General features: G+C 43.9%; 56 protein-coding genes and 4 tRNA genes (2 of these 60 running past the window's edge). 31 read left to right on the top strand and 29 right to left on the bottom strand.

Features of this window, described 5'->3' with window-relative positions; all coding sequences use genetic code 11:
• The 9 genes from EYS13_RS13260 to gyrA form a co-directional block, all read right to left on the bottom strand.
• A protein-coding gene (locus tag EYS13_RS13260) for a DMT family transporter (protein ID WP_227763651.1) crosses the window boundary here: on the bottom strand, positions 1–658 show its 5' portion. The gene continues 245 nt to the left of window position 1, outside the view; only the first 658 of its 903 coding nucleotides appear in the window; its start codon is at positions 656–658; its stop codon lies beyond the left edge, outside the window.
• A gap of 102 nt (positions 659–760) precedes the next feature.
• Positions 761–1,210, bottom strand: a complete 450-nt coding sequence (gene tadA / locus EYS13_RS13255) for a tRNA adenosine(34) deaminase TadA (protein ID WP_227767945.1) — start codon at positions 1,208–1,210, stop codon at positions 761–763.
• 29 nt (positions 1,211–1,239) lie between these two features.
• A tRNA-Arg gene (locus EYS13_RS13250) sits at positions 1,240–1,316 on the bottom strand.
• A 59-nt stretch (positions 1,317–1,375) separates the two neighbouring features.
• A tRNA-Arg gene (locus tag EYS13_RS13245) sits at positions 1,376–1,452 on the bottom strand.
• A 3-nt stretch (positions 1,453–1,455) separates the two neighbouring features.
• Positions 1,456–1,550: transfer RNA gene (locus tag EYS13_RS13240), tRNA-Ser, on the bottom strand.
• A gap of 161 nt (positions 1,551–1,711) precedes the next feature.
• Positions 1,712–1,800, bottom strand: a tRNA-Ser gene (locus tag EYS13_RS13235).
• A 124-nt stretch (positions 1,801–1,924) separates the two neighbouring features.
• On the bottom strand, positions 1,925–3,199 hold the full coding sequence (serS, locus tag EYS13_RS13230; RefSeq protein WP_227763649.1) for a serine--tRNA ligase: 1,275 nt from the start codon (positions 3,197–3,199) through the stop codon (positions 1,925–1,927).
• Between the two features lie 178 nt (positions 3,200–3,377).
• Positions 3,378–4,436, bottom strand: a complete 1,059-nt coding sequence (locus EYS13_RS13225) for a glycoside hydrolase family 15 protein (RefSeq protein ID WP_227763647.1) — start codon at positions 4,434–4,436, stop codon at positions 3,378–3,380.
• 280 nt (positions 4,437–4,716) lie between these two features.
• Positions 4,717–7,164, bottom strand: coding sequence for a DNA gyrase subunit A (gene gyrA, locus EYS13_RS13220; RefSeq protein ID WP_227763639.1), 2,448 nt, complete (start codon positions 7,162–7,164; stop codon positions 4,717–4,719).
• Positions 7,165–7,447: 283 nt separating this feature from the next.
• On the opposite strand from gyrA, the gene EYS13_RS13215 reads away from it, so the two are divergent.
• Together EYS13_RS13215 and EYS13_RS13210 are read left to right on the top strand one after the other, a co-directional pair.
• Positions 7,448–7,720: an ACT domain-containing protein gene (locus EYS13_RS13215; protein WP_227763637.1), complete on the top strand. Its 273-nt coding sequence runs from the start codon at positions 7,448–7,450 to the stop codon at positions 7,718–7,720.
• A gap of 293 nt (positions 7,721–8,013) precedes the next feature.
• Positions 8,014–9,384: a PFL family protein gene (locus tag EYS13_RS13210; RefSeq protein WP_227763635.1), complete on the top strand. Its 1,371-nt coding sequence runs from the start codon at positions 8,014–8,016 to the stop codon at positions 9,382–9,384.
• Between the two features lie 26 nt (positions 9,385–9,410).
• On the opposite strand, the gene EYS13_RS13205 is transcribed toward EYS13_RS13210, so the two are convergent.
• From EYS13_RS13205 to tatA, 5 genes are all read right to left on the bottom strand, one after another.
• Positions 9,411–10,409 (bottom strand): AIR synthase family protein, encoded by a 999-nt coding sequence (locus EYS13_RS13205; protein WP_227763627.1) that lies wholly within the window; start codon positions 10,407–10,409, stop codon positions 9,411–9,413.
• Position 10,410: 1 nt separating this feature from the next.
• Positions 10,411–10,734: an ECF transporter S component gene (locus tag EYS13_RS13200; protein WP_340641287.1), complete on the bottom strand. Its 324-nt coding sequence runs from the start codon at positions 10,732–10,734 to the stop codon at positions 10,411–10,413.
• A gap of 337 nt (positions 10,735–11,071) precedes the next feature.
• Positions 11,072–12,331 (bottom strand): LysM peptidoglycan-binding domain-containing protein, encoded by a 1,260-nt coding sequence (locus EYS13_RS13195; RefSeq protein ID WP_227763625.1) that lies wholly within the window; start codon positions 12,329–12,331, stop codon positions 11,072–11,074.
• A gap of 195 nt (positions 12,332–12,526) precedes the next feature.
• Positions 12,527–13,267 carry a twin-arginine translocase subunit TatC gene (gene tatC / locus EYS13_RS13190; RefSeq protein ID WP_227763615.1) on the bottom strand — a complete coding sequence of 247 codons (741 nt, stop codon included), beginning with the start codon at positions 13,265–13,267 and terminating at the stop codon, positions 12,527–12,529.
• A gap of 30 nt (positions 13,268–13,297) precedes the next feature.
• The gene (gene tatA / locus EYS13_RS13185) at positions 13,298–13,474 is read right to left on the bottom strand and encodes a twin-arginine translocase TatA/TatE family subunit (protein ID WP_227763599.1); all 177 of its coding nucleotides are present in this window, start codon (positions 13,472–13,474) and stop codon (positions 13,298–13,300) included.
• 544 nt (positions 13,475–14,018) lie between these two features.
• On the opposite strand from tatA, the gene EYS13_RS13180 reads away from it, so the two are divergent.
• Positions 14,019–15,011 (top strand): C-GCAxxG-C-C family (seleno)protein, encoded by a 993-nt coding sequence (locus tag EYS13_RS13180; RefSeq protein WP_227763597.1) that lies wholly within the window; start codon positions 14,019–14,021, stop codon positions 15,009–15,011.
• A 155-nt stretch (positions 15,012–15,166) separates the two neighbouring features.
• Here the strand turns inward: EYS13_RS13180 and EYS13_RS13175 are convergent, their stop codons facing one another.
• The 9 genes from EYS13_RS13175 to dnaA all read right to left on the bottom strand — a co-directional run bounded on the left by EYS13_RS13175 (position 15,167) and on the right by dnaA (position 32,289).
• Positions 15,167–15,793: a CPBP family intramembrane glutamic endopeptidase gene (locus tag EYS13_RS13175; protein WP_227763595.1), complete on the bottom strand. Its 627-nt coding sequence runs from the start codon at positions 15,791–15,793 to the stop codon at positions 15,167–15,169.
• A gap of 19 nt (positions 15,794–15,812) precedes the next feature.
• Positions 15,813–16,700: a 1,4-dihydroxy-2-naphthoate octaprenyltransferase gene (menA, locus tag EYS13_RS13170; protein ID WP_227763592.1), complete on the bottom strand. Its 888-nt coding sequence runs from the start codon at positions 16,698–16,700 to the stop codon at positions 15,813–15,815.
• A gap of 277 nt (positions 16,701–16,977) precedes the next feature.
• The gene (locus EYS13_RS13165) at positions 16,978–25,398 is read right to left on the bottom strand and encodes a glycoside hydrolase family 94 protein (RefSeq protein WP_227763590.1); all 8,421 of its coding nucleotides are present in this window, start codon (positions 25,396–25,398) and stop codon (positions 16,978–16,980) included.
• Between the two features lie 299 nt (positions 25,399–25,697).
• Positions 25,698–27,617 (bottom strand): DNA topoisomerase (ATP-hydrolyzing) subunit B, encoded by a 1,920-nt coding sequence (gene gyrB / locus EYS13_RS13160; protein ID WP_227763588.1) that lies wholly within the window; start codon positions 27,615–27,617, stop codon positions 25,698–25,700.
• 210 nt (positions 27,618–27,827) lie between these two features.
• Entirely contained in the window at positions 27,828–28,082 is a 255-nt protein-coding gene (gene remB / locus EYS13_RS13155; RefSeq protein WP_227763587.1) for an extracellular matrix regulator RemB, read from the bottom strand.
• Positions 28,083–28,096: 14 nt separating this feature from the next.
• On the bottom strand, positions 28,097–29,224 hold the full coding sequence (recF, locus tag EYS13_RS13150; protein WP_227763579.1) for a DNA replication/repair protein RecF: 1,128 nt from the start codon (positions 29,222–29,224) through the stop codon (positions 28,097–28,099).
• 10 nt (positions 29,225–29,234) lie between these two features.
• Positions 29,235–29,465, bottom strand: a complete 231-nt coding sequence (locus EYS13_RS13145; protein ID WP_277998205.1) for an RNA-binding S4 domain-containing protein — start codon at positions 29,463–29,465, stop codon at positions 29,235–29,237.
• A 119-nt stretch (positions 29,466–29,584) separates the two neighbouring features.
• Complete coding sequence (dnaN, locus tag EYS13_RS13140; protein ID WP_227763577.1) at positions 29,585–30,712, bottom strand: DNA polymerase III subunit beta; 1,128 nt, start codon at positions 30,710–30,712, stop codon at positions 29,585–29,587.
• Between the two features lie 212 nt (positions 30,713–30,924).
• The gene (gene dnaA / locus EYS13_RS13135; RefSeq protein ID WP_227763568.1) at positions 30,925–32,289 is read right to left on the bottom strand and encodes a chromosomal replication initiator protein DnaA; all 1,365 of its coding nucleotides are present in this window, start codon (positions 32,287–32,289) and stop codon (positions 30,925–30,927) included.
• A gap of 807 nt (positions 32,290–33,096) precedes the next feature.
• Between dnaA and rpmH the strand changes: the two genes are divergently transcribed.
• The 13 genes from rpmH (at position 33,097) to EYS13_RS13070 (ending at position 44,497) form a co-directional block, all read left to right on the top strand.
• Positions 33,097–33,231: a 50S ribosomal protein L34 gene (rpmH, locus tag EYS13_RS13130; RefSeq protein ID WP_227763560.1), complete on the top strand. Its 135-nt coding sequence runs from the start codon at positions 33,097–33,099 to the stop codon at positions 33,229–33,231.
• A 98-nt stretch (positions 33,232–33,329) separates the two neighbouring features.
• Entirely contained in the window at positions 33,330–33,677 is a 348-nt protein-coding gene (rnpA, locus tag EYS13_RS13125; RefSeq protein ID WP_227763551.1) for a ribonuclease P protein component, read from the top strand.
• Positions 33,678–33,711: 34 nt separating this feature from the next.
• Positions 33,712–33,921, top strand: coding sequence for a membrane protein insertion efficiency factor YidD (yidD, locus tag EYS13_RS13120; protein WP_265332388.1), 210 nt, complete (start codon positions 33,712–33,714; stop codon positions 33,919–33,921).
• A 113-nt stretch (positions 33,922–34,034) separates the two neighbouring features.
• Positions 34,035–34,712 (top strand): YidC/Oxa1 family membrane protein insertase, encoded by a 678-nt coding sequence (locus tag EYS13_RS13115; protein WP_227763549.1) that lies wholly within the window; start codon positions 34,035–34,037, stop codon positions 34,710–34,712.
• Positions 34,709–35,338: an RNA-binding cell elongation regulator Jag/EloR gene (gene jag / locus EYS13_RS13110; RefSeq protein ID WP_227763547.1), complete on the top strand. Its 630-nt coding sequence runs from the start codon at positions 34,709–34,711 to the stop codon at positions 35,336–35,338. The genes EYS13_RS13115 and jag overlap by 4 nt, the downstream gene beginning before the upstream one ends.
• A gap of 392 nt (positions 35,339–35,730) precedes the next feature.
• Complete coding sequence (gene mnmE, locus EYS13_RS13105; RefSeq protein ID WP_227763545.1) at positions 35,731–37,107, top strand: tRNA uridine-5-carboxymethylaminomethyl(34) synthesis GTPase MnmE; 1,377 nt, start codon at positions 35,731–35,733, stop codon at positions 37,105–37,107.
• A gap of 13 nt (positions 37,108–37,120) precedes the next feature.
• Entirely contained in the window at positions 37,121–39,022 is a 1,902-nt protein-coding gene (gene mnmG / locus EYS13_RS13100; protein WP_227763529.1) for a tRNA uridine-5-carboxymethylaminomethyl(34) synthesis enzyme MnmG, read from the top strand.
• On the top strand, positions 39,015–39,737 hold the full coding sequence (gene rsmG, locus EYS13_RS13095) for a 16S rRNA (guanine(527)-N(7))-methyltransferase RsmG (protein WP_227763527.1): 723 nt from the start codon (positions 39,015–39,017) through the stop codon (positions 39,735–39,737). Before mnmG ends, rsmG begins: the two co-directional genes overlap by 8 nt.
• Before the next feature lie 129 nt (positions 39,738–39,866).
• Complete coding sequence (locus EYS13_RS13090) at positions 39,867–40,628, top strand: ParA family protein (protein WP_227763516.1); 762 nt, start codon at positions 39,867–39,869, stop codon at positions 40,626–40,628.
• Complete coding sequence (locus EYS13_RS13085) at positions 40,621–41,526, top strand: ParB/RepB/Spo0J family partition protein (RefSeq protein ID WP_227763514.1); 906 nt, start codon at positions 40,621–40,623, stop codon at positions 41,524–41,526. Before EYS13_RS13090 ends, EYS13_RS13085 begins: the two co-directional genes overlap by 8 nt.
• Before the next feature lie 744 nt (positions 41,527–42,270).
• Positions 42,271–42,612 carry a signal peptidase I gene (gene lepB, locus EYS13_RS13080; RefSeq protein WP_227763512.1) on the top strand — a complete coding sequence of 114 codons (342 nt, stop codon included), beginning with the start codon at positions 42,271–42,273 and terminating at the stop codon, positions 42,610–42,612.
• Between the two features lie 312 nt (positions 42,613–42,924).
• A complete protein-coding gene (locus EYS13_RS13075) occupies positions 42,925–43,428 on the top strand; it encodes an RNA polymerase sigma factor (protein ID WP_227763509.1) in 504 nt (167 codons plus the stop codon).
• Positions 43,421–44,497 carry an anti sigma factor C-terminal domain-containing protein gene (locus EYS13_RS13070; RefSeq protein WP_227763507.1) on the top strand — a complete coding sequence of 359 codons (1,077 nt, stop codon included), beginning with the start codon at positions 43,421–43,423 and terminating at the stop codon, positions 44,495–44,497. The genes EYS13_RS13075 and EYS13_RS13070 overlap by 8 nt, the downstream gene beginning before the upstream one ends.
• A gap of 301 nt (positions 44,498–44,798) precedes the next feature.
• On the opposite strand, the gene EYS13_RS13065 is transcribed toward EYS13_RS13070, so the two are convergent.
• Both EYS13_RS13065 and EYS13_RS13060 read right to left on the bottom strand, forming a co-directional pair.
• Positions 44,799–45,104, bottom strand: a complete 306-nt coding sequence (locus EYS13_RS13065) for a hypothetical protein (RefSeq protein ID WP_227763505.1) — start codon at positions 45,102–45,104, stop codon at positions 44,799–44,801.
• 52 nt (positions 45,105–45,156) lie between these two features.
• Positions 45,157–45,333 carry a hypothetical protein gene (locus tag EYS13_RS13060; protein ID WP_227763496.1) on the bottom strand — a complete coding sequence of 59 codons (177 nt, stop codon included), beginning with the start codon at positions 45,331–45,333 and terminating at the stop codon, positions 45,157–45,159.
• Between the two features lie 158 nt (positions 45,334–45,491).
• Here EYS13_RS13060 and EYS13_RS13055 point away from each other — a divergent pair, with 158 nt between their 5' ends.
• The 7 genes from EYS13_RS13055 (at position 45,492) to EYS13_RS13025 (ending at position 48,680) form a co-directional block, all read left to right on the top strand.
• Positions 45,492–45,959 carry a hypothetical protein gene (locus EYS13_RS13055; RefSeq protein WP_227763494.1) on the top strand — a complete coding sequence of 156 codons (468 nt, stop codon included), beginning with the start codon at positions 45,492–45,494 and terminating at the stop codon, positions 45,957–45,959.
• Between the two features lie 193 nt (positions 45,960–46,152).
• Positions 46,153–46,314, top strand: coding sequence for a hypothetical protein (locus tag EYS13_RS13050; RefSeq protein ID WP_227763492.1), 162 nt, complete (start codon positions 46,153–46,155; stop codon positions 46,312–46,314).
• A 12-nt stretch (positions 46,315–46,326) separates the two neighbouring features.
• Entirely contained in the window at positions 46,327–46,713 is a 387-nt protein-coding gene (locus EYS13_RS13045) for a DUF1638 domain-containing protein (RefSeq protein ID WP_227763490.1), read from the top strand.
• A gap of 8 nt (positions 46,714–46,721) precedes the next feature.
• The gene (locus EYS13_RS13040) at positions 46,722–47,408 is read left to right on the top strand and encodes a Crp/Fnr family transcriptional regulator (RefSeq protein ID WP_227763488.1); all 687 of its coding nucleotides are present in this window, start codon (positions 46,722–46,724) and stop codon (positions 47,406–47,408) included.
• A gap of 13 nt (positions 47,409–47,421) precedes the next feature.
• Positions 47,422–47,742: a hypothetical protein gene (locus tag EYS13_RS13035; protein WP_227763486.1), complete on the top strand. Its 321-nt coding sequence runs from the start codon at positions 47,422–47,424 to the stop codon at positions 47,740–47,742.
• A 309-nt stretch (positions 47,743–48,051) separates the two neighbouring features.
• The gene (locus tag EYS13_RS13030; protein WP_092485132.1) at positions 48,052–48,294 is read left to right on the top strand and encodes an MTH865 family protein; all 243 of its coding nucleotides are present in this window, start codon (positions 48,052–48,054) and stop codon (positions 48,292–48,294) included.
• Positions 48,295–48,407: 113 nt separating this feature from the next.
• Positions 48,408–48,680 (top strand): hypothetical protein, encoded by a 273-nt coding sequence (locus tag EYS13_RS13025; protein ID WP_227763484.1) that lies wholly within the window; start codon positions 48,408–48,410, stop codon positions 48,678–48,680.
• Between the two features lie 65 nt (positions 48,681–48,745).
• On the opposite strand, the gene EYS13_RS13020 is transcribed toward EYS13_RS13025, so the two are convergent.
• Together EYS13_RS13020 and EYS13_RS13015 are read right to left on the bottom strand one after the other, a co-directional pair.
• Positions 48,746–49,528: a DUF5714 domain-containing protein gene (locus EYS13_RS13020; protein ID WP_423055280.1), complete on the bottom strand. Its 783-nt coding sequence runs from the start codon at positions 49,526–49,528 to the stop codon at positions 48,746–48,748.
• A 147-nt stretch (positions 49,529–49,675) separates the two neighbouring features.
• Entirely contained in the window at positions 49,676–50,068 is a 393-nt protein-coding gene (locus EYS13_RS13015) for a YkvA family protein (protein WP_227763480.1), read from the bottom strand.
• Positions 50,069–50,446: 378 nt separating this feature from the next.
• On the opposite strand from EYS13_RS13015, the gene EYS13_RS13010 reads away from it, so the two are divergent.
• From EYS13_RS13010 to EYS13_RS12995, 4 genes are all read left to right on the top strand, one after another.
• On the top strand, positions 50,447–50,659 hold the full coding sequence (locus EYS13_RS13010; protein ID WP_227763478.1) for a hypothetical protein: 213 nt from the start codon (positions 50,447–50,449) through the stop codon (positions 50,657–50,659).
• Between the two features lie 203 nt (positions 50,660–50,862).
• Positions 50,863–52,008: an aminotransferase class V-fold PLP-dependent enzyme gene (locus EYS13_RS13005; RefSeq protein ID WP_227763476.1), complete on the top strand. Its 1,146-nt coding sequence runs from the start codon at positions 50,863–50,865 to the stop codon at positions 52,006–52,008.
• Between the two features lie 102 nt (positions 52,009–52,110).
• The gene (locus tag EYS13_RS13000; RefSeq protein WP_227763473.1) at positions 52,111–52,791 is read left to right on the top strand and encodes a DUF554 domain-containing protein; all 681 of its coding nucleotides are present in this window, start codon (positions 52,111–52,113) and stop codon (positions 52,789–52,791) included.
• A gap of 22 nt (positions 52,792–52,813) precedes the next feature.
• Positions 52,814–53,920, top strand: a complete 1,107-nt coding sequence (locus EYS13_RS12995; protein ID WP_227763471.1) for an alanine racemase — start codon at positions 52,814–52,816, stop codon at positions 53,918–53,920.
• On the opposite strand, the gene larC2 is transcribed toward EYS13_RS12995, so the two are convergent.
• Entirely contained in the window at positions 53,913–54,395 is a 483-nt protein-coding gene (gene larC2, locus EYS13_RS12990; protein ID WP_227763468.1) for a nickel pincer cofactor biosynthesis protein LarC2, read from the bottom strand. The two genes, EYS13_RS12995 and larC2, sit on opposite strands and share 8 nt — an antisense overlap.
• A gap of 130 nt (positions 54,396–54,525) precedes the next feature.
• Here larC2 and EYS13_RS12985 point away from each other — a divergent pair, with 130 nt between their 5' ends.
• The 4 genes from EYS13_RS12985 to EYS13_RS12970 all read left to right on the top strand — a co-directional run bounded on the left by EYS13_RS12985 (position 54,526) and on the right by EYS13_RS12970 (position 57,350).
• A complete protein-coding gene (locus tag EYS13_RS12985) occupies positions 54,526–55,059 on the top strand; it encodes a DUF4446 family protein (RefSeq protein WP_227763466.1) in 534 nt (177 codons plus the stop codon).
• A 32-nt stretch (positions 55,060–55,091) separates the two neighbouring features.
• Positions 55,092–56,030, top strand: a complete 939-nt coding sequence (locus EYS13_RS16385) for a M23 family metallopeptidase (protein WP_277998204.1) — start codon at positions 55,092–55,094, stop codon at positions 56,028–56,030.
• 15 nt (positions 56,031–56,045) lie between these two features.
• Positions 56,046–56,465, top strand: coding sequence for a bactofilin family protein (locus EYS13_RS12975; protein WP_227763463.1), 420 nt, complete (start codon positions 56,046–56,048; stop codon positions 56,463–56,465).
• Between the two features lie 231 nt (positions 56,466–56,696).
• Positions 56,697–57,350, top strand: coding sequence for a phosphoribosyltransferase (locus tag EYS13_RS12970; protein ID WP_227763461.1), 654 nt, complete (start codon positions 56,697–56,699; stop codon positions 57,348–57,350).
• Positions 57,351–57,409: 59 nt separating this feature from the next.
• Here the strand turns inward: EYS13_RS12970 and yyaC are convergent, their stop codons facing one another.
• Positions 57,410–57,671, bottom strand: partial view of a spore protease YyaC gene (yyaC, locus tag EYS13_RS12965; protein WP_227763459.1) — the 3' portion only. The gene runs 389 nt beyond the window's last position; 262 of the gene's 651 nt are visible here — the last part of the coding sequence; its start codon lies beyond the right edge, outside the window; the stop codon is at positions 57,410–57,412.

Genomic DNA, 57,671 nt, shown 5'->3' with positions numbered 1-57,671 from the left:
AAGCAATCAAAGTTACATAAAAGAGTCCTTCTGGAGTCACGGGCGGAGGCCATTGCCCTGTAATAACTATTAAAGCAAATGAGATAAGTGAAGAAACCGACAGTACGTTAAATGTCAAAGCATAGCTGTTTACTGCTTTCATTTTGGGGTGAGCAACACCAGCTACATAAATAGCAAACAATACTGCTGAAAGGGAGGCTATAAAAACGCCAAAGCGCTCAAGTTTTATCTCCTCCACGGCTGTCATCAAGTATACTCCCACCAGTGACATTACCAACGTAGACCACTTACCTGCTCGCAGTCTTTGCCTAAATAGAAACAGCGAAAAAAGCATTACTATGACTGGGTAGAGGTAATGTAAGGCGGTGGACACGCCCACTCCTATGTAGTTATAAGCGATATATAAGCTAAGCAACGCACCCGTATATCCGATGCTACCAATGAAGATGACCAGCCTAAATTGCTCTTGCTCCAATTTATACGGAATCCTTTTATATCTCATAAAAACATATAAGAAAGCACATGCAATTAAAGCGCGTAAAAACAGCACGTGATAAGCTGTCAGCCCCGTGGTATAGGCCAATTTGACCCAGACAGGCATAATGCCGAATGCAACCGATGATAAAATTGTATAAGCCACTCCATCCAATCTTACCATTTTTACCTCACTATTATTTTAAATCTTGCAAAGCAAAAAGCTGTGATCACCGCACAGTCCTGTAGGGAACGATCACAGCTGCAATCTTATCAGTTTCTTTTGTCAGTTTCTTTTGCTTTCAAAAAATTCTCTCATGATGTTTTTACATTCTTCTTCCCTGATTCCAGCAAAAACTTCCACATAGTGGTTAAGATATTTGTTCTGAACAAGGTTAACAATGGATTCAACTGCACCGGCTTTAAGATCGGCAACTCCATAAACAAGCCTTTCAATACGGGATTGCACTATAGCCCCGGCGCACATGGGACACGGTTCCACCGTAACATACAGAGTGCAGCCTGTCAAGCGCCAAGACCCCCGCTTCTCGGCCGCCCGGCGAATAGCTAAAATTTCTGCATGAGCAGTAGGATCGTGCAGCTGCTCTTTTAAGTTATGGGCTTGTGCAAGGATTTTGCCCTGTTCAACAATTACAGCTCCAATTGGCACTTCCCCGGCTGCTAACGCTTTACGGGCTTCCGCCAATGCCAAATCCATATAAAAATGGTGGTTTATGCTACTCACCACCCGTATAAAATAGCAAATGGTGCGCCCGGAGGGACTCGAACCCCCGGCACGCGGTTTAGGAAACCGCTGCTCTGTCCACCTGAGCTACGGACGCATGCTGAAAAGTATAAAATTGGAGGCCAGAGACATCTGTCCCCAATCTCCAATATTTTATGGCGCGCCCGGCAGGATTCGAACCTGCGACCACCAGATTCGTAGTCTGTTACTCTATCCAGCTGAGCTACGGGCGCATATGGCGGAGAGAGAGGGATTCGAACCCTCGAGACAGGTTTATTCCCGTCTACTCGCTTAGCAGGCGAGCGCCTTCGACCTACTCGGCCATCTCTCCGCATTGAATTTAATGGTAATACCTGAAGCGGTTGATAGTTATTACGGTAGTTATTGGTATATAAACCAACAACTATCAACTATTAACTGCTAAGAAACAAAGTTTATTATACAACATTTCTGCTAATAAATCAATTGTCAGTTTCAACCATTTGTTAAATGTGGCGGAGGGGGTGGGATTCGAACCCACGGCCCCTTTCGGAGTCACTGGTTTTCAAGACCAGCTCCTTAAACCGCTCGGACACCCCTCCACGCAATCAGCTTTGTTGGGGACATACTTCAGAAGTATGTCCCCTGACCTATTGACTTGTCAGCAATGCATAAAACAGTATAGCACAGGGCTTTCATTTTTGTCAACGCAGCGTGCCAGGTTAATTATGGCTGCATTATCTGGACGCCGCCCATGTAGGGTCTCAGTACTTCGGGGATTACAACGGAACCATCGGCCTGCTGGTAATTTTCCAGAATGGCAGCAACTGTCCTGCCCACAGCAACGCCCGAGCCATTAAGAGTATGGACATAAACAGGCTTAGCTTTTTTATCCGGCCGGTACCTGATATTAGCCCGCCTGGCCTGGAAATCCTCAAAATTGCTGCAAGAAGAAATTTCCCGGTAAGTATTGAAGCTGGGCAGCCACACTTCCAAATCATAAGTTTTGGCGGAAGAGAAGCCTAAATCCCCGGTACACAAGCTTACTACCCGGTAAGGCAAACCTAAAAGCTGCAACACTTCTTCCGCATCATTAACCAGTTTTTCCAACTCATCGTACGAATTTTCCGGGGCAACAAACTTGACCAACTCCACTTTGTTAAACTGGTGCTGACGGATGAGGCCCCGGGTATCCCTGCCGTGGGCACCGGCTTCCGCCCGGAAACAGGCGCTGTAGGCAGCGTAGTAAATGGGCAGGGCTTCCCCCTCCAGAATTTCTTCCCGATATATATTGGTGACGGGGACCTCGGCAGTAGGTATCAAATAATAGTCGGTATTTTCCAGCTTAAACATATCCTCGGCAAATTTAGGCAGCTGCCCCGTGCCTGTCATGCTGGCAGAATTGACTATAAACGGGGGAAAAATTTCAGTGTAGCCATGTTTCGTAGTATGTAAATCCAGCATAAAATTGAACAATGCCCGTTCGAGTCTAGCCCCTACGCCTTTTAAAAAGGTAAATCTGGCCCCCGTTATTTTCCCAGCCCTTTCAAAATCGAGAATTCCCAGTTTTTCTCCCAATTCCCAGTGGGGTCTCGGCTCAAAAGCAAATTCCGGCACCTTACCCCATTTTCTGATGACCACATTATCCTCCTCGCTGCTGCCTACAGGTACTGATGCATGCGGGATATTGGGCACTGTTAACAAAGCCGCATTTAAACGCTCTTCAATGTCCCTGACAACTTCATCCATTTCCTTGATTTTTTGTCCTACCAGGCGCATTTCTTCCACCATGGCAGCAGTATCCTCACCCGCCATCTTTTTTTTGCCAATCTCTTCGGACACTTTGTTCCTTTGGCTTTTCAGCGCCTCAACTTCCGCCAGTTTTTCCCGGCGTTCCTTGTCCAGCTCAAGAAACTCCGACAGAGCGACGCTTGCACCTCTTTTCTTGAGCCCTTCTATAACTTTTTCCGAATTAGCCCTGACAAATTTAATATCTAACACTTCCTGGCGCCCCCATTTTGTAAATCTTGATCAAAAGCTAAGATTATTATCTATGGTATAACTTACCGCCTCTATTTGCAACTATATAACAGATAGATTGTCCCAAAAAGATTAAAAATATGATTACCAGACCTGGATTTACCAACGGATCTTGCCTCCCCAAACGGTGTGCTAAACCTCAGCTGCCTTTTAAATTTATGGATAAAACTATATGCATTGCATGAGACCAGAGCAAAGGTTTGGCAACTTCTCCCCATTTCTGGACCCATTCCTGGTATTTATGGGGAAATTGTACCTTTTGGTTCACTTGCTCCGGCAGTTGACCGTATTCGTCGGCTTGAGCCTCAATCCAGTCCAGCAGCCTTTGGGCTTCCTCCCGTTGTCCTTGTAAGAGATAATACCAGCCAAGCCAGGCAGTTAGCAGGATCCATTGGCCGCCACCGTAATAAGTATCCCCCAAGTAACGGTACAAGCCCTGCTGCTGCAGTTCCGCCGTGATTCTATCTACTGTTTTTTGCATCAACGGGTGGCCCGGTTCAACCAAACCGAAGGGAACCACCAGCCACAGCAAGCTGGAATCTACCTTGTCAGTATTTACTGCTTTAGTGAAGTAGCCGGGCTTGGCAAAATTATCAAAAATAAACTGCTCTATGTTGGCCAGGATAACCTCATTCACCAAATTGGGACGGAACTCTTCCAAACTTTTCAGTCCTCCATAGATACTAGCCAACGTTGAAGGATGACGGTCCTTGTTTTCTTCCCAGCAGTCCAGACACTCCATCCCCCACATTTTCTGCAGGTACTGGGCAACGGACCGGACCACCTCTTCCGACTCATTCAGGATATGTTCCGAACCCACCAGCTTGCAGTGTTGAACTATGCCCCACAGGTAGGTCCCATACCCGTCCAACTGGAAATTGCCCCAAGGCTCAGTCCCCTCCTCTCCTTCCAGAGTAAAACGGGCATGGAGAAAATCGTCATCATGCCAGTTGCCGGAACAGATTTTAGCCTCCAGTTTTTCCAGCTTCGGCAGATATTTGGCCAGGGTATTGTTTACCCAGCGGTAAAAGGCCAGGCTGCCGGCATGTTCCCGCACCAGATCAAGAGCATAGGCGCAGAAAGTGCCATCCCTGAGCCAGCTGTAATTATAGACCGGGAAAAAAGGGGAGGCGGGAAACGCCCCGCTCCGGTGTTGGTAAAGGGTTAAAACGGCAATGCTTTTCTTTAATAAATCCATTTCGACCACCTCAGGTATCAGTGTATCCAATTGGTACCTGTTATAAGCAAACAGTAAAAAACTCACCTTACATTTCATAAGGTGAGTTAGCTTGTAAACAATCTCATAGACAAAGCTCGAATGTATTATTTCGCTCTGGACAAGCTCGCACGCGTTGACTTTTGGCAAAGCCGCCAGCCCAGAGCGAAACCAGTCCCGCTCCATAATAACATTCGAGCTCATAATAGTTTGTGGACAGTCTGACTCACCTACATTCATAAGGTGAGAAGCCTTAATAAAATTATTCCTCAATATCTTCTTCCTCCCGGGAGGTAACCCTGGCTACCGCTACCACCCGGTCATTTTCTGCCAGGCGCATGATAGTAACACCTTGGGTCATTCTGCCCAGGCGGGAAATATCATCCACCCCTACCCTGATCATAACTCCTTCCCCGGAAATAACCATGATGTCATCGCCAGGCTCTACAACCATCAATGCCACCAGTTTGCCGTTGCGTTTAGAGATTTTAATGGTGTAAATGCCTTTCCCGCCCCTGGACTGGGACCGGTATTCTTCCAGTGATGTTCTCTTGCCAAACCCGTTTTCCGTTACAACCAAGAGGTCTGCGCCTTGCTTAGCATAGGCCAATCCTACCACCTGGTCACCGTCTTCCAGGGTGATTCCTTTTACCCCGCGGGCTGTCCGTCCCATACTGCGCACTTCTTCTTCCGGAAAACGGATTGCCATGCCGTTTTGGGTGCCCAGGATGATCTCCTGTTTACCGTCAGTCAGCTTGACGCCAATTAATTCGTCTTCCTCATCGAGATGTAGAGCAATGATTCCATCCCGCCGTGAGGTATCAAATTCATTCAAGGGCGTTTTTTTGACTACGCCCCCCTTAGTCGCCATAAACAGGTACCCATCCTCGTCAAAGCTTTTTACGGGTATTACCGCTGTGATCATTTCTCCATTATTCAGGTATAGCAGATTGACAATAGCTGTGCCTTTCGCCTGGCGTCCCGACTCAGGTATTTCATGTACCTTCAGCCTGTATACCTTGCCCCGGTTGGTGAAAAACAATAAGTAATGGTGAGTAGTGGTGATAAATAAATGCTCAACAAAATCTTCATCCCTAGTTGTCATGGCGGTTACCCCCCTGCCCCCCCGCTTCTGGCTACGGTAGGCAGCCGCCGGCATCCTCTTAATATAACCATTATGGGTAATGGTGATAACTGCATCTTCTTCCGCAATCAGGTCTTCCGCTTCAAAAGAATGTTCTTCGGCGGTGATCTGGGTCCTGCGGGCATCAGCAAACTTTTCTTTGATCTTCAGCAGCTCATCTTTGATGATGCCCATAAGCATTCTCTCGTTGGCCAAGACTTCACTGAGGTAAGCTATGGTTTTAATCAGTTCACGGTATTCTTCCTCCAGCTTCTCCCTCTCCAGGCCCGTCAAGCGATGGAGCCGCATATCAAGAATAGCGTCTGCCTGTTTTTCACTGAGCGTAAATTTTTGCATCAATGCTATTTTAGCTGCTTCCCGGTTGGCAGACTGGCGGATGGTCTGCACTACCTCATCCAGGTTCTTCAGGGCAATGCGCAGGCCTTCCACAATATGGGCCCGTTCTTCAGCCCTGTCCAGGTCGTAACGGGTCCTCCTGGTCACTACCTCCTTTTGGTGGTTCAGATAGTGCTCCAGCACCTGCTTTAAGTTCAGCACTTTTGGCTGGCCATCAACTAACGCCAGCATAATGATACCGAAAGTCTCCTGCATCTGTGTATGCTTATAGAGCTGGTTTAAAATTACCTTGGCGTTGACATCCCTGCGCAGTTCAATGACTACTCTCATTCCGGTACGGTCCGACTCATCCCGCAGGTCGGTAATACCGTCGATCTTTTTATCTCTGACCAAATCCGCAATTTTTTCCACCAACTTGGCTTTGTTGACCTGATAAGGCAACTCAGTTACTACAATTCTTTCCTTGCCATTGTTCATGCGTTCAATCTGAGCTTTAGCGCGGATTTTCACAACTCCCCTGCCGGTGTTGTAAGCCGATTTTATGCCGGTCCTGCCCAGAATAATGCCGCCGGTGGGAAAATCAGGCCCTTTAATAGCCAGCATCAGCTCTTTAACGGAGATTTCCGGCTCATCTATCATCTTAGTTAAGCCGTCGATAACCTCCCCTAGGTTGTGGGGCGGAATATTGGTGGCCATTCCTACTGCAATCCCCGAGGAACCGTTGACCAAAAGGTTGGGAAAACGGGAAGGCAGTACTACTGGCTCTTTTAAAGTCTCATCGTAGTTAGGAATAAAGTCAACGGTATCTTTTTGAATATCAGCTAACAGCTCGGCTGCGATTTTGGACATTCTGGCTTCCGTATAACGCATGGCGGCCGCAGAATCGCCGTCAATGGAGCCGAAGTTGCCATGCCCGTCAATTAATGGATAACGGGTTGAAAAGTCCTGAGCCAAACGGACCATGGTATCATAAACCGCTGTATCACCGTGGGGATGGTATTTGGCGAGCACATCCCCTACCACCCTGGCAGATTTCTTATGAGGCTTATCTGCAGTCATGCCCATCTCGTACATAGCGTACAGGATCCTGCGGTGAACAGGCTTTAAGCCATCCCTGACATCGGGTAAGGCCCGTCCCACGATAACGCTCATGGCGTAATCAATGTATGACTTTTTCATTTCCTCTTCTATATTTACGGGGAGGATTTTCCCGTGAACATATTCAGCCATGCAATCACTCCTCTCTATTTTCGGGTGTTGAAAAACAGTCTGTCATGCTTTTGTGCCAAACTTTTTGGACACCCTTGTCAGCCAATTTGAGATATTGTTTTTATGCTCATTCCAAGTAAAAAATAAGTTGCCTAATTATTAATTATAACCTATTCTAGCTAATTTTACCTAGTTTCAATCAAATCTTAAAATAGATAATGTTTTGCTCCTATTTACATGACGAGTCATAAAAGGTATACTATGGAAAATAATAAGCAAAAACATGCGCAAAGGAGAAACGAGGATGGGAAGAATTATCGTCACCGTTGTGGGAATCGACAGGGTGGGCATTATTGCTGAGATAACTTCCACCCTGGCCAAAAACAACATTAACATCCTTGATATCAGCCAAACAATTATGCAGGACTTTTTTACCATGATCCTGATCGCCGATATGGCAGCGTCCAGCGTTGATTTGCCTGCTTTAAAAACAGAACTGGAAAAGATTGCCATAAAGCTGGGCTTGCAGATTTCTGCCCAAAACGAAGAAGTATTCCGCTTTATGCACCGTATCTAGCGCCTGTGGGTGAGTTCCAGTTCCTTGTCCCCAGAATCGGCTAAAAGCCGCATCCTTAGTCCTTGGTCGTTAGTCCTTAGTTGCATGTATGGCTTTTGTGGACTTATAAAACCATCAGTCACTGGTCATCAGTATTTGTGAAGCCAAACGCTAATTGCTGAGAGCTGATGGCTGATAGCTGACGGCTGAAAACCAACGACTAATGACTAACGACGGCGTTAGCCTGCCGGTGACTGAGTAGTAATTTCCAATTTGCTTCTTTACTAGACTGCCTGAAAAGGAGCTGTAAAATTATGCATCGCTTCTCATTGCATCCTGTAGAAATCATGGAAACTCTCCAGATGGTGGAAAAGGAAAACCTGGATATTCGTACCATCACCATGGGCATCAGCTTGTCTGATTGTGCCCATCCTGACCCCCGCATTGCCTGCCAAAAAATTTATAACAAGATCTGTCGATATGCCGAGAACCTGGTCAAAACAGGTGAAGAAATAGAATCTGAATATGGCATACCTATTGTCAACAAAAGAATAGCTGTTACACCCATCTCTTTAATCATCGGAGCATCCGAAAAGTACAACTGTCTGGATTTTGCTAAGGCCTTAGATAAAGCCGCCGAAAACGTGGGTGTTAATTTTATCGGTGGTTTTAGCGCTCTGGTCCATAAAGGAGCAACCAAAAGCGATTTGGATTTGATTCAAGCAATCCCAACCGCTCTGGCAAATACCGCCAGAGTATGTGCTTCCGTCAATGTTGGCAGCACCAAAGCGGGAATCAATATGGATGCGGTTTTACAAATGGGTAACATCATCAAAGAAACCGCAAAGCTTACAACAGCGGAAGGCGGTTTGGGCTGCGCAAAACTGGTGGTATTTTGCAATGCACCTGAGGACAACCCTTTTATGGCAGGAGCTTTCCATGGCGTTGGCGAACCGGAAGCAGTCATCAATGTGGGAGTAAGCGGACCAGGAGTTGTGCTAAACGCCGTCCAAAAGCATCCGGAGGCTGACCTGGGAACTTTGACAGAAATAATTAAAAAGACCGCTTTTAAAGTAACTCGTATGGGCGAACTGGTAGGCAGGGAGGCATCTAAAAGGTTAAAAATTCCCTTTGGAATAGTAGATTTATCCCTGGCACCCACCCCTGCCAGAGGAGACAGCGTGGCTGCAATTCTGGAGGCTATGGGCTTGGAGACGTGCGGCACCCATGGAACCACTGCAGCGCTGGCTATCCTCAACGATGCCGTGAAAAAAGGCGGTTCTATGGCCTCTTCCTATGTAGGAGGTTTAAGCGGCGCATTCATACCGGTGAGCGAAGATGCCAACATGATTGCTGCCGTTGCCAAAGGGGCCTTAAGCATTGATAAGCTGGAAGCCATGACCTGCGTTTGCTCCGTGGGCTTGGATATGATCACCGTCCCCGGTGATACACCGGCTGAAACAATAGCAGCTATCATTGCCGATGAAGCAGCCATCGGGATGATTAATAACAAAACAACCGCAGTCAGAATTATTCCGGCTCCCGGTAAAAAAGTGGGGGAATGGGTGGAATTCGGCGGCCTCCTGGGGAGAGGCATAGTCATGCCTGTCAACCGGTATGCTTCCAATGACTTTGTAAAACGTGGCGGGCGGATTCCCGCACCGCTCAATGCATTGACAAATTAGTAAGGGCTGGTAAACCAGCCCTATTTCTATTTGCCTTCTATGATCTTTTTTGCCCTCCACAGCTCATCGCTTTCAGGCTTATTAATCTCCACCATTTGCTCTCCGTCAAGCAGCACTTTGCGATTTCCTGCAACTACTTTGCCGATGACAGCAGCTTTTATCCCCTTTGCCTGCAGTTTCCCTACTAAATTCTTTCCATTCTGAATTGTAATGAGCATGGCCCCGCTGGAGATCAGTTTCAACGGATCAATACCCACAACATCACAAATTGCTTTCGTTTCCGAAAAAAGCGGTATACAATCTTTATTTACTTCAATACCGACTCCCGAAGCCTCGGCCACTTCAAATAAGGCGCCCAGAACCCCGCCTTCGGTAACATCATGCATGGCGGAAGCTCCAAATTTTGCAGCCAGCAACCCTTCCTGAACCACACTGATCCACTGCATAAAGTTTTTGGCATTTTGCAGCAAATCACTAGGAATAACATTCTGCAAATAATGCTCGTAATCTGTTGCCAGGATAGCAGTGCCTTCAATACCGGCCCCTTTGGTGAGCACAATATCATCTCCCGGACGGGCCCCGGATGATGTCACTAAATCGCCTTTTTTTACTTTCCCAACGGCGGTAGCACAGAGAATAGGCTGGACCAGTCCACCGGTAAACTCGGTATGACCGCCGAAAATTTCGATTCCCAGCTCTTTTGCAGCCCGGTCTGCTGATTGCATAATCTTTTCCACATCTTCATCGGTTGCTTTTTCCGGCATTAAAATTGTCAGCATCACGCCAACAGGCTCAGCGCCGTTGGAAGCAACATCATTGCAGGAAACATGTACAGCCAGCCAACCGCTGTCGGAAACAGCTCCGGTGATGGGATCGGAGGAAAAAACGCAGCACCATTCATCCAGCGCTATGGCGGCGGAATCTTCGCCAATGGCCGATCTTAGAATAACCTCTTCCCTTTTGTTCCCGGTATATGGAAATACCCGGCTCAGCAAAGCGGAAGCATCGAGCTTTCCAGCATTCATTTTAACAACTCCTTGTTTCTTCTCTTATAATTCTTATAATCATGATATTTGGCACCTTACCTTGGGAAGCATAACCTACCAAATATCCTTCCACGCCATGAATTACAAAACTGATAGGGGCCAAAACAGGAGCGCCCAGCAGTAAATCAGCTACAGCAGAACCCACGGCGCCTACCAAAGCCCCGCCTCTCTTTCCCAAAAGCAAGGCGCTGGTAAGAATTACTGTTTCCCCCAAGTGAAAGTATAGTCTTCCACTGAAAGCCGGTATTTTAACCAAAGAAATAGCCAAAACAGTGACGGCGGCTAAAATCGCGGTATAAGTAATTTACTTTGTGGCAACCTTCAAGCTTTACCACCCCTTTTATCAAAATTGTAATTTATGTACCGATACATTGTCGTTACTTTATAATGGTCCCAAACAATTATAGCTGAAATAGACTGCAATGTCACTGCTACAAATCGGGTATTAATTCCAGCAACTTATCAAATAAAAAGGGGCTGACCTAAAAGCAAATCAAGGTCAGCCCCATTTTTTATGATTTATTTTTCTTAATTCCTTTTAATTTTTAAACCTGAAACAGCCGGTCGATAAATCATTTTTCTCCGCCGAGATTTTCTCCTTTGCTTGGAGTCATGCTGCCGTTTATGACTTGTAGTAACACTCACTTATCATAGCGAGCGCTGATTTGGGCAGCCGATTCATTGGCTTCCCTGGCCTCAAGGCCGGCGGCAGCCAAAACATTAGCCTGATGCTCCGGCTGGATTTGGTTAGTGTTATGGCTGCGGCTGTTGTAAAAATATAAGTCAAAATGGCCGTTAAAGTTGTTATCCTTAATACTTTCCACGCTGTGGGGCATTCCTGCTATTGATGCCGCCAGCAGCCGCGAGCCCAGCTGCAGCAGTACGGGCCTGGTGGACCAGCTCCAGCCTTGCGGGTAAAGAGAAGCCATCACGGCAGTATCGGCAGCAGTTAACGGCTCGGAATCAGCATGGCTGGATCCGCCCAGATGGCGGATATTAAACTTTTTACCGGTCTGCCAGTCTATAACTGTAGCCACAGCTCCCGGATTGTAAATCCAACGGGCCCATTCCCAGGGCAAAAATTCCCCGTATTGCTCTTTTTTTACCCCTATAGGGCCTGAAACTTTGACGGCAGTACGGCCTTTCGGAATGTACAAAGGTTGCCCAGGCATCAGCGTATCGGAATGCAGCTGGTTGGTTTGGTAAATCGCTTCTACGGTGGTGCCAAACCAGGCAGCTATTTGGGCAAGGGTGTCCCCTGTCTTGACCCGGTAAAGCGTAACAGCGGCGGTATTTTCTGCAGTATTGTCGACAGCGTTTTCTTCCTGTTCAGGGGGAAACGCAGCCGATGCACCGGGCAGCAGCAGGATCTGCCCTGCCAGAATATTATCATCCGAAAGTTTATTGATCGATTTTAGCATTTCTACACTTGCTTGCTTCTCCCTTGCAATACTCCACAATGAATCTCCGGATTTAACTACATAGGCTGTATAAGCGCTTGGCGCCACAGGAATGCGCAGTATTTGCCCCGGATAAAGGGCATCGGAGCTGAGGTTGCTAGCCTTTTTGATGCTTTCAATGCCGGTGCCGGTTCGATTAGCTATTAGAAACAAGGTATCGCCCTTTTGTACTGTATAGCTGATGCTTTCCGCCTCAAGACTCACAGGAAGAAAGAGCTGCTGGCCTGGAGTAAGGTCTGTACCTGTCAGGCTGTTTAACTTTTTCAGTTCTTCCACAGTGGTGCCATAGCGCTGGGAGAGCAGCCATAACGTATCACCTGCAGCAACGGTGTACTTTTGAATAGCCGGCTGGGCTTGTGCTGGCAAAGCTCCGGAAGAGAAAAATAATGAAGATGCCAGAGCAGCAGTAAAAATTGTGTGCTTTAACCCACGAAGTCGCAAAAGAAAATCCCCTCCTAGATTCGATCTTCATTGGTGTATTTCGACTAATTTCCCCACCTTTTTACATGGAAGACTTCGCCGGTTATGGATATTTTCCTTTTGGTAAATGATAGCAACTTTAAGCTGTTTTAGCCTCCAATTTTACTAAAATCATAAAAAAACGTGGCCGAAAAGACCACGTTTGCTTTAAACTATTTAATATTCACTTGTCTCTGCAAGCTCCGGTTTTTTGGCAAAGATGCGGGCCAAAACAATGCTCAGCTCATATAAAATCAACATGGGCCCGGCCATTAAAAGCTGGGAAACTACATCGGGTCCCGGCGTCAATGCGGCCGCTATAGTCACTACCGCAAGAATTGCATACTTGCGCTTTTTGGCCAGCGTTGCATGATTAATGATACCCAGGCGTGCCAAAAAAATTGCTACCAAAGGCATCTCAAAAATAAAACCAAAGGGCAGCACAAAACCCAGTAAAAAGGAAATATACTTGCTGATAGAAATCATAGGAGTTAAGCCGGTGCTTACTCCGGTTAAAAGAAACAAAATGGCAAAGCGTAAAACCACTTCATAACTGAAGGCAATTCCCCCTGCGAATGCCACCACCGAAGCAGGAAAAAGGATAAAAACCAATTTTTTCTCCCTGGCGGTCAAAGCAGGCAAAATAAAGCTGAACACCTGCCATAAAATAACAGGCATGGCTAAGACTAGACCTGCCAGCAAACTGATCTTCAACTTGGTAAAAAAAGCTTCGGTAATGGTGATTTGCACCAAAGGAACATTCAATTCTTTTACCGGCTCTATTAAAAACAAAAACAACTGTTCGCGGAAGGTAAAATATACAATCAAAGCCCCGGCCATTAGAGCAATTACTGAAATAATTATTACCTTCCTCAGTTCCTCCAGGTGTTCAATAATTGTCAGCTGATCTTTCGCCATATGACCACTCCAGAAGCCAACGGAGATTTTCTACTTCTCCTCTTTTACCTGCTCTGTTACATCAGAAGCAGCGTTTTTAAATTCCCTGAAACTTTTTCCGATGGCCTTGCCTACCTCGGGAAGTTTACCAGGCCCAAATATAATCAAAGCAATGCCTAAAATTAAAATCAGTTCCCAAGGTCCTATACTGGGCAGTATTCCAAACATCAAAGCAACCCCCTCAAACGTTTATAATGCATTATTCGCTATCTGCTAGTTTTATCCTCCCGGGCAAGATTATTATTTAATAAAGATCGGAAATGAAATTTCATCCAGTTAGGAGCTTTATAAGCTGAAAATTTTGCGCACGCGTTGTTGCAGAGATTATGCCAGAATTATTTAAATTAAATTGCAGGAATTTTATATTTTTTATAGAAGATTATTTTTACGAAAATATTATCTGAAGTGGATAAGTTTTATACTATTTATTAAAAAAGCAATTTCCGCTGCTTTTTCAGGCTATCTAAATATCACGTGCTGCCTAATGCACGACTGAAAAAGATATTGGGTTCCGGTAAACACTCTTGCCAGAATTCCCTAAGGAACAGATCCTCGAGGATGTAATCCTTGGGGATTTTGTTCTTTTTGGAAAATTTTACAGGATGTAGTAACCTATCGTCCTTGAAAGAGGTGGTTACAGCGAAATAGAATCAACGAATTCTTCAACTGCAAAAAAAATTAGGAGTTGGGTATTAAAATTGGAGGTGTAAGAATGGCAGAAAAAAATAAGGAAATAAGTTTGTCAAGAAGGAAGTTTTTGGCCGGGGCAGGTGCTCTGGCAGCCGGCGTAGTTACAGCCGGCAGCGTTTTCGGGGTTAACCCGGTGGAAGCATTATCAGCTGAAAAAGTAAACGTGGTAGTTAACGGCAAGAAAATTGCCGGTGCCAATATCTCCAAAGGCGTTACCGTTGCCCCTGTCAGAGAAGTTGTAGAACCCATGGGTGCAAAACTTGACTGGGACAATGCCACCAGGACTGTAACAATTACGGGTAAAGTAGGGGAAGTAGTAACCGCTCCCGCTGAACAGCCTTCCTTCCCCTGGCCTTATGTTAAATTGGATCCGGAAGCAGCCTATAAGGACGGATATGACTTCTATTTTAGCAAAGGCGGCTGCATGCCAAGCGCTGCTTTGGCAATTATCAAACAATTACGCGAAAAAGTTGGCTATCCCTACACTTTACTGCCCGATGAAATGTTTAAATACGGCTCTGGCGGAGCAGGCGGCTGGGGTACCCTCTGCGGCGCATTAAACGGGGCTTTGCTTGTCATGAACTTGGTAGATCCAAAATATGCGGATATTTTAGAAGAATTAATGGGATGGTATACTACTTTCCCATTCCCCAGCAGCAAGCATGAAGCTTACGCCAAATTCAAAGGACAAATTACTACAGTAGCCAATTCGCCTCTCTGCCACGCTTCAGTTTCCAAGTGGTGTGTAGCAGCGGGAGCTAAAGTCAATTCCCCTGAAAAATATGACCGTTGTGCAAAGCTTTCCGGCGATGTAGCAGCCAAAGCTATTGAGCTCTTGAATGCCAAACTGATTGATAAGAACTTTACAAAGTCATACACAGTTCCTGCCGAGTTTGCCGCTTGCATGGGCTGCCACCAAGGTAAAGACAGCATGCTGGACAACGAGCAAGGCAAGATGAACTGCGTCAACTGCCATGACGATGCAGGTTATAAGGAAATTCCTCACAAAAAGTAAAGTATAATTAAGGTTGCTTATTAATTGCATTAAAATACATAAAAATATAATGGCTAATCACGTGATTTATGGTGCAAACCCATGGAACTACTCTGTGGGTTTTTTTTATATTTCCATCACAGACCCCGCTTAAAATTAAGCGGGGTTGATATTTACTACAATACGGGAAACACTACAAAGATTCCAACTGTCCAAAGAGCATGAGAAATAATACAGGGGACAATGCTCTTTTCTTTCCAATAGATGTAACCCCAGAAAATTCCCGCTACCAGGGCCGCCATGGTAAGCATAAAGTTACCTGAAGAAATGTGCACTGCAGCATAGATTGCAGCACCAATCAGCCATCCTGCCGGTTCCCCAAAATGTTCCATAGCCCAGCGCTGCAGAAAACCTCGCCAAAAAATCTCCTCTCCCGGGCTGGTGATAAAAAATAAAACCAACGCCACAATCAGAGCTTCGCCTTGGGTACGGATATCATAAATGGAGGAAACTTGCGGCCTGGCGAACTCGAACATCAGTTGGGAAAGCGCATTGCCCAGCCAGAATATGCCATAGAGAATTAAGGCTGAGCATATTCCTATAACAACTGCTCTTAAGTTTATTTCGCTTTTTTGAAAGGGGATCCTCCCGAAAGCAATTGCCAGGAGACTTAAAGTAGTAGCAGCAATGCTCATGGAAAGCCAGAAATTAAGCAGTTTTACTGCAAAAGTTAAATACCAAAAAACCGCCGCCAGCAGGATGGTAAAGATTGCTGAAGTGCTCTTTATTTTATGTCTGGTCATTACTGTGTGGTCAAACCTCCTAAAGCGCTAGATTGATAAGCATTCCTGCCACAAAAAGCAAGCCAAATTTGAAGTGAAATTGGGCAGCCCCTGCTTCCAGCACATTTAACTTTTCCAAATTACCTTGGGCAGCTTCCCTGGTATTCATTATAATTTGCCAAACTTGGGGCAAAAGGAGCAGTGGCAGCATGGCCATTAAGGGAAGCACTTTGTAGATTATTAAAAGCAATAATGCCACGTAAGCTCCAATATTTAGAGCATAGTAAACAGGTATGCTGAGCTCCCTTCCCAAAATTAAAGCCAATGTTTTTATACCCGCCTTGTGATCGTGCTCCAAATCCCGAAGATCATTAGCATGCAAGATACCCGAAACAAGAAAGCCAACGGGCAGTGAAATCCAAACAGCCAGCCAGCTGTGGATGCCGGTTTGTACAAAATAAGCCCCCCAAACCATCATAGGACCCATGAGGAAAAAGACCAAAATAGTTCCCAAACCTTTATATTTATAGGAAATACCTGCCGTATAACCATACCCGCCTATAATTCCTAAAATGCCTACGAGCAGCAAAGGCCAGCCACGCAAGTAAACCAAATACATGCCAATTAAAAAGACAAATACAAAAAAGGCGATGCCCACCCGTTTCATCTGCTCAGGTTCAATGATATGCAGAACCAGCTGAGGTGAAGTTTTATTTGATTCTACAGTATCAACCCCCGACATATAGTCACCGTATGTATTGATCAAATTGGTGCCGGCCTGCATGGCTATTCCCCCGATTAAAGCTAAGAAAAACAGCCAGGGATGGAAATATCCCTCGTTCCAGGCTAACGCAGTCCCTAAAGCAACAGGAACGGCTGCTGCTGTAAATGACCAAGGTCTTAGCGCCAAAAACCATGTTTTAAGCACATCGTCAACCCCCTTTGACATATTGACTTAAAAACATTTCGCTTTTGGATCATGAAATACCTTCTTTATTTTGAAGGTTATTGTAACTAAGCAAATATGTTCCCATAATAGTACAACAGTAGGTGCAGTATTGAATAAGGAAGTCCCTACGGAATGATCGCTAAAAAACCCCTGACTATTAGCCAGGGGTAACCAGTAGGTTATTTTGTTATGGCAGTCTAATATGCACTTTTAATGAAGTTTAAACAACCAGTCAGGTAACCGTCTCTCCCCTGACTCATTTTTTACCCATAATCACTTCTACTGCATACTCTTTACCGTCATCCACCAGGGGAACATAAACTTCAGGAACCTCCTTACCGTTAACAATAACCTTTACCACACCTTTATTGACCCTCTTGGGATTTCGGACGCGAATCCGGTATAATGTTTTTGGCAGCTTGTAACGAACCTCAAACCCAGGCCAGTCTTTAGGAATACATGGGTCGAAAAAGAGGTTTGCGCCAAGTTTTTTTATTCCCAGGAGATGCTCAATCCCTACCCGGTACATCCATCCTGCAGCGCCTGTGTACCAGGTCCACCCTCCGCGACCGGCGTTAGGGTGCACCGCATAAACGTCAGCAGCAAGTACATAAGGTTCCACTTTATAGCGCATCACTCCCATCGGAGTGCGCCCATGGTTTACTGGGTTAATTAAATGGAACAGTTCCCAGGCTTTATCTCCCATTCCCAGCTTGGCAAAGGCCAAAACTGTCCACACGGCCGCATGGGTATACTGGCCCCCGTTTTCCCTGACTCCCGGAACATAGCCTTTGATGTAGCCGGGCTGAAGCTGCCCGTCGCCGAAGGGGGGAGTGAGCAGTTTAATGATCCCGGCCTCCCGGTCAACCAGGTAATTTTCCACAGCCTGCATGGCTTCTTCCGCCCGGCTGGGTCTGCCGACCTCTGAAATGACAGCCCATGACTGGGCAATGGAGTCAATTTTACATTCACTGTTGGCTGCTGAGCCTAAGGGTGTGCCATCATCAAAATATGCCCTCCGGTACCAGCTGCCATCCCAGGCATTTTTCTCGATAGCTACGGCGAGCTCGGCGGCAATTCGGGAATATCGTTCCGCCCTTTGCTGCTCATTACGGGCTGCGCAGATGGGAATAAACTTTGTTAGGACCGTATAGAGAAACCAGCCCAACCAGACGCTTTCCCCTTTTCCTTTATTCCCTACGGTATTCATGCCGTCGTTCCAGTCGCCTGAGCCCATCAGGGGCAGTCCGTGAGCACCGAATTTTAAAGCATTCTCAATAGCCCTGAGGCAGTGGCTGTAAATAGTATCTTTTTCTTGCGAAATCCTGGGTATATTATACCTTTCATCTTCATCTACAGGTAAAGGCTCATCTTCCAAAAAAGTAACCGCTTCATCCAAAATAGTCCAGTCGCCGGTACACTGCACATAGTCAGCTGTTACGTAAGGCAGCCATAGAAAATCATCGGAATACCTGGTCCGGATACCTTTATTAACACCCGGGTGCCACCAGTGCTGAACATCTCCCTCAACAAACTGGTGGGCCGCGTGGAGCAAAATTTGTTTTCTGGTCAGCTCCGGCCAGGTGTAGGCTACTGCCATTACATCCTGCAGCTGGTCTCTAAAGCCGTAGGCTCCCCCCGACTGGTAAAAAGCAGCCCTGGACCATAACCGGCAGGAAATGACCTGATACTGAAGCCAGCTGTTTAAGAGGATGTCCATGGACGGATCAGGTGTTGCTACCTGGATAACTTCCAGCTTATCAGCCCAGAAGGCCTGCAATTTGGCCAATTCCTCCCGGGCCGCGGTCACGCTGCTGTATTTACCTGTAATGGACAATACTTCAGCTAAATCCTTGCCCTGGCCCAGGAGAAAGACAACCTCTCTCGTTTCTTCCGGTTTTAAGGACAGCTTCACCTGCATAGCCCCGCAGGGCATGAGCCCTGCTCCCACCGTACCGGAAAGTCCTTCTCTTTCCAGGGCGGCCGGTCGCTCCAAATCCCCGTTCACCCCAATGAATTCATCTTCATCGCCGGTAAAAGTCCTGGGGATTTCCGATGTGTCAACAAAAGCAATTCTACCCGGGAAATCAGAGTTATAGGGGTTTTTAAGCAAAAGAATCCCTTTTTCACCGTAACTTTGGGTAATGATATGCTGGGCATTCACCTGCTCGTTGACCCCAAGTACAGGACGCAGATAATAGGTTACCGAAATTTTCCTTGGGACCCGGGACTCATTTTTTAACCTTACAAGATAAATTTTTACCGGGTCTTCCAGGGATACAAACTCCGTTAACTGTTGCTCAATACCATGGCTTGTATGCCAAAAGGAGGTATACCCTTTTCCATGCCGGATGACATAATCCTCCTTTTCCCGGATGGGCATTGGAGTTATGCTCCAGTAATCCCCCGACTGTTCGTCTCTGAGGTATAAAACTTCCCCCGGCAAATCTGTTACAGGGTCGTTATACCAGGGGGTCAGCTTGTTTTCCCGGCTGTTTTCCGCCCAGGTATAACCTGCTCCAGACTCAGTGATAGTAAAGCCAAACCCTGGGTTGGCAATCACGTTAATCCAGGGAGCCGGAGTGTGCTGCCCTTCCCTTAAATAAATAATGTATTCTTTTCCGTCTTGGCTGAAGCCCCCGGTTCCGTTATAAAAAAGCAGCTGAGAAAAATTGATTTTTGGGGTTGCGACAAGCTGAAATTCTTGGCCTGCTTCCCCTCTATTCACGGTAACTTTAATCAACCGTGGCACACTTGTTTTTGGTTTTTTCCACAGCAACTGTTCGTGGACAGGTCCGGCATCACCCTGCAATACCAATCTGGCTGCAGCATAAAGCAGAGCTTTTTCCTCCTCTGCCATTAAATTAGCGTTCAGCAAATAAACCCCGCCCGTCCTGTTCAGCATATCCCGGGCATGGCTGGCAAAAACAGCTTCCCTGATGCTGTCCTGCAACGGCTGGACATAGCCGCTTTCGTCCTCGGCCAGGAAAACCAAGTCAACTTTCAAACCTCTCATCCGCCAAAACTCATGGGCTTTGAGGAGTTTAAAGACCAGCTCCATTTGTTCTTTGTCATTAACATGGGCCAGCACTATGGGAATGTCACCGGAAATTCCATAGGGCCACAAACCGGGTTGTCCTTTGTTATTCCTGGAGATAATCTCCTCATACCTGCGCCTGACCGGCCCGGGAAAAATAATGGAAGAAACCATATTCAGGTATAGTTCCATTTCTTCGGATTTAATGTCCAAGAAACTCGCTTCAATCCTGCTGCGGTTCCAGGCAAATTCAAAGGCCCGCTCAATTGCTTTTATGTCTCGGTACTTATCAGCTAAAGCAAAAGCACTTTGCCTGCTGTCGGTTACGGCCAGGGTATAAGCAATTGTTGCTGAGTGACCGGCGGGGAGCTTCACCCTTCTTCTTAAACTCATTACAGGGTCAAGGACGGCCCCCGCGGAATTGGACAATGGCTGATCAACATCTAAGGCCTGTGGGTTAGCCAAAGTCCGGTTTCTGCCGATAAACTTGGCCCGGTCTGTTTCGTATTGCAGGTCCCCGATTACTTCTCCTAGAGCAGCAACTGTATGCATAGCCCATACCGGCTTTTGGCCTGGGCTTCTAGGCCGCCTTACGGCTAGCAGACAGCCATATTCAGGAACAAATTCCGTTGTTACAAAGAGGTTGCTAAAAGCCGGGTGGGCCAAATCTGCATCAGGATGGGTCAATACAACTTCTAAGAAGCTGGTTACTTCCAAAACCCTGGAATGCCGGCTGTTGTTGGTTAGAGTTATTTTTCTGACCTCAGCGTTGTCTTCCGGCGAAACTACAATTTGAGTATGGGTCTCGATACTGCCGTCTTTTCTGATAAATTCGGCCTTATCCGGCGAAAAAACCACTCTGTATCCTTGAGGTTCCAACTTATAGGGTTCAAAAGTGGCAGACCAGACATTGTTGGAGTTGATGTTTTGAATGTAGATAAAAAATCCAAAACTTTGACCTCTCAAGGTTTCCCGCCACCTGGCAACCGCTATGTCATGATTTTTGCTGTAACCTGTCCCCCCTTCAGTAACCATTACCGAATAGCTTCCATTGGAAAGAAGATGAACATTGGGTAATTCGCCATGAGGAACTCCATATTTTCTGATGACTTCCGGGACATCCTGAACTTTTCTCTTCAGGGGTTGATATTCTTCCTGATGTTCTTTGACGATCCCGACGTTATAGGGCATCCTTTCCTGCAGCAGGACCTCCGCTGACCTGATCTGGGGGCTTGCGTGGAAACGCTTTTGCATAATGTTATCATTAAAGTAGTTAGTTAACGATAACATGATCATGCCTTGATGATGGACCATAAAGTTTTTAATTATTAAACCTTGTCCATTAAAAGCTGCTCTGGCCGGTGTATAGTCTATAGATTCATAAAAGCCGTACTCCCCATCTAAGCCTGAGGATTTTAAACTGGCAATATTATTAACGGCTCCTTTAGGATCAATAGTCAAAGCAAGTACTGTGGCATAAGGGGCTACCACCAGCTCATTGCCCAGTCCCCTTTTAAAGCCAAGCTCAGGCACACCAAAAGCCTTATATTGGTAATTTAAGTCCATATCAAAGGCATAGTAAGCCGATTCGGATATTCCCCAGGGAATTTTCCGCTTTTGGCCGTATTTTTTTTGCGCTTTCACTACAAAGGAATAAGTGGCATCCAGCAGGGAATGTTCAAAATTCCTCATCACCAAAAGGGGCATAAAATATTCGAACATGGTACCTGCCCAGGAAACCAACCCTTTTGAACCGTCTACCTTGGTAAGCTTTCTCCCCAGCCTGAACCAATGTTTCTTGTCAATTTCCCCCCGGGCAATTGCTATGAAACTAGCCAACCTGGCTTCCGAGGCCAGCAAGTCATAATAAGACCTGGTTAACATGCCTTCTTCCACGTTATATCCGATGGAGAAAAGCTGCCTTTTAGGGTCGTACAGGGGAATAAATCTAGTATTTTCGATTAATATCCGGATCCTTTGCAATAAATTCCGGCCTTGCTCATAGAGCCCTTCGCTTGAAACTGTTGCTTCTTTTTTAAAAGAATCGACCATGGACAAAATTTTTCTTCCCCACGGGGAAGTTTGTATCCTTGCCTTTTTTTCCTCCAGGGACAACTCAGCCAGTATGTTGTCTAATATTTCCATAAAACTTTTAGCATCATACTTTCCTTCGGCCAGATATTTCTCCAGCACTAGGGAATTTATACCCCGCTCGCCCGTTTCAAGTTCCTCATTAAAAATCCTGACAGTGTCCAGTAAACCTTGAACCATACTCAGGTCAGCCGGGGGCTCGTGCAGATATCTCTCTAACCCTTTTTCCAAAGTCATCAGGTAGCCCACAAAATTGCCGCTGTCCACAGTAGATACATACCTGGGCCTTAAAACTTGAAGGCTTAACGTATCATACCAGTTATACAGATGCCCTTCCCACTTCTCCATTTTTTCCACGGTAGACAGGGTAGCATCAATCCTTTCAACCATTTGGGCGGTGCCAAGATAGCCAAAATCCCGGGCCGCCAAGGTGGATACCAACAATAACCCGATATTGGTGGGGGATGTGCGGTGAGCTGCCCCATTGGGCGGGTCCACCTGATAATTATCCGGCGGCAGGTAATTTTCTTCAGCAGTTACCAAATCTTCAAAATAGGCCCAGGTTTTTCTGGCCAGCCTTCTCAGTTCAAATATTTCCTGCTCGCTTAAATGCTCTACCTTTTGAACATAATCCTGGCTAATTTTAAAGGCCACCAGAGGCGCAGCTGCCCAGAACACGGAGACTAAAACCGCCGCAGCAATTCCCAAGCCTGAATCTTTCCCAAGCAGCGCCAACATTAAAACCAATATCCCCAATAAGGGAGAAGCCATCATTTTTTTATAAAAAGTACGCAAGTCGTTTTTCAGTAAAGCCTCTAGATCAGCTGCCGGAATCCATTCCAGTAAATTCTTTCTGGTAACAAAGACCCGGCCCAATGTCCTAACGATAGCATCAGCCATTAAATATGCCTGATAAGCTATAAACAGAAACTGGAGGCTTGCCTGGTAAAGGCTGGATTTAAACCCTGTAATAACAGTTTGGCCCTTTGTTCCCTCCAACAGATGGTAATTTTTAGAAAGAACCCCCCCTGCTAAATATGTTAGCGTTGGAAATGCAACTACCAGAGCGGCTAACCCCAGCCAAACCATACTGCTGCCGGGTAGCTTTGCAAAGCCCAGGGCAATTAAAAGAAACAGACTCGGGTTTAACATACTTCTTCTTAAATTATCAAGGATCTTCCACTTTGAAAGAGCAGAGAGAGGGTTCTTTCTCCACTGCCCCTGTCTGTCTTTCACCCTGGTCAAGAGCCAAGGAATAAGCTGCCAATCTCCTCTAACCCAGCGGTGCAGCCGCATGGAAAATGAATTATAGCGGGCGGGATAACCGTCGATTAATTCAATATCAGTAACAAGCCCTGCCCGGAGATAACTTCCTTCCAAAAGGTCATGGCTTAGCACACTGTTTTCAGGTATGGATTCTTTCAGTAAACTTTGAAAAGTATCCAGTTCATAAATGCCTTTTCCTGTAAAAATACCTTCATTAAATAGATCCTGGTAGACATCGGATACAGCTGTGGTATAGGGGTCAATACCTCCCTGTCCCGCAAAAATTCTGGAAAAAAGGGTCTTGTTAGCGCTTTCAATACTCACCCCTATCCGTGGTTGAAGTATGCCATGGCCTTTAACGACGATTCCTTTTTTCAGATCGATTACAGGCCTGTTCAAAGGGTGGGCCATAGTTCCAATGAGCCTTTTGGCAGCGCCCATGGGTAGATTTGTATCAGCATCAAGAGTTATTATGTACTTAACAGCAGGTATCTGGGACATTTCACAGCTAAGTATGGTGTAACCAGTATCCCGGGAACCCCTGAGCAAATCATTTATTTCAATGATAGCCCCTCTTTTCCGCTCCCAACCCATCCACTGCTTCTGCGCAGCATTATAACGCCGTTCTCTGTGAAAATAGTAGAAAATCGGCTTGGCTTCAGCATAACGCCGGTTTAAATCGTTAATACCCTTTAACGCTGTATCAACAATTTGGAGGTCGTCAGCCAGCTCCCTGGAATTCGCATCCTTATAATCACCCACTAAGGCAAAATAGAGATTGTTCTCTTTATTGGCCAGGTAATAAATTTCCAATTTCTCCAACAGTTCTTTTACTCTGTTTGCATTAGGCAAGAGGGTTGGAACAATTACCATAGTGCTGTTTTCTTCGGAAATACCCTCTTTTAACTCTAACTTAGGCAGTACTGTCGGCACATAGATATGGCTCAAGGCAAAATTAACTGTGTTTATGGCCAGATCACTCACAGGGATTAAAAGCACAAGCCCAATGCCTAATAACCAAAAGGGGGATATAATTCCCTGCTTGGCTGCATACCCCAGAAAAAATGAAATTATAATTAGGGTTAGCACCGCTATAGAACCAAAATAGACAATATAAGGATACCTTTTGAAAAAACCAAAGGCTTTTTTAATCCTCGCAGGTTTAACACCAATCCGTTTCTCCAGCGCCTTTCTTCCGGAGTCTATCAGATAATAACCTACATGGCGTACCGGATCCCGTTCATTTTTTGCTAAGGCCTCCTGGGCACAGTCTAAAGCCAACTTAGCAACATCGATTTCCGAAGTATTATAAAACCAGGAGATCTTTTCTACAGCATGACGGTAATGGTCCCTGGATTCAAAATCCATCTGACTGTAAAAGCCTGATGGATCCCGCCTGAGAATTTCTTCCACATGACTTAGCGACTCAAAAATTTCGTTCCAGTCAATAGCTGCAAGCATCCGCAGACTAGTTATAGAATTTCCTATGGAAACCTGCCTGGCTGCTTGCGTCTGATGCTCCAGCTGAATTAACTCCTCTAAAGAAGCTTCCTTGTCTCTCCGTTTCTGTTCAATATAGCCAATCAGGGCTGCGGTCTTTTTTCCTTGCTTTCTAAGCTTTTGTACCAGAAATACAAGAAAACTGGTGCTGATAACGGCTTTATTTTCAATTTGTTCATTGATTATTTTTTGAACCTCGTGTTCACCTTTTTCGGCAGCGGCGATGATGAGGACAGCCAAGTGCTCAGCATCCTGCCTATGCTTATAATCCACAGCAAGCTGATGGCAAATGTGGCTGATTCTTTCAATCAAAGCTATTCTAAGCATGGCTGACAGTACCCATAATTCACCCATAGTGAGCTGCTGCTGCGATTGATAAGCTCTGATAAAATTGACCAAAGTTTTTTCGTCAATGCTGCCGTCGGTATGGGTAACCAATTCCAGAGCGAGATCATATACCCTGGGGTAATTTTTCAGCCGGTTATCTTTAAGCTTTGGCAGTTGAAAACAGTACCTTTTGAAAAAATTTTGTTTTACGTTTTTAACCTGTTCTTCTATGATATAAAAATTATCCAGCAGCCACTCGGCTGTAGGAGATAAGGGAATTTCTCCGCCTGTCTCCCTGTTGATAATCTTATAGACTTCTAAAATATTTTTATAACTACTGCCCAGCCGGTTCACTAACCATTTTGGAAACCTTGTCTTTCCTTCCATTACATGACTTTTAGCTATTTCCAACGCGTGTTTTTCGATGTCTTCAGGGCCAAGGAGACTAGTATTCATTAGCATCAATCACCGTCAAGTAAGTTTTTCACTTGACTTATTATGTCCCTTACTGCATTTCTATAAACATTTATCTACCTCAACTGAACGTATGCCACAGCATCTGCTGGGGATCATGGCCACGGTAAAGTCTAATTGAATCCCATTAAATCATAAAGTAAAAAAATATACAGCCTTCGTAAAACTGGATAGGCCGTATCTCTAGCATACTACTATATTTGATGTAATAGTATTTTGCAAAATTGATGCAAAACTTTTTTAAAATCGCAAAACTATTTTCAACCTACACAAAAACACAACTACACATCCAGGTTGCGGACTTCTTTGGCATGCATTTCGATAAATTCCCTTCTGGGCTCGACTTTGTCTCCCATTAAAACCGTGAAAATTTCATCGGCTTCCATTGCATCTTCCAAGGAAACTTGCAAGAGAGTCCTGGTTTCGGGATTCATGGTGGTTTCCCAGAGCTGGTCCGGATTCATTTCGCCCAGACCCTTATATCTTTGGATGCTGTAATTATCCCTGCCTAACTTATCCAGCAGTTTATCCAACTCCTCATCATTATAAACATAATGTTCTTCTTTTCCCTTTTTTACCTTATAAAGCGGAGGTTGAGCAATATAGACATAACCGTGCTCAATTAAGGGTTTCATATAGCGGTAAAAGAAAGTCAAGAGCAAAGTCCTAATATGGGAACCATCCACATCGGCATCAGTCATAATAATGGTCTTATGGTACCTGGCTTTTTCAATGTTAAAATCCTCAGCCACGCTGGTACCTAAAGCGGTGATCATAGCCCTGATTTCTTCGTTGTTTAAAATTTTATCCAAACGGGCCTTTTCTACATTAAGAATTTTACCCCTGAGAGGCAGTATAGCCTGAAAGCGTCGATCCCGCCCTTGTTTAGCTGATCCTCCGGCCGAATCTCCCTCTACCAGGTATAGTTCGCTCATAGCAGGGTCTTTAACAGAGCAATCAGCCAGCTTTCCTGGCAAATTAGAAATTTCTAAAGCATTTTTGCGGCGGGTTAATTCCCTTGCTTTCCTGGCAGCCTCCCTGGCACGGGCAGCACTAATGGACTTCTCAATAAACTTTTTGGCCACGGAAGGGTTCTCTTCCAAATAAGTTGACATTCCCTCCCCTAGGACCGAGTCCACAATCCCCCTGACTTCACTGTTGCCCAATTTTGTTTTTGTCTGTCCTTCAAATTGGGGTTCCCTTACTTTTACACTGATTACGGCCGTCAGGCCTTCCCTGATATCCTCGCCTGTCATGTTAGGATCGTTATCTTTTAACAGGTTGTGTTTGCGCGCATAGTCGTTAATAACGCGGGTCAAAGCAGTTTTGAAACCTACTTCATGGGTTCCGCCTTCGGTGGTATGGATATTATTGGCATAGGAAAAAATATTCTCTACGTAACCGTCATGGTATTGTAAAGCAATCTCCACTTCAATGCCGTCCTTTTCTTCATGCAGGTAAATAGGACGGTTATGCAGCACATCCTTGTTTTTGTTTAAATGTTTCACAAAATCCACTATGCCGCCGTCATGCAAGAATACTTCCTGTTTATCAGTTCGCTCATCTTTTAAGGTAATTTTCACGCCTTTATTTAAAAAAGACAGTTCCCGCAATCTATGGGCCAAAACGTCAAAATCATAGATCAGATCTTCAAAAATTAAACCGTCAGGCTTAAAAGTAACTTGCGTACCGGTACCCTTTGCCTTGCCAATAACTTTTAACTGAGTTACCGGTTTTCCCCGTTCATAACGCTGGGAATAAATCTCACCGTTCCGCTTGACTTTAACTTCCAGCCACTCGGAAAGAGCGTTAACTACGGACATGCCAACGCCATGCAGTCCTCCTGAAACCTTATAACCGTTACCCCCAAATTTTCCGCCGGCATGTAAAATAGTTAAAGCCACCTCTACCGCCGGTTTTCCAATCTTGGGGTGGATATCTACAGGTATACCCCTGCCGTTATCAGTTACAGTGATGCTGTTATCTTCATGAATTACAATTTCGATTTTATCACAGTAACCGGCTAAAGCTTCATCTATGCTATTATCTACAATCTCATAAACTAAGTGATGCAATCCCCTGGAGCTTGTACTTCCAATGTACATTCCGGGTCTTTTACGCACAGCTTCCAGACCTTCCAATACCTGAATTTGGCTGGCATCATATATTGCGTCCACCTGCTGCGAAATTTGCTCTGTCAACTGTCTACCCCCTTTACTATTTATTCCAATATTTTATTATAGCACATATGTTCCAAAGAACGAAAGCATTTGATGGTTCCGCCATGCAGTTGGGGCTCTTGATTCAAACAGCGGGAGCAACAGAACATAAACGCTACAGTTATTTTCAAGATAGAATAGAGGAATCAAAAGAGTGGCAATCTAAAAGAATGCATTAAAAAAGTGAGAAAATTAACCCGGATATAAAGATTTATCCAAACCCCTGCGCCACAAAGTATGGGTAGAAATACTTGAGTAATAAACAGCTTTAGTGGTAACAATGCCTGACTTAGCAACTGCCGGCTCACAGCCCTTGATATTTTTATCTAACCTGGCCAACTCTAAAAAATCTTTAGTAGCGGTTGACAACTCAAGATTTTCTAAATTAATTATCATTATTATATCTTTCAATGGAATTAAAACATCCCCACCAATATGCAGATACATCTTTAACCTCATTTCTAATGAGCTTTTATCTTTTTCAAGTTTCCTTTAACCACTTGGTAGATATCAGCCTTGTTTAAGAGGGCCTGACTCAAATAATTTGTTTCTGTACAGGTAATAAAAGTTTGCACTTTGTCGCTGACTGTAGCCAGGAGCTGTTCCCTACGGTTTTTATCAAGCTCAGACAAGACATCATCTAAAAGCAGCACGGGATATTCACCCGTTTCGGCAAACATGAATTCCAGCTCAGCCAACTTGAGACTTAGAGCTGCAGTTCTTTGCTGTCCTTGCGAGCCATAAACTCTTGCATTTATGCCGTTTATCTTTAAATCAAAATCGTCCCGATGGGGCCCCAGTGTAGTATAGCCCTTAAAAATATCTTCTTCCAACGCTTGCCCTAAACGGGATAAATAGTAAACTGCAAAATCCTCCGGGTTTTTTTCTATGAATGCCGACTGTAGCAAAGAAGTACTATAGCTGATTTCCAGCTCTTCCAAACCGCCGGTCATTTTGCGATGGGCCAGTCGCGCCAGGGGTTTGAGTTTACGCAGCATTTCCAGCCTTTTCATGATGAGCCATGCACCGGTTTTAGCCAGCTGCTGGTCCCAGATGGTTAGATCCTCAGGTTCAGCTTTTTTAAGTTTAATAGCTTTTAAAAGATTGTTACGCTGCAACAGAATCTTACGGTATTGCTGCAGGTTATAATAATATTTTGGGCTGACTTGGCTTATTTCATTATCAAGATATTTCCTTCGTAGTGAGGGATTCCCCTTAACAAGGAATAAATCATCGGGCGAAAAAAAAACCACGTTAAACAGCCCTATTATATCTGCAATCTTTTGTACCTTGGCACCGTTTACTTCAACCTGCTTTTTCCCGGTAAGCCAGCTGAATTTCAGCTGGTACATGGAATTTTTGTTGACAGTTTCTCCTTGAATTTGAAAATAATCAGTTCCCCATTGCACTAAATCTTGGTCACTGGGATATCTGTTGGAACTGCCGCCGGACAAATAGTAAATGGCATCAAGCAAATTGCTTTTGCCTTGGGCATTATCACCGATCAAGAGGTTTAATAACTCACCGGCTTGATATGTAAGGCTTGTATAATTTGTAAAATTTTTTAAAAACAGGGATTTTAATTGCATAAGATTGCCCCTAGAGCGTACGACTTACCTTGTACCGGCCCTTATTTTTAACTTCCACTACATCCCCGTCTTGCAAACGTCGGCCTCTTCTTGTTTCCAGGCTTCCGTTAACTTTCACCTGCCCGGAGGTAATAAGCTGTTTTGCTTCCCCGCCTGTGCTTACTAACTCTGCCCATTTTAAAAATTGATCCAGTTTTATATCAATAGTATTGATAAGTATTTCTTCAATATTATCAGACAAAGTTTTATACCCCTTCCTATAAACCTAGTAACCAATGCACACCAGGGTTTATAAGCGGCGCCGTACGCGGCGCCAGCCATTTTAAATCTAGACTCAATAAGCTCAACTCAAACACTTAATCAGGTTAAGCGGATAGGTAAAACTAAAAACAAAGTATTATTGCTGTCGGCAGGCCTTATAATTCCAGGGCTCAAAGATCCTGTCAGATCCAAGAAAATCTCTTCTTGATCAATGACTCTTAATACATCAATTAAATACCTGGCATTGAAGGCTATTTCTGCTTCTTCTCCTTCAAGGTAAACCTGAATTTCTTCGTGTATATTGCCTATTTCAGCTGATTTGGAAGTGATAGTAAGATTATTTCCTTGGATGTCCAATTTAATAACATTTGATCTGGTTTTTAAGTCATCCTTTGATAAAAGTGCAGCTCTTTCCAGCGAGTCACAAAAACCCTTGCTCAAAATCCGCACCCTCGAAGAATATTCCTGGGGTATTACTTGTTGATAATTGGGAAACTGTCCTTCGATGAGCCGGGAAACTAACATAATGGAATCTGCTTTAAACATAACTTGATTGTTGGCTACTCTCACTTCAAGCAAATTATCTTCTGGCCTAAAAATCCTGCTAAGCTCATTCAAGGAACGGCTGGGAATAATCACTGCAAAATTATGCTCTGGATTAGCCGGTCCTGTCAATTTAAGCTGACGGTAAGCCAAACGATGGGTATCTGTTGCCACTAAATTAATGGTGTTGCCTGCCTCCACTTCCATTAGTATGCCTGTAAAAATAGGCCTGGTTGGATCCGTAGATGCAGCTATGGAAACGTGCTTAATAGCATTTACTAACAGATCACAATTAATTTTGAAAGTATGCTGTCCGGTAATTTCAGGCAGCAAGGGAAATTCCCGGGCATCAAAGGTGTTTAATTGCACTTGGGAAGAACCATAAGTAATTGTTACTAAATTTGAGTTTTCATCAGTTTCCACAGTAATAACCAGATCAGGCAACCTTTTTACTATTTCCACAAAATATTTTGCAGGCAAAACAGTTGCGCCTTCTTCAATTACTTGCACCGGAATGGTGCATTCAATGCCAATTTCTAAATCTGTAGCCCTCAGGCGCAGTATATCGTTTTCTGCAGCTAAATAAATACCACTTAAAATTGGTAATGTACTTTTACTGGAGATTGCCCGTTGCACTGTTTGTAATCCTGCCAGCAGTTCATCCTGATTTACTAAGATTTTCATTATTGTCCTCCTACAAATTTTGTTTGTGAGGTCATGTCGTAAATGATTATTTACATCTATATTTAGCTAGTAGATGTAGTAATAAGCGCTGTGTAAATGTGTATAAGTCAACGTCATCTGGCTAATTGAAAGGATTTATGTTGTGTATATAGCTGTGGATTAAACCGCAAATTTATGCACATAATTTTAGCAAGCTAAATTTAAATACTTCTCTAGTTGGGTGATTTAATTGCTTCAGTAATCTGGTCGATAATTTGCTGCAAGTTTCCATCGGCCCTTAAATCAGAGGATATTTTATCCCAGGCATGAAGAACCGTGGTGTGATCCCTGCCCCCAAATTCCTCCCCAATCCTGGGTAAAGATAAGTCGGTTAGCTCCCTGGCTAAGTACATGGCAATTTGCCTGGGAAAAGCAACGCTTCTGGTTCTTTTCTTTGCTTTAAATTCCTCAACCCTCAAGTTAAAGTGCTTAGCTACTTTTTCTTGAATTCTGGAGATGGTGATTTCCGGAGGTTTAGCGGTCGGCACCAGATCTTTTAAAGCTTCTTCAACTATTTCAGCGGTAATGGTCCTTTTGCTGATTGAAGCGTACGCAGCTACTCGGATTAGAGCACCTTCCAGTTCCCTGATATTGGATTGGATCTTATTGGCTATAGTCATCATTGCTTCATCAGGCATTTCCAAACCTTCCAGACTGGCTTTTTTACGCAAAATTGCTATTCTCGTTTCCAGGTCAGGGGGTTGTATATCGGTGATTAACCCCCATTCAAAGCGCGACCGCAAACGGTCTTCCAAAGTGGGAATCTCTTTTGGGGGCCTGTCGCTGGAAATTACAATTTGTTTGTTGGCTTCATGCAGGGCATTAAATGTATGGAAAAATTCTTCCTGGGTCCTCTCTTTTTTTGCCAGGAACTGAATGTCGTCAATTAGCAGAACGTCTATGTTACGGTATTTATTTCTGAACTCAACAGTTTTGCCGTCTTGAATGGAATTTATCAGTTCATTGGTAAACTTTTCAGAAGAAACATAGAGGACTCTTGCTTTTTTATTGTGTTCTATTACGTAATGGCCTATGGCGTGCATCAGATGAGTTTTGCCTAAACCAACTCCGCCATAGATAAATAAAGGATTGTAGGTTTTGGCAGGTGTTTCTGCTACTGCCAGCGAGGCTGCATGAGCGAACCGGTTGCTGTTTCCAATGACAAAAGTATCAAAAGTATACTTACTGTTTAAGTGGGGCGTTTCTTCAGAACCGGTTGTCTGAATATGCGGAACCGCATGCGGTTTGTTTTCCGTTCGCTTGCTGTATAACATATATTCTTTGGTTGAAGGCAGAACAAAGCTTAAGTTTACATCCTGATCTATGATTAATTGAATTGTATTCTTGATCATATTATAATAACGGGTTTCCAGCCAATCCTTTGCAAACTCGTTAGGAACGCCGATTAGCATGGTCAGGCCATCGAAGTTAAGGAGCCTGGTTGATTTTAACCAGGTTTCAAAACTTGGCCGGCTCAACTCATTTTCCAGGATATCCAGAGTGCGGCTCCAAATCTCATCTAATTCTGCAGACAACATGAAAAACTTACCCCCTATGGTTTTAAAGACTAGTTATCCACAAGCCGAAAGCGGAAAACTTGTGGATAGACATTAAAGTACTACGACAAAAAGAAAGTTATCACCAATCTATGCACAACTAACTTTAAATTGGGATAACGCTTTTTTGATGTGCACTTACCTTATAAAAAAATGAAAAATTGTAGAAAAGCTTTAGAAAAAAACAAAGAAACTTGGCTAACGCCAAGTCTTGGCGCGGGAGTAGAAAAATCATTAGCCTCTCTATTAGGCCTAAACTCACCTGAGCTTATGTATGTTTATTTGGAAAGTAAAAAAAGTAATTAAGTAATTAGTAAAATTTGCATTTCTTATCATAACAGAAATTATCCACAACATCAATAATCTTTTCCCCAAAAATAAGGTTATAAACAGTTCAAATAACCCACAGCTGTGGATAACTGTTACATTAATTCTTTGCGACAAACCGGCGGGCTAACGCCGTCGTTAGTCGCAAGTATACCTACGGTTAAGTCATTAGTCCTTAGTATAATAGTCACCAGTCATCAGTTACCAGTAATTCCGCTTAAAACTGGGGACTAGGGACTGAGGACTGGGGACTCAGCCAAAGACCGTCGCTAAGGACTAAAACTCGTGACTAATGACTCGTCGTAAGCCGCTGTCAAAGACTAAGGATATGGTCACTAGGTTCGATGCTAAAGGGCTAGAAATTGCTTGGTTTTTCTTGACAGTAGTAATTAAAATGGCTATAATTTTGATGTGTGTTTCGTAAATTGGAAATTGCTGTTAGGTTGATTGGGGGGAAAGAGCATGAAAAGGACTTACCAACCTAAAAACAGAAAACATAAAAAAGTACATGGTTTTCTAAGCAGAACAAGTACCCCTGGTGGTAGAAACGTTCTGAGGAGAAGACGTCAAAAAGGAAGAAAAAGACTTACCGCATAAGGCCGCTCAAGTGGCCTTTTTGCATTATGTCGGCGGTTAGAGTTAGCTAATTTTGTCTATACTATTTTTTTATGGAAGATAAAGACGGGGGTATTTTTTTGTTAAGCAAGCCTTACCGTTTGAAACATCAAAAAGACTTTAAAATTACTTATAATAAAGGTAAATCAGTAGCCGGGCAATATGTGGTCTTGTACTATCTCGAAAATGGCTTAGAAGTCAATAAGTTTGGTTTTTCTATTTCCAAAAAGATAGGCAAAGCAGTAGTAAGAAACAGAATAAGAAGAATTTTAAGAGAATGCTGCCGTTTGCACAAAGATAAACTGCTCCCCGGTTATAATTTAATTTTTATAGCTCGCCCAAAAATTAGAGGAATTAAGTACCGGTTGGTCGAAAATGAAATACTGCAGTTATTTTCTAAAGCACAACTCTTACGCGAAGATGTGTAGAAAAATTTTTTAGTTTAGCAGGATGTTTAAAATAATGGTGGTAAATATACTAATTTATATATTAAAAAGCTACCAAAAAATTATATCTCCTTTACTGCCTGGAAGCTGCCGTTATTATCCCAGTTGTTCACAATATACTATAGAGGTTTTACAAAAATATGGTTTGTATAAGGGATTAGTAAAGGCAATTTGGAGAATACTCCGGTGTAATCCTTTTTCAGCAGGAGGATATGATCCTTCCTAAATTTATAATAAATAGACGAGATGCCTTATTTTACAGGCAGCCAAGGAGATAATCCATAAAGAGAAAGAGAAAGAGGAGGTGAAACCTGCTTTAATTCATAAAGCAGGGCAGTATTGTCATTTTTAGTTGATTTTCTTTCCCATTCTATTCAGTTTTTTTACAATTTAACGGCGAATTTAGGTTTGCCTAATTACGGCTTGGCCATCATACTTTTTACCGTTGCCATTAAATTGATCCTTTTTCCCTTAACTGCAGCCCAAGTTAAATCCATGCGTAAAATGCAGGAGCTACAGCCTAAAATCAAAGAAATACAACAAAAATACAAAGATAATCCTCAAAAATCCCAACAGGCAATGATGGAATTATATCAGAAGCACGGGGCAAATCCTTTTTCTGGATGTCTTCCTTTGTTGGTGCAAATGCCGATTTTATTTGCGTTGTTCAGCGCTTTGCGTAATTTCTTTGATCCTAAATTGCATCCGGCTTACGTCAATCTCGAGCACTCCAGCTTTTTCTGGATTTCTAATTTAGGACTTCCCGATCCTTACATACTGCCTATTCTTGCAGCAGTTTTTACATATTTGCAGCAAAAGTTAAGCAGCCCCGGCAATATGGACCAAACTCAAAAAACGATGTTGTACATTATGCCTTTTTTCATGGGCTGGATAAGCAGAAGTTTTCCTGCCGGCTTAGCGCTCTACTGGGTGGTTTATAGTATTATTAGCGGATTAGAACAGTTTATCCTGAGGAAACAGCCCATTATGGCTAAGGAGGAAGCGGCTGAGAGATGAAAAGCATTGAAATCACTGCTAAAACTGTTGAAGATGCAATCGACACAGCCTTAAAAGAGCTGAAAGTACAAAGAGAAGATGTAGAAGTAGAGGTACTTGAAGAGCCAAGCAAGGGACTATTTGGGATTTTGGGTTCCAGGATGGCCAAAGTAAAGGTTTCCATTAAAGAAACGCCAGGGCAGCTGGCAGCTGAATTTTTAAACAATGTTTTGCAGAAGATGGGAATGAAAGTTACTATAGATAGCAAACAACATAACGATTACTTATATTTGACTATCAGCGGCTCAAATCTAGGAATCTTAATCGGTCGCCGGGGAGAGACACTTGATTCCTTGCAGTATTTGACTAATCTGGTTGCCAACCGCCAAAGTAAAAACAGGGTTCATGTAGTTTTGGACATTGAAAATTACCGCCGCAGAAGAGAGCAGACTTTGGTTAAACTAGCCCAACGTTTATCGGACAGGGTAAAAAGGACTGGTAACAGTATTACTTTGGAACCAATGAACCCCCATGAAAGAAGAATCATTCATACAGCGCTGCAAAACGACACTGCAGTTCATACCTTTAGCCAGGGTGAGGAACCGTTTCGGAAGGTGACTATTGCTTTAAAGAATAAAGCCAAGTAGCTATTAGCTGTCAGCCCTTAGCTTTTATTTTTATAAAAACTTGCAAAGTTTAAAACCTGGTAAATATGTTTATTACCAGGTTTTAACTTGTAGACAAAGCAAGCATGTATTATTTCGCTCTGGACAAGCTCCTACGCCGTTGCCGGCAGCACAGCTGCCGACGGCTGTGGAAACCAGTCCCGCTCCATAATACATGCTTGCTGTTAATAGTTTGTCGACGGTCTGAAACCTGGTAAATATGTTTATTACCAGGTTTTTTTGTGCTATCTTAATTAAAAGATGAGTTTTAGTAAAGAATGGCAAACGGTGGAATACTATAGTTTAAATTTATGCTACAAGCAAATGGCTGCAAGCTAACAGCTGACGGCTGTCAGCGAGCGTGGGGTGAAAATATGGAAGATACCATTGCTGCTATTGCCACACCTCCAGGAGAGGGAGGAATAGGTATAATCCGCATTAGCGGAAGCGATGCTGTTAGGATTATTGAACAGATCTTTGCTCCAAAGAATAAAAAGCTGTGGGAGCAAAAAACTTCGCATCGTCTTTATCTTGGTCATATTGTTGACAAAAACAAAAATCAGCCAATCGATGAAGTTTTAGTCAGCATCATGAAGTCCCCAAAGAGTTTTACCGGGGAAGATGTGGTGGAGATCAACTGCCACGGAGGTTATTTACCTCTTACATTAATACTGGAGCTGGTTTTAGCCAGCGGCGCCCGTTTGGCCGGCCCTGGTGAATTCAGCAAACGTGCTTTTTTAAACGGCAGGCTGGATTTGGCCCAGGCAGAAGCTATTATTGATGTTATCAGGGCCACAAGTCAATCCGGCTTAACAGCGGCGGTTAATCAATTACAGGGAGGTCTTTCCAAACAAGTTGAAAAGCTACGCGCTGATCTTTTACGAATTTTAGCTTACCTTGAGGCTTCCATCGATTTTCCTGAAGATGAAATTGAAGCTTTAAGCGCTCGAGAAATTACTGAGGTATTGACTTTGGTTTTACATGAAACGCACCGCATGCTGGAAGGTTTTAACGCAGGAAAAATTTATCGCGAAGGCTTGAAAACAGTAATTGTAGGAAAACCTAATGTGGGCAAATCAAGCTTACTAAACGCCTTGGTCAGGGAGAACCGGGCTATAGTGACGGAGATACCGGGGACCACACGGGATGTCATCGAGGAAATAATAAGTTTCGGGGGAATAGCATTAAAAATTGTTGATACGGCCGGCATCAGGGAAACGGAAGACCTGGTGGAAAAAATTGGCGTAGAAAAAAGCAAAGCGCTGCTGATGGAAGCTGATCTGGTTTTAGTTGTACTGGATGCGGCCCATGGTATTGACGCTGCAGATGAAGAAATACTGCAAATGGTTAAACAATCGGGCAAAAAATACTTGGTTTTGCTAAATAAAATTGATGTGGCAAAAGAAAAGGAAAATAAAGTTTTAGTTGAGCATGATCATATCTTAGAAATCTCGGCTAAAGAAGAAATTGGCTTGGATCAGCTGGAACGTACTATTAAAAATCTGCTGCTGGCAGGCCAAATTGCTCCAAACAGTGAGAAACTCGTTACCAGGTATAGACACTACGAAGCGCTGCAAAGGGCAGAGAGGCATATCAAAGAAACCCTTTCCGCTCTCAAAAGAAATATGCCGGCTGATTTTTTGTCCATTGACCTCAAAGCTGCATGGGAAGCTTTGGGCGAGATTACGGGAAGCACTGTTTCTGAAGATATACTTGACAGGATTTTTGCTGATTTCTGCATTGGCAAGTAGGAGTGGGTTTTAAATGGAGACATATTTTGCAGGGGATTACGAGGTAATAGTTATCGGGGGAGGACATGCGGGCTGTGAAGCCGCTTTAGCTTCAGCTAGGATGGGTTGTAAAACTTTGCTTCTGACCTTAAATATCGATAATATTGCTTTAATGCCTTGTAATCCGGCAATCGGAGGGCCTGCCAAAGGTCACCTGGTAAAAGAAATTGATGCCCTAGGCGGACAAATGGGCATTAATACGGACCATACTTATATACAAATTAGGCTGCTCAACACCGGTAAAGGTCCTGCTGTGCATGCCTTGCGAGCCCAAGCTGATAAAAGGTTGTACCAGCTGGAGATGATTAAGACTCTGGAAAATCAGGAGGACCTTACGTTGAAGCAGGCTATGGTTGAACAAATTCTTATTTCCCGGGACGGTAAAGCGGAAGGAGTGGTGACCAAAACGGGGGCAAGGTTTAATTGCAGAGCCATCGTGCTTACTACCGGCACATACTTGTTAGGGAAAATTATAATCGGCGATGTGTATTACAGTGGCGGACCGAACGGCCAGTTTGCCTCCGAAGGTTTATCCGCGAGTCTGAAAAAAATCGGATTGGAGTTAGGCAGATTTAAGACAGGGACTCCTCCCCGCATTGACCGCAGGACTGTTGATTTTTCCGTTTTAAGCAAGCAACCGGGAGATGAAGGGCCATACTATTTTTCTTACACCAGCCGCGATCTTAAACGGCCTAATATCCCCTGCTGGCTTACTTATACTAATGAAAAAACCCACCAGATAATCAGGGATAATTTGCACCGTGCCCCCTTATACAGTGGGCTGATTGAAGGGGTGGGGCCCAGGTATTGTCCTTCCATCGAGGATAAAGTGGTTAGATTTGCTGAAAAGCTAAGCCATCAGATTTTTCTCGAACCGGAAGGGCTTCATACTACGGAAATGTATGTTCAAGGTTTTTCCACCAGCCTGCCGGAAGATGTACAGATTCAAATGCTCAGGACCATAAAGGGCCTGGAAAGAGTAGAAATGATTCGCGCCGGTTATGCCATTGAATACGATTATATTATACCTACACAACTGGATTTGACATTGGAATGTAAGCACATTCCCGGTCTTTTTACTGCAGGGCAGATCAACGGCACCTCGGGGTACGAGGAAGCAGCAGCCCAGGGTATCATGGCTGGCATTAACGCCGCATTAAAAGTGAAAGAGAAAGATCCCTTTATTTTAAAAAGATCAGATGCCTATATTGGTGTTTTAATCGATGATCTGGTAACCAAAGGTACTAATGAACCTTACCGGATGTTAACTTCAAGGGCAGAATACAGGCTAATTTTGCGTCAGGATAACGCTGATTTGCGTTTGACAGAAAAAGGCTTTGAATTAGGTTTAATCAGTCGGGAACGTTATGCTGCTTTTTTAGCCAAAAAAGAGAGGATAGCAGAGGAAATAGAGCGTTTGGAAAGTACTGTGGCCAGTCCGGCTGATGAAAATTTGGAGAAGTTTCTTTTAGAAGCTGAAAGCACTCCTTTAAAAAGCGGCTTGACTTTGCTGGAATTATTGCGGAGACCTGAAATCAGTTATGAAGATTTGTCTAAGCTGTATCCGCCTGAAGTCCCTTTAAGCAGGGAAGTGGCAGAACAGGTGGAGATTCAGGTTAAATACGAGGGTTATATAAAAAAGCAGCTGCAACAGGTGGAACGCTTTGAAAAACTGGAAAACAGGAAACTTCCGCCGGAACTTGACTACATGCAGATCAGCGGTTTGTCCAGGGAAGCCCAACAAAAGCTTGCTGCAATTAAGCCCCAGTCCATCGGACAGGCTTCAAGAATTTCGGGAGTATCGCCGGCAGATGTTAACGTGCTGTTAATCTACCTAGAGCAGCAGCGCAGACAAGGAGTTATCCAGAGTGAATAAGTACTGGGAAAATTTATTGCAGAGCACTTCCGAGGCTGGTATAGATTTAAATCGGCAGCAGTTACAGCAATTGCACAAGTTTATGGAGCTGTTGCAAACCTGGAATAAGCAGATGAATTTAACTGCTATTACTGATGAAGCCGGTATTATTTATAAACATTTTCTCGATTCATTGCTTTATGCTAAGCTTGCTCAAGCAGATGAAGCTGAAGAAGTGGTGGACTTGGGAACAGGAGCCGGTTTTCCCGGTTTGCCTTTAAAAATCTGGCTTCCTGACTGTAAAGTAGTTTTGGTCGATTCTTTACAAAAACGCCTGAAATTCATCGAAGAAGTAGTACGTGCTTTGTGTCTAAAAAATGTGGAGTTGATACATGGCCGGGCGGAGGATCTGGGGAAAGATGAGCAGCATAGGGAAAAATATGGTCTTGTACTTTCCCGGGCTGTAGCGCCACTACCAGTTTTAGTCGAATACTGCTTACCCTTGGTCAGGGTAAAAGGAAGGTTTGCGGCTGCCAAAGGGCCGGAAGTTGCTCAAGAACTGGCAATGGCGGAAAAAGCGATTGTCATTTTGGGAGGGTTGGTTGAAAAGAGCATCAATTATACCTTGCCTTTTGTCAATGAGCAGCGTACCATGGTAAGCATAACAAAAATTACGGCAACACCTTCCAAATACCCGCGCAAAGCCGGACAACCGGCTAAAAAGCCATTGTGCTAAGAATTTTAAACACCCGGGCTTAAATGCAAAGCTTAGGTGTTTTTAATTTCCAACACCTTTTCAGGCAGGAACTGGATTCATGGTGTGGAATATAAAATCGATGGAATAAAGCGTATGGTGGTGTAAATTGTGGGAAGAATTATTGCCATTGCAAACCAAAAAGGCGGTGTGGCCAAAACGACCACAGCTGTCAACCTAGGAGCTTGTTTGGCTAACCAAGGCAAAAAAGTACTTTTAGTTGACATGGATCCGCAAGGTAATGCCACAAGCGGTTTAGGAATCAACCGCCTCGAGGTGCAGCACTGTGTATATGATGTGCTCATTAACGGGGCGTCTTTAAAGAGCGTGAAGCAGAAAACTGAAATATCCGGTTTGGAGGTTATACCGGCAACAATTCAGCTGGCAGGTGCGGAAATTGAACTGGTTTCCGCCATATCAAGGGAAGTAAAGCTAAAAAAAGCTTTGGAACCGGAAAAAGGCAATTACGATTACATTTTGTTGGACTGTCCTCCCTCTTTAGGATTATTGACCTTGAATGCTTTGACAGCAGCCGACCGAGTGCTGATACCGATTCAATGCGAGTATTACGCCCTGGAAGGTCTGGGGCAGCTGATGAATACCATCCAGCTGGTACAAAAGCATCTTAACCCTAAACTGGAACTGGAAGGCGTAGTGTTAACCATGTTTGATGCCAGAACTAACCTTTCTATTCAGGTAGTTGATGAAGTAAAAACCCATTTCAAAAATAAAGTATTCAGTAGTATCATACCACGTAATGTAAGATTAAGTGAAGCTCCCAGTCACGGTCAGCCGATAATCACCTACGATCCCCGTTCCAAGGGTGCGGAAGTATATCAAGAATTAGCAAGGGAAGTGATCGAAAATGGCTAAAAAAGGATTGGGCAAAGGGTTAAGTGCGTTGATCCCTTCTTCTATAAACCCGGAAATGACCACAACAATTGAAACGGAAAATAACAACGGAAACACAGCAACCCGAGTTGTGGAAATTGCGGTGGAACAGATAGAACCTAACAAGTATCAGCCCAGGAAGGTTTTTAATGCGGACGGGCTCGAAGAACTGGCTTTATCTATCAAGGAACATGGTGTGGTGCAGCCGGTAGTTGTTAGAAAAATAGAAGAAGACAAATACCAGCTTGTTGCCGGAGAACGGCGTTGGAGAGCTTGTAAACTAGCCGGGTTAGAAACTATACCTGCCATCATTAAAGGATATAGCGAACAGGAAACTACAGAAATTGCTTTAATTGAAAACATACAGCGTGAGGATTTGAATCCCTTAGAAGAGGCCGCAGCTTATAAAGTATTAATTGAAGAGTTTGGTCTAACCCAGGAAGAGCTATCGAAAAAGGTGGGAAAAAGCAGGCCTTATATAGCAAATTCACTCCGCTTATTGAATTTGCCTGAGCAAATTAAAGAGATGGTTGCTAACGGAAGCATTTCTGCAGGCCACGGCAGGGCCCTGTTATCCCTTCCGGAAGCAGGACAGCTTAGGCTAGCGGAAAAAATACAAAAGGAAGGGTTAACCGTACGTGAAACCGAAGCTTTAGTTAAAAGCATTGGTATTCTAGGCAGCCAGCAGCAAAATAAAAAGAAGGGAAATACAGGTAAAAAAGATCTTTCTCCGGAAATCATCGATATAGAAGAAAAACTCAGACATTACTTTGGCACCAAGGTTAGACTGCTAAACAACAATAATGGGGGAAAAATAGAAATAGAATACTATAGCGTAGAAGAATTGAACAGGATACTGGACCTGTTATCTATTTCCTAAATGTTTCACGTGAAACACAATTGGGTTGTTTCACGTGAAACATTTTTTGTTACCATTTAACCCATCTAGTACTGTTAACATTATACCTATCTCGAAAATGTAACCCTTGTGTCTGTTGATCCGAGATGACTTCACCAGGGGCGCTGCCCTATTCAGGCTCTATGTAAGCTTTATAAACGGCCGCATAAGGGCGACTTGGCTTCTGCCGGCCCTAAAGGACTGGAATTTCTATGCATTATGAAACATAATGCTAGAAATTCTGGCGTGCTTACGCTTGGCACAAGCTAAGTCTTCTTTACGTTTGACTTCCAGCGGCACTCGACTTTCACATTGTCCTGCCGCTCCACGCTTTGTGAGTCCATGCTGTTCGACCGGACAGAGATCAGGAGACACAAGTCCATGCATGCATAAGACTTGTCTGAAGAATGTTATCAACTAATACTCTTTACAGCACGCTTTACGGCTCGTTAAAAAGAGTAGATACAACACAATAGGTTAAGATCTTAAAAAGAACATAATTGTCTGCCCGCCATGGAAATAAAAGTACTGGCGCTATTACAATTTCATAAGATAAGATATAATAAGTACGATTATGAACTTTAGTAAAATATTTTGGGGATAGGTGACCACAAATGAAATCAAATATAAAATCAGTAATACTTGACTGGCTTCTAACCATTGTGCTAGCAGTTATTTTATCTCTAGGTATTAGAACCTACGTGGCTGAAGCTATGTGGATTCCGAGTGAATCTATGGTTCCTCAATCCTCCCCCGTCAGCGAATTTAGACGAAAAAATATTAATAAAAAGAGTTGTTGGTTTACCTGGTGAAACAATTTCTATAAACAACGGGCTTGTTTATATCGACGGGATGTTACTTAATGAGCCTTATATATATGAAAAAGCAAATCATGATTTTGGTCCATATGTAGTACCTAAAAACTCTGTTTTTGTAATGGGTGATAATCGCAACAACAGTTATGACAGTCGGTCATGGGGAGCATTGCCAATTAATAATCTTATTGGTAAAGCCGAATTTCGCTATTATCCTCTAAATGAAATTGGAATTTTAAGTTGTAAATATTAATAGCGTATTTATTCAGACCGTCGACAAACTATTATCAGCCCGCATATATTATGGAGCAGGACTGGTTTCCTCTAGGCTGGGGCTTTGCTAAAAGTCATCACGTGAGAGCTGGCCCAGAGCAAAGTAATAAATTGAGCTTTGTCTATACACTGTAACTCCTTAGCGGGGTTTATTTTTTTGCAATAACACTAAAATAAAAGAATAAGTTTTGTATACTTTTTATGGCCTCAGCTGTTATATATATGAAAATTAATTATACACTGGATAGTCTTAACCGGTTAAGATGCTTGTTCCTGATTAAGGTGGTGAAATATGCGGGATGAAACTTTAGAACAGCTTCTATTAAAGGAAGCCAATCTGGTATTTAAATACCTTATAAAAATGGGAGCTTCCAAAGAAGATGCCGAAGATATTGTACAGGAAACCTTATATAAGACCATAAAAAATATTGATGCAATCGATGGACATAACATGAGAGCATGGCTCTTTAAGGTTGCTATCAACAGTTATTACAGCCTGTACAACAAGAAGAAAAAGCAAAGCACTATTGCCGCAGACCATCTGCAAAATCTGAAAATGCTAACTGAAAGCACGGAAGATTACTGTATAACCGAAGAAAAGAGAAAAGTTATTCAAAAGGCTTTGGACCTCTTGAAGCCATCCTATAGGGAGCTGCTGATTTTCAAGTATGTAATGGAGCTGTCCTATAGAGATATAGCAAATCTTTTAGAAACGAGCGAAGAAAAGGTAAAAGTTTACCTTTATAGAGCCAGGAATAAATTTAAAGAGATCTGGGAGGGGTTGAACCTTGAATAAAAATCAATATTACAACGATGAACAAAAAGTTGAAAAGGAATTGGATAGTTTATTTGATGACTTAAAAAATACTAAATTAAAAAAGGCAATTAAGAAGGCCCAGTGGCACTCCATTTTCCGCAATGTACTGATTAGCTTTGTGGTCCTGGGCGTTATGCTAGTAGGAGGTTCAATTGTAAATAGAGAATTAATTTATAATATGGAAATGCCGGTGCAAATTGCCGTAGACAGTTTTAATAAAATTTCTGCACCTAATAAATATATTGGCAAAGTTTCGAGGTATCATGAAATTCTCGGCGGTAGAAACGAATATACCACCTACAAAATTATCGAAGGAAAAGTTGTTTTTGCCGGTGAAGGGGATTATAGCTATGGTTTGTTGCGCAATGAATGGGGTAACAGGATTGGGACTGAATCACCTTCAATTTTGGGAGCCAGCCATGATGTCGGGGATTTAAAAGAGCAGAAATATAACGAGCTAGGCCAGAGAGAAATGGTCTTCTTTTACCCTTTTATCAGCTATCCGGAATATAAAAACGATCTACAGTTACTCGACAGTATTGGTTCAGATAAAATTATGGAAATGGCTTTGTCCTTCGATCAAGCTTATAGCCTGGATGAAGTTAATAAAATGCTGCCCAATAATGTAACTTTAGCATGGTATTGGGTAGATGACTTAAACGAGCAAGAAAAAGAAGACAGCAAGCCACGTAAGGAAAAGCAACAAGGTCCTGACGGAAAAACTCATGAAGTGGACTACCCTGCCAGGATACGATCTGAAAAAAACGCATACGGTATTAAGGCTTATGATGTGAACAGGGAACCTCTGGAGGATCCCGCACAGCTTTTTATCTGGGCACTACAAAACGGAATGAAGTATGATACAAAGTATAAAAGCGAATTTGTACGGGTTTATAATAACATCGCGGGACAGGACGGAGAATTAACTAAGGAAGATATAAAGGTGTGGGGAGTTGTTGTTACAGGGGATGTTAACAACTTAAAAACCCTTCGTACCTTGCCTTTTATTAAGGCATCTTCATTAGGGGTAGTTACAGAAAAATATTAAAATTGGTCTTTGATCCCTTGTCCCCTCATTTCATTATTAAGTTACCGGTGACTGATGACTGGTGAGTGTGACTAATGGACTAGGCCTTTAAGAAAATGACGAGGTTGTGTCTCCCAGTTTGGAGATCCCGCAGCCGGCCGAAGCTCCACTGGCTCATCCTCTGGTTGTGATGCCGGCCGCTGTCCTGCTCCTTTACACCCTGCGGGTCGCCAATGTAGACCTTCTTTGCTCCACGTTGCAGGCACCAGTCTACTGCCATTTTCGTGATGGCATGTTCGGCATGAGATATTTGATCTCCGATTCAATTCAAAAAGCGGTACTTGGCCGACAGGAGTTTCCTCCGGCGGTTGGAGCCTTTATGGGTGCGGGAAATAGCCTTCTGGAATTTTCTCATAGTTTTATTTCGCAGGCGGCGCAGAGAACGCAAATGCCGAGCGCTGAGGACCAAGGCTTCCTGGCCATCGGTCAGAGTTAAGGCATGGACTTCGCCCGGGTCTACGGATGCTACAGCATCACCCTGTACTCTCTCCAGGGCGGGCTTGACTACCGCTATATGCAGCCAGTAGCCGTTGCGATGCCAGACCAGCTGAACCTGTTTGATTTCCAATTCCTTCAGCCTTACGGGCAGCTTTACCTTGAGCGGCGGTTTCCTCCAGCCGTTAGACAGCCTGAGATAATCGTCCTCTACGGTGATGCCGGTAATTTTCCACGTGGGGGTGAAAAACCGTTTTAGCCGCCAGGTATAGCGCCATTCTGTATGGCCTTCTTCGTAAAGCTTCTTCGTCCTCTTCCAACATATTTATGTTGTATACGCAATGGTTAATTTTTCTTTCCATATCTAGCTTTATTTTACCCTAAGAACAGAGGTTTGGTCTATATGTTTGATTTAAGCGAACAAATATGTCCCCTTTATCCTACATCCTACCCCACAAGGGGATAGGTTTTCGAGGGCGGACTTCTATAAAAAATAAAAAGAAAAAGCATTCTAACACACATGGAAGAAAGACGGGTTTACATTTTACCCAACGGCAAAATATATCCAAAACTTGGGATTTGGGAAGGAAAACGACAAAAACCTTTGGTAATAGATGTAGATAAACTGCCTGCCGGAGCAATAGAGAAAATTGAACTAACCTACGACAGGGGGTCTATGCTGGCTGTCAGCTGCGATGACGGTACACTGCCCAAAAAGAGCACCGGTTTCCATATGGCAGCCATTGACCCGGGCGAGTTTTACAGCATAGCAGCAGTCTGTGAGAACGGTCAGGGAATTATGCTCCCTGATAATTTGTTCCAGGCGCCGGCGGCTGAGCGAACAAACCAGGGCAGGCCGGAGCACTATGCCCGGGTGCGGCTGGCCAGTGTAGTTACTACCGCCTCGCTCGATTACGACGAGCCGCTGACTATTTCTGTTTGTCACCAGTGTTTAAAATGCGTGCGGGAATGCCCATCCGGCGCTTAGGATGATTGGGAAAAAAGCTACTCCCAGCAAACCGGCTGACTGTTAATAAAGAAAAATGCGTAGCGCCGGCAAGCGCTGCGGCCTGTGCGTTAAGGCATGTGCACAAAAATGATTTAAATTTGTGTAAACTGTTTTACTGCACCAATGCCCATATTTTTTTATGCTATAACAAAATGCCAGGGGGTGAAACAGTTTGTCCGGAAAAAAAATATTGTGCTGCGGCATACTGCGCCATGAACTGGAACACCTGTTAGGGGAACAAAATGCAGATATTACCTACATCGACGCAGCTTTACACGTAGATCTTAATAAGCTGGCCCAATCCGTAACCGAAAACTTGCGCGGAATAGCTTGAATCAATATCCCTTTGATAATAGGGAATCAATGCCATCCGGAGATGGAGCAAATAGCTGCAGAACACGGCGGGCGGGTAATTCAGGCTAAAAGTTGCATTGAGATGCTCCTGGGAGAAAAAATGGCGGAGCTGGACGCCGAAGCCAAAACTTTTTACCTCACCAGCGGGTGGCTGGAAAACTGGCGCAAGATCTTTATGGAAGGGTTGGGTTGGGACGCGGTTGATGCCCGACAAAATTTTGGTTATTATGATCGTATATTGCTTTTGGACACTGGAATTGTACCCATTGACGACATGAATCTGCTTGAATTCTATGACTACGCTCAAGTGCCCGTGGAAACTATACCGGTGGATCTGGACAATTTACGCAAGCTGTTGGAACAACTTTTGAATGGGTGAAACAATTAATGCAAAAAATTAAATGCATGAAAGAGCTGGCCCTGTTCGCTACCCTTGATTTTACGGAACGGGAAAAAATCGGGGTACTGGCCGGTAAAAAAGTCTACCGTAAAAACGAAATGATTTTCCGGGATGGAGATCCCGCGCATACTATTTACCTAATCAAGTATGGCCAGGTTAGGCTGTTCAAAGTTTCGGAAGGTGGCAAGGAAATTACCCTCGATATCCTCAAAGAGGACGATATTTTCGGTGAAAACACTTTTTTTGAAGAAAACGCCCGCCATACCATGAATGCTCAGGCGATGAAGGATACCTTTATCTGCTCATGTAATAAAGAACACTTCGCCATTTTGCTGCAAAACCCGCAAACAGCCCTGAAAATAATACAACTGCTGGGGGGCAAATTAAATAATTACACCGATAAGGTTGCCAGCATTGCCTTCCAGGATGTGAAAGGTAGAATTTCGGCCATGCTGCTCAGGCTGGCCGGTGAATACGGAAAACCTTCTCCCGAAGGAACCATTATCGATATCGACCTCACTCACCAGGATATAGCCTCCCTGGTCAACGCCTCGCGGGTCATGGTGACCAATGTTCTGGGCGATTTGAAGCAGGAGGGGGCCATCGCCACCAGGGGACACCAATTTATCCTTTTAAGCAGGGAAAAACTTGCCGGCGCCATCGAAGCCGTGTAACGGGGCTGGTGGTATGATTAAAAAAAAATTACATTGCCCCAAGCATAGCCGGGATAAAGAAGAAGTTGACGCCCAAATTAAAAAAATGGTCAGCCGGGTAAATCTGATGCGGGATTTACTATTCGAAATCAAAGCCGACACCCCCCTCGGCAAAACCGTTAAAATGCTTTTGAACCTGTTTCTCTGTGAGGGTGAGGAAGGGATTTTGGATTTGACCGGCATTTCTTACCACAAACTCGCCAACTTGATTGGTATCAGCCATACAGAGCTGCAGGAATCCCTGGAATACTTACAACAACAAGGCATAATTTTATATAGACCGATATCCAAGTAAAGAAATTGTAAGTTGCTACTCATTAGTGGCAATTCAGCTTGTAGACAAAGCCAGCATGTATTATTTCGCTCTGGACAAGCTCCTACGCCGTAACCGGCAGCATAGCTGCCGACGGCTGTGGAAACCAGTCCCGCTCCATAATACATGCTGGCTATTAATAGTTTGTCGACAGTCTGAGTTGCTACTCATTAGTGGCAACTTTTTATTTTTCTTGTAAAACAGTTTACATATTTTAGTTGCTTTTACAAGTAATATAATGTTAAAGCTTTTAAGCTTACTCTAAAAAATTTAAAAGGAGGAATCACCTATATGTCAGTACGCGAAACCATTAAAAAACAGATTATCGGAGCCCTTCAAGGAGCGAATTTCCCCATAGCCACTCCGGAAGCCTTACTGGCCGCTTTCCCCCAGGGAGCGGATACTACTTGCAAGGCCGGGGACCTCGAGGTTACCGCCGGTGAAGCCGGGAAGCTTTTGACAGCCGAGGATTTTCCTTTCAACAGCGCTGAAGAAGTGGCTGAAACCATCGTGAGCAGGGCCGGGCTTAAATAATAAAATCGGGGGAAAAAATATTATGCAAGTTATAGGTGTAAGCGGCAGCCCACGAAACAATAGTTCCGTAGATAAGCTGGTAAAACTCATTCTCGAAAACTTGAATATTTAAAATGGAAGGTCATGGTGAAATAACAGCTAAATATTTAAAGACCTTTTTTGAAATGTACCATGGTATCGAAATGGTGGACACTATTATTGCCAGTGGCACAACAACATGCTATGTATTTGGCTTTGGCGAACATTGTGCTATGAGTGCTTTCCTACACCAGCATGGTGAAGGAGCGAAGATTACTAAGGACATGATAGTCCCAATTGAAAAGCAGACCAGTGTAATAAAAAACATTAAAAAAAACTATCCGATGGTTAATACGTCTAATATATAAAAAGGTTTGGTTGCCAACCATTTACTTGACCGGTAAAATGTGGATAATTAAGATTCTTTGGATGTTTAATCAGATGGGTAATAAATGCATTTATTATTTCTACAACCGTGTGGATGTCGGTGACTATCCTGACATATAATTTTTTCAGTATGAGGCAGCTCAATATTGAGATGTTCTTTTGCGAGTTGGCAACTTAGTGCTAATGCGGTTCGCACAAAGTTTTTGCAGCAGCAGGGGCCGGTTTGATTAGCGATAGCTTCAATGACCCGAGAAACGACGTGCATAGTGATAGCGGTTTCTTGGTCCTTTGGACAGGCAGCGTCAAGGATGACACTAAAGCAGGCTCCAATTGCGATAGCCACTCCACATACTCCGGTCAGACCACAATATGCGCCAATCGCTTGCTTCCGTGTCCGATTAAGTGCTTCGGCGATCTTGCAGTCTGTAACCTCAATCTTGCCATGATTTTTTATGGCGGCCAGCAAAGCACCGGCTGCAACCCAGGCATGTTCGCATCCTAACATAGGGAGCGAAACACTCTTCATTATCTCTTCGGCTATCCGCAAGGGATCAGTCCCTTTGGCAGCAAGTGATAAATTTAAAATATCCTCCAAGAATTTTTTACCGTGACAAGTATCACAGATATAATGACCATTTCGACAATAAACATAACCGTTTTCTACAGCGCCGCATTGCATACATGTAAATTCCTTGCCAACTTCAAGGTATTCCAGTTTTCCTCCGCAAACCAGACAATTTTCGGTATTAATTTTCCGGTGTTGACCAACACCTTTTTCCGCAGAACTTCAACAGCCAGTGCCTTGGTTCACCTGTTTATTGGTTAGCATGTAATCACCTCCAATTCGATACTAGCATATACAAACATCCATATAAATACTTCATATTTATGAATATTCATCAGCAAAGCCCGGGCAAGGGTAACTGCCTGGGCTTTTTCGTTGAGTAAAAGAATCAGTATGACTTTACTTATAGGCTTAAATGAAAAGTTTTATTAACCAATAAACAACTAAGACCCAAAAAAGTATGATTAATAGCGCGGCGAAGGTCCCTTTCTTTTTAAGTTTTGGCAATTGCTCCGCTTGAGCCCGACATTCAGCTAAAACATCTTTTGGTATTAATTTAATGGCAAAAGCGATGCCCGCGGGTATAAGAACCAGATCGTCCAGATAACCAAGAATCGGAACAAAGTCGGGAACCAGATCCACGGGGCTTAATGCATACGAAAGAATTGCGCCGATTAATACCTTAGCATACCAAGGAGTATTTTTATGTTTAAATGCCAAATACAATACCCCAATGTTTTTCTTCAGTTCCCTGGCACGGGATTTTAAAAAATCCAGCTTGCTTAATTTTTTTTCTGAATTCATGCCGTAACTCTCCAAATTAATTAATATTTATCTATTATTTTATTGTACTTTTTTCTTAGCCTCTTGTCCACGAGCGAGGCCTATCGGTAACAAAAGTGCAGGTAACCGGAAGACGCAAATTATGATATAGAGAGTGCTTCCCTTGTTGACAACGATTGAGAGATAAATTGTGTGTTTTTTTAAGCTATATTTTTGTTTTGCATATTTTCATATCTTTATGTATAGAACACGAATTAAAAGGAAGTACAGCAGTTTAAAAAAATAGTTTTATATTGTTTCACGTGAAACAAAAATTTTCAGACCCTGCCCAAAGAAAGTATATTATAGGCAAAATAAGGCAAATGTAAGAGGGAAAAGTTCTTTCAGGAGGGATCTGCTATGCCCGAAGGATATTTTTTGAAATTTGGCGGGGTTAGGTTTGTGAATAATGTACCGCCGGAAAAAATTAATCAATTTGTCATGGAACTTCCTGAAGAAAAACGGGCCTCTCTCTACAGTGTAGCAAAAGAACTTTCGGATCATGGATTAATCTCTATTCAGGAAGGCCAATTTAGCAGTATCGATGAGGAAACCATTACGTTTTTGCAATGAGCAGGGTAAATAATCCCTGCTTTTTGTTTTTTTTTAGAGTTTACTAAGCACATGGAGTCTAGAGATAGTATCAATGGCTTTGCTTTTTCGCTGGTTTATTTTTATTACATTTAACAAACTTTGATAATTATTAGATAAATTATGGTAAAATAATTAATGTTGACTAAAGGGTGCAAGTAATTGGCAGTTGAAGGAGTGTAGCAATGATTTATTTGGATAATGCTGCAACTACCTGGCCAAAGCCACCGGTTGTGATTGAAGCCATGGAAAAAGTATTGACGCAAATGGGGGCTAATCCGGGCAGAGCGGCCCATGGGATGGCTCTCATGGCCAGCAGGACCATAGTTAAGGCCAGGGAAAGTATTGCCAGACTTTTTAACATACCTGACGCCAGTTGTATAGTATTTGGACCTAATGCTACTTTCGCCTTAAACCAGGCCATCAAGGGTTTTTTAAAACCCGGGGATCATGTGGTAACAACCAGTATGGAACATAACTCCGTGTTCAGACCTCTCTGGTCGTTGCAAAAGCAAGGGGTGAAAATGAGCATTGTACAGTGTTCAGAGACCGGCCAGCTGGATGTGGAGAAACTTGAAAAGGCATTACAACCAAATACGGCATTGATTGTTATGACCCATGCTTCAAATGTAACAGGTACATTATTGCCCGTAAAAGAGGTGGGAGAAGTGGCAACTGCAAGAGGTGTTAAGTTGTTATTGGATGCGGCGCAAACTGCAGGTGTTTATCCCATTGATGTCCAGAAATTGCATATAGATATGCTGGCATTTCCCGGGCATAAGGGTCTTTTAGGGCCGCAGGGAACAGGGGGCTTATATGTTCGGGAAGGGATTGAACTTATCCCATTATTGGAAGGCGGGACCGGTGGCAATTCGGAATCTCCTGAACAGCCACAAGTTATGCCTGACAGGCTGGAAAGCGGAACCCATAACACAGCTGGCATAGCAGGCTTAGGGGCTGCGGTTGATTATATTATGGAACAGACAGTGGATAAGGTCCGCCGACACGAACTGGAACTAGTTGCTCATTTTTTGGATGAAGTAAAAAAAATGCCCGGCATTACAATTTATGGCCCTCAAAACCCAGAGCAAAAGGTTGGCGTTGTTTCACTTAACGTAGCCAATGCTGATTGCGGTGAAATTGGGTATTTGCTGGATCAAGTGTATGGCATAGGTGTTCGCACCGGGTTGCACTGCGCTCCCAACGCTCATCGCACCATAGGTACGTTGGAAAGCGGAACGGTCAGGGTGAGCTTTTCTTACTTTAACACTCATGATGATGTAGAACAATGCCTAAAGGCATTCAGTGAGATTGCTAGAAATTTGGTATAGTCATTCTTGCTGCTGAATTACTACAGCATTTTTAAGCCCTAGTTTTAGAATGATTGCTTGTGACAGCGAATGGATACTGACTAAAAGAGCGGAGGAGTGGATATGTGGGGGACCATCGTCAATGCTTTGGCCATTGTGGCCGGCGCGTTGCTAGGTAAAATACTGGGAAGCGGTTTGCCGGAATATGTACGGCATACGGTGATGCAGGCCATTGGATTGGGTGTGCTGCTCATTGGTATGCAGATGGCGTTTGCTACGCAAAATGTCATTATTGTAATAGTTAGTCTGGTGCTTGGTGGAATTATAGGTGAATTAGTCAGGTTGGAATACTGGCTGGATAAGATGGGTGAGTGGCTGCAGGCCAAATTTACCAGGCCTGGTTCTGAAAATCTTTTTGCCAAGGGTTTTATTACTGCCAGTCTGGTTTATTGTGTTGGCGCCATGGCCATAATGGGTGCTCTGGAAAGCGGTTTAACGGGCAAGCACCAAACATTATATGCTAAATCAGTTTTAGATGGTGTCAGTGCTATGATGTTTTCCTCCACATTGGGTATAGGAGTGGCCTTTTCTGCTTTTCCTGTGCTAATTTACCAGGGGACAATCACCATGTTGGCTGCCTGGCTGCAGCAGTTCTTAACCGCTGCGGTCATTGCGGAAATGAAGGCCACAGGAGGAGTATTGATTTTTGGTATAGGTTTAAATTTGCTGGAGATTACAAGGATAAAGATAGGCAACTTGCTGCCTGCGATCTTTTTTGCCTTTCTAATTGCTTATTTCATATAAAAGTGTTATTGAAGGTGAAATTATGCGCATAGAAAATTTAGATACGCCTGCGCTGGTGCTTGATCTGGATAAGCTGGAACAGAATATTAGGGACATGAGTGCTTTCGCTAAAGAGTACAATATCAAGCTTAGGCCCCATATCAAGGCCCACAAAATTCCTGAGATTGCGCTAAGGCAAATTGAAACAGGAGCCGTAGGAATTACCGTTGCTAAACTAGGTGAAGCTGAGGTTATGGCTGAGGCAGGCATCACCGATATCCTGGTAGCTTATCCTGTTGTTGGGCCGGAAAAAGTTGAGAGACTGGTAAATCTTGCCAAAGAAGCGACGGTGAGTTCCGTAGTTGACAATTTAGAGCAAGCCCAAGCGTTAAGCGCTGCTTTTAGCAAGGCGGGCCTTACTTTGCCTGTGCTGGTGGAAATAGATACCGGTTTAAAAAGGTGCGGCCTAGCGCCCGATAAAGAAGTAGCGGAATTTGCAGCCAGGCTGCAAGCGTTGCCCGGGCTAACTTTTAAAGGTTTAATGACCCATGCCGGTCATGTCTATGGGGTGAAGGATCCAGGAGAAGTGCCACGCATCGGCAGGCAGGAGGGTGAAATTCTGGTCGAATTAGCTGCTCTACTGGCAGAAAAGGGAATTGAGGTGGAGGAGGTATCCGTAGGCTCCACTCCAACCGCCAAACATTCGGGTAAAGTGGAAGGTGTAACAGAAATCAGGCCCGGCAACTACGTTTTTTATGATGCAATCCAAATCGGATTGGGGGTTGCACTGCCGGAACGCTGCGCGCTGACAGTTCTCTGTACGGTGGTCAGTGCTCCGGAAAAGGGCCGTAGAATCATTGACGCCGGCAGTAAGACCCTGGCTTTAGACAGGGGGGCTCATGGAAATGCTCTTGTAACCGGGTACGGCTATCTTCCGGATTGGCCCGGTTGGCAGGTAGCCAGGCTTTCGGAAGAACACGGGATTATGGAGAGCGAGAAGTCAGGCCATGGGCCACGTTTGGGAGAAAAAGTACGGATCATACCTAATCATGCCTGCCCGGTGGTGAATTTAGCCGACGCAGTATATGTGGTTAAAGCGGGTGAAATAGTGGAAAAATGGCAGGTTGCTGCCAGGGGCAAAGTTACCTAGCAGTATTTAACTGCTGCAGTGCTAGAGATTTGGCCAAGTCATAAATTGTCTTTAAAGCAAGTCCTGTTGATTTGGCCACAAGCTTGCAATCCTCATACTCCGGGACAACCTGCAAGTAAGTTTTACTTTTTTCTTGCAGCATATAACCGCATTTTACCCTAACTTCTTCGCCGTACATCCGGACTTTAATAAAATCACGGTGCAGTTTATATCTTGTTTGCCGGGTTAGAGAAATTCTGGAATCAGAAAACATTTTCCCGATAAGTTCCAGGAAAAAGTGTTCTTGAGCTCTCGGGCAGAGGACTGTAACCTTTATACAAAAACTTCCATTTTGGGCCAGAGGCGAAAAAAAGACGTCCAAGGCGCCTTTTTGGAAAAGTTTTTCCATGGCCCAAGCCACTTCAGCCCCTGTTCTTGCGCACCAGATCTGAATTGTTGAAGTTTCATCCGTTAAAAAGGGGTGTAAATGGTGCATCAGTTTGTGGTCTCCTTCAATAAATGTTTTAAAAAGAATTGTCAAAATAAAGGAAAAATCACCATCATGTTGAAATAATTAAATGTTTTGTCACAATTTTTATGCAGAATATCAGAATGGAGGATAATTAATGTCCTTTAATCTATCAGGATTGGACATGCTCAATTCCATCATAGCAAATAATCTAGCCCTTGTAATAAGTATTTTGCTCTTTTTTAATATTGTTTTATTTGTTGCTTTGTACGCCAGCGCCCGGGGGAGCCGGAAGCTGTGGCAAAAGTACCGGGAGATGATGGCCGGATGTGAAACACAAAACTTAGAACAAATGTTGATTGATTGCCGTAAAAGGACTGAGGGCTTTGCCGAAAAAGTATTCCGCGTGGAACAAGCTGAGCGGGATCTGGAAAATAAGTTTGGGAGCGCTGTACAAAAAGTGGCGGTTATCCGATACAATGCTTTTCCCGAAATGGGAAGTGATTTGAGTTTTTCTGTTGCTCTTCTGGATGCTAATGCTAACGGCGTGGTGCTTACCAGTATTTATGGCCGGGAGGAGTCCCGTACTTTTGCTAAGCCTGTGGAGGCAGGCACTTCCAGTTACAGGTTGACCGAGGAAGAAATCCAGGCTATTCAAAAAGCAATGGAAGGCGGAAAACAGCGAAAATAACCATATTGACTTGACCCTGGTAGGTGGTATTTTTGCTTAGGAAGCCAGTACATAAAATGCTGTTTAAAAAGCGGCAAAATGTAACACTATTGATTATACCCGATGCCAAAAAAGAAGCGGCCCGTTTTTCCGTTCCATGGTGGTTTATTTACTGCATTGCCACACTTGTTATTGGAACTTCGCTTGTAAGCTTATATTTTACTTTTAATTATTTTAATTTAAAGGCTGAGATAAAGCATTTGGAATTTGTTCGCCAAGAAAACCGGAAGCAAGCTGCCCAGATCTTACTTTTGCAGTCAAAAACGGAAGCTATGAAGGAAAAGTTGGAATCGGTGGAAAAACTGGACCGGGAAGTACGTGCTATGATTGGTCTAAAAACAGCGGACACCCAGTCCCAGGATCTGTTGCGGCAGCAGGAAGCCAGGAGGGAAACCCAGACTTTGAGCTCCCGTGAAGATTCCGGTTTGATTGAGAGAATGGAAGAGGAATTGGATGAAATCCAATCCGAGGCGGAGTTGCAGTCCCTCAAGCTGGCCAAGTTGAAAAAGGATGTAGAGCGGAAGCTGGATTACCTGGCTGCTTTGCCCGACCTTTGGCCGGCAGAAGGAAAGATTACGGATGAATTTGGCCCGCGCCGGTCACCTTTTGGCCGAAGGCAGGAAACCCACAGCGGCATTGATATTAACGGAAATTACGGCGATCCGGTCTTAGCGGCCGGAAGCGGCATAGTAGTTTATGCGGGGCGCAAGCCGGTGTGGGGCAAAATCATCGTCATCGATCACGGCTATGGCTACAAATCCTATTATGCTCATAATTCGGAACTGCTCGCTCAGGCAGGGGAGCACGTTAAAAAAGGGCAGCCGATTGCTAAAATTGGCAGTACGGGACGGAGCACCGGCTCTCACCTGCACTTTGGGGTAGAAAAAAATGGACAGTTCATTGATCCCTTGGAGGTTCTTTCCAAAAAATAAAGGAGGTAAATGCCGATGTTCGGCAAAAAAGAGGAGGCTGCTTTTGATAAATTTGAAACCTTGATTGGCAAAGATACCATTTTTCGAGGGGTTTTGCAAGCTTCGGGCACTATCCGTGTGGAAGGCTCTTTCCAAGGGGAAGTGAATTCCCAAGGAGATGTGGTAGTTAGCGAGACCGGGCGGTTGGAGGCAAACGTGAAGGCCAGGAATTTGTTGGTCGCAGGTTTTCTTAAGGGAGACGTTGAAGTTACGGGAAAAATCCAATTGGCTTCAACAGGAAAGATTTACGGCAATGTACAGGCGGCTGGCCTGATCATAGATGAGGGCGGGGTACTGCATGGCAACTGCCTGATGGACAAAGATGAAATAGATGAAGAAAAGGGTCCCCGAAGAATGCCGGAGGACAGTAAGAATAAAATTCAACCTGTCGCTTGAGACAGGTTCAGACCTTCGACAAATTATTATCAGCCAGCATGTATTATGGAGCGGGACTGGTTTCCCCAGCCGTCGGCAGCTATGCTGCCGGTAACGGCGTAGGAGCTTGTCCAGAGCGAAATAATACATGCTGGCTTTGTCTACAATCTAAACCTGTTGCTTGAAACAGGTTTTTTCTATGTTTATTTTTTTAGCGGTTCGGCAAACTAAAGGTGAAGGGGGGAATTGTAGTTGTTTAAAAATCGCACAATGGCAGGAAAAATGCTTGCTGCTAAATTACAGACACTGAAGTTAACCGGAAAACCCATTGTACTGGCTATACCCAGAGGCGGTGTGGTGGTGGGTTATGAAATAGCAAAAGCACTTAAAGCTCCTTTGGATCTATTAATTCCAAGAAAACTGCCGGCTCCTTTAAACCCTGAAGTGGCTGTGGGGGCTGTTGCCCAGGATGGGACAACCTACTTTAATGAAAAACTACTGACCTACCTGCACCTTTCTCCTGAGTCACTGCAAGAAGAAATAGATAAGGAAAAAAGAGAGATAACCAGGCGCATGGAGAAATTCAGAGGGAGTAAGGAATTCCCCGACTTAAAGGGAAAAAGTGTGATTGTAGTGGATGATGGGATTGCTACCGGGTTTACTATGTTGGCAGGTATTCGATTTATTGCGAAGCAGCAGCCGGAGGAAATTATCGTGGCTGTGCCGGTTGCTCCTGAAGATGAGGTGCAAAGGTTAGGTAGAGAAGTAACGCAGATTATAACCTTGGCTATTCCAAAGGATTTTTACGCCGTTGGGCAGTTTTATGAAGATTTTACTCAGACCGGCGATGAAGAAGTTACGGCATTGTTAGCAAAAGCCCGGGCCGAGGAGACCGTTTATGTATAAAAAAACAGCTTGGTCTTTGCCGACCCTGCTGTTTTTTTTTTATTAATAATGTGCAATTTTTATTGTAAAGTTTGGGGGAGATACTCCAGAAAATGAGTCTGTGCTAATTGGTATCCTTTATGTATGCTTTGGGCGATAAGATCGGCCATTTTCCACACAAGACTTAACCGGGTATTTTGCAAAACAAAATACTCCATATAACCGCCCACATTAACAATTCCGGTAAAGTGCAATTCGCCTACTTCAGGAAGATTTTTATTTACACCGGCACCTGGCTTTAAAGCTCCTAGTGCCAGAGTGATTGAACCAACACTGTCTGAT

The sequence above is a fragment of the Zhaonella formicivorans genome, assembly GCF_004353525.1.
GTDB lineage: Bacteria > Bacillota > DUOV01 > DUOV01 > Zhaonellaceae > Zhaonella > Zhaonella formicivorans.
The sequence above is the reverse complement of the archived record's forward strand: the minus strand, read 5'-3'. Positions and strand labels throughout refer to the sequence as shown.

What these genes read in the sequence shown, in the direction of transcription:
- EYS13_RS13225 (WP_227763647.1), bottom strand. Translation starts at nt 4,436, where the DNA reads ATGGATTTATTAAAGAAAAGCATTGCCGTTTTAACCCTTTACCAACAC.
- gyrA (WP_227763639.1), bottom strand. Translation starts at nt 7,164, where the DNA reads ATGGCTGAATATGTTCACGGGAAAATCCTCCCCGTAAATATAGAAGAG.
- EYS13_RS13215 (WP_227763637.1), top strand. Translation starts at nt 7,448, where the DNA reads ATGGGAAGAATTATCGTCACCGTTGTGGGAATCGACAGGGTGGGCATT.
- EYS13_RS13210 (WP_227763635.1), top strand. Translation starts at nt 8,014, where the DNA reads ATGCATCGCTTCTCATTGCATCCTGTAGAAATCATGGAAACTCTCCAG.
- EYS13_RS13205 (WP_227763627.1), bottom strand. Translation starts at nt 10,409, where the DNA reads ATGAATGCTGGAAAGCTCGATGCTTCCGCTTTGCTGAGCCGGGTATTT.
- tatC (WP_227763615.1), bottom strand. Translation starts at nt 13,267, where the DNA reads ATGGCGAAAGATCAGCTGACAATTATTGAACACCTGGAGGAACTGAGG.
- tatA (WP_227763599.1), bottom strand. Translation starts at nt 13,474, where the DNA reads ATGTTTGGAATACTGCCCAGTATAGGACCTTGGGAACTGATTTTAATT.
- EYS13_RS13180 (WP_227763597.1), top strand. Translation starts at nt 14,019, where the DNA reads ATGGCAGAAAAAAATAAGGAAATAAGTTTGTCAAGAAGGAAGTTTTTG.
- EYS13_RS13175 (WP_227763595.1), bottom strand. Translation starts at nt 15,793, where the DNA reads ATGACCAGACATAAAATAAAGAGCACTTCAGCAATCTTTACCATCCTG.
- EYS13_RS13165 (WP_227763590.1), bottom strand. Translation starts at nt 25,398, where the DNA reads ATGAATACTAGTCTCCTTGGCCCTGAAGACATCGAAAAACACGCGTTG.
- remB (WP_227763587.1), bottom strand. Translation starts at nt 28,082, where the DNA reads ATGTATCTGCATATTGGTGGGGATGTTTTAATTCCATTGAAAGATATA.
- recF (WP_227763579.1), bottom strand. Translation starts at nt 29,224, where the DNA reads ATGCAATTAAAATCCCTGTTTTTAAAAAATTTTACAAATTATACAAGC.
- dnaN (WP_227763577.1), bottom strand. Translation starts at nt 30,712, where the DNA reads ATGAAAATCTTAGTAAATCAGGATGAACTGCTGGCAGGATTACAAACA.
- dnaA (WP_227763568.1), bottom strand. Translation starts at nt 32,289, where the DNA reads ATGTTGTCTGCAGAATTAGATGAGATTTGGAGCCGCACTCTGGATATC.
- rpmH (WP_227763560.1), top strand. Translation starts at nt 33,097, where the DNA reads ATGAAAAGGACTTACCAACCTAAAAACAGAAAACATAAAAAAGTACAT.
- yidD (WP_265332388.1), top strand. Translation starts at nt 33,712, where the DNA reads ATGGTGGTAAATATACTAATTTATATATTAAAAAGCTACCAAAAAATT.
- jag (WP_227763547.1), top strand. Translation starts at nt 34,709, where the DNA reads ATGAAAAGCATTGAAATCACTGCTAAAACTGTTGAAGATGCAATCGAC.
- mnmE (WP_227763545.1), top strand. Translation starts at nt 35,731, where the DNA reads ATGGAAGATACCATTGCTGCTATTGCCACACCTCCAGGAGAGGGAGGA.
- mnmG (WP_227763529.1), top strand. Translation starts at nt 37,121, where the DNA reads ATGGAGACATATTTTGCAGGGGATTACGAGGTAATAGTTATCGGGGGA.
- EYS13_RS13085 (WP_227763514.1), top strand. Translation starts at nt 40,621, where the DNA reads ATGGCTAAAAAAGGATTGGGCAAAGGGTTAAGTGCGTTGATCCCTTCT.
- EYS13_RS13075 (WP_227763509.1), top strand. Translation starts at nt 42,925, where the DNA reads ATGCGGGATGAAACTTTAGAACAGCTTCTATTAAAGGAAGCCAATCTG.
- EYS13_RS13060 (WP_227763496.1), bottom strand. Translation starts at nt 45,333, where the DNA reads ATGGAAAGAAAAATTAACCATTGCGTATACAACATAAATATGTTGGAA.
- EYS13_RS13055 (WP_227763494.1), top strand. Translation starts at nt 45,492, where the DNA reads ATGGAAGAAAGACGGGTTTACATTTTACCCAACGGCAAAATATATCCA.
- EYS13_RS13040 (WP_227763488.1), top strand. Translation starts at nt 46,722, where the DNA reads ATGCAAAAAATTAAATGCATGAAAGAGCTGGCCCTGTTCGCTACCCTT.
- EYS13_RS13035 (WP_227763486.1), top strand. Translation starts at nt 47,422, where the DNA reads ATGATTAAAAAAAAATTACATTGCCCCAAGCATAGCCGGGATAAAGAA.
- EYS13_RS13030 (WP_092485132.1), top strand. Translation starts at nt 48,052, where the DNA reads ATGTCAGTACGCGAAACCATTAAAAAACAGATTATCGGAGCCCTTCAA.
- EYS13_RS13025 (WP_227763484.1), top strand. Translation starts at nt 48,408, where the DNA reads ATGGAAGGTCATGGTGAAATAACAGCTAAATATTTAAAGACCTTTTTT.
- EYS13_RS13015 (WP_227763480.1), bottom strand. Translation starts at nt 50,068, where the DNA reads ATGAATTCAGAAAAAAAATTAAGCAAGCTGGATTTTTTAAAATCCCGT.
- EYS13_RS13010 (WP_227763478.1), top strand. Translation starts at nt 50,447, where the DNA reads ATGCCCGAAGGATATTTTTTGAAATTTGGCGGGGTTAGGTTTGTGAAT.
- EYS13_RS13005 (WP_227763476.1), top strand. Translation starts at nt 50,863, where the DNA reads ATGATTTATTTGGATAATGCTGCAACTACCTGGCCAAAGCCACCGGTT.
- EYS13_RS13000 (WP_227763473.1), top strand. Translation starts at nt 52,111, where the DNA reads ATGTGGGGGACCATCGTCAATGCTTTGGCCATTGTGGCCGGCGCGTTG.
- EYS13_RS12995 (WP_227763471.1), top strand. Translation starts at nt 52,814, where the DNA reads ATGCGCATAGAAAATTTAGATACGCCTGCGCTGGTGCTTGATCTGGAT.
- larC2 (WP_227763468.1), bottom strand. Translation starts at nt 54,395, where the DNA reads ATGCACCATTTACACCCCTTTTTAACGGATGAAACTTCAACAATTCAG.
- EYS13_RS12985 (WP_227763466.1), top strand. Translation starts at nt 54,526, where the DNA reads ATGTCCTTTAATCTATCAGGATTGGACATGCTCAATTCCATCATAGCA.
- EYS13_RS12975 (WP_227763463.1), top strand. Translation starts at nt 56,046, where the DNA reads ATGTTCGGCAAAAAAGAGGAGGCTGCTTTTGATAAATTTGAAACCTTG.